This is a genomic window from Thermoanaerobacterium butyriciformans, assembly GCF_017874545.1.
Taxonomy (GTDB): domain Bacteria; phylum Bacillota; class Thermoanaerobacteria; order Thermoanaerobacterales; family Thermoanaerobacteraceae; genus Thermoanaerobacterium; species Thermoanaerobacterium butyriciformans.
Genome location: NZ_JAGGLT010000012.1, coordinates 1 through 57,671 on the forward strand (window position 1 = coordinate 1; position 57,671 = coordinate 57,671).

Genomic DNA, 57,671 nt, shown 5'->3' on the forward strand with positions numbered 1-57,671 from the left:
ATATCACGATGAATGTAGCGCAGTTTGGCGTATGAGCGAAAGCGAAAGCCGTCACAACGCATAGACGGCGTTAGCCAAACAAGCGAAATGAATCGATGATATATTAGATAAGCGAAATTTGTGAGCGTTGATAAGATTTTTTCGAAAGATGCAAAAGGACAAATGAACAAAAGATTTCCGGTGGCAATAGCGGAGGTTAAAAACCCGTTCCCATACCGAACACGGAAGTGAAGCCCTCCAGCGCCGATGGTACTGATTACTCGGGAGAGTAGGTCGCTGCCGGTAAAAATTTAGTAAAAGAGGTAGTCTGTTTTTAATGGACTATCTCTTTTTTGTTTTATATATTGATTGTAAAAAAATATTATTAAAAAAGATAAAAACACTTGATAAAAATGCGAAATTATAGTAAACTTAATTGTGCATATATGATTTAAAAAGTTATTTAACCTTTACATAATTGTAGTGCAATATATTTATTAATAGCGATGAGAAAGGGTAAATGTTATGAAAAAGGTAACTATACAAGATATTGCTAATGAGCTAAATCTATCGCGAAACACCGTTTCAAAGGCATTAAAAAATAGTGATAAAGTATCTTATGAAACAAAATACAATGTTGTAAAGAAAGCAAATGAGTTAGGATATTCAAAACTTTCTTCGAGTTTATTAAATTTATTTAAGATAAAAGAAAAAGACGATGATGTTAAGACAATTATCGTGTTGGCTAGAAGAGAAATATCGCCATTTTGGAATAGCATTGTAATGGGAATAGCTGATGAACTTAAGGAGACAGGAAGTAAATTACAACTTTACTTTGTCAGTGATGAAGAGGAGAGAAACAATATTCTTCCTATAGAGATGGATGAGGATGTCACTGGCATTATTATATTAAGTGTTTTTTCAAAAGAATATATAGATGAAATAAAAAAGTACAAAATTCCTATGGTTTTTCTAGATGCACCTGTTGATATTTCAAGTATAGCTTATGACTATGATATTATTATTCCTGAAGGTGAAAAAAGCATAGAAACAATAACTAAAGATCTTATTGCAAAAGGGTGTAAGAAAATTGGTTTTATAGGGGATATAACTTATTGTAAATCTATTAATGACCGATTTAAAGGATATTTAAAAGCATTAAATGATGCAAACATACCTGTAGATAACACTATTATTGCAACATATCATACGGAGCATAAATTTTATGTAACAGAAGAAGTTGAAAAGGCTCTTGATGGATTTGCATATATACCGGACGCAATTGTTTGTGCTAATGATAACATTGCATTAGATGTTGTGCGTTATTTAAAAGATAAAGGTATATCAGTACCTGATGATGTAGCTGTTACAGGATATGATGATTTGGAAAGCATGGCTAAAGTTATAGAACCGTATCTTACGACCGTTCGTGTTGGCAATCAAAGGCTGGGCAGGCGACTTGTTCAGCAACTAATGTGGAGAATTGAAAATCCTGCTTTTCCAACGGAAGTGACATTTATTTATACTGAAGTTATTTTTAGAAAATCTTCAGAAAAAATCATTCATAACCACCATGCTGATGCATTTAATTAAAAATTTGATTTTTTATTGTTAAAGACTCTTTTATGCACTGTGAAGTTGCAATTATTAATTTAACTTATACTGTGCAAAAAGAGTCTTTTTAATTTTAATAATTATTAAGAATAATTTTGTTTTTAACGCATTAATAGTGCATGAAATGTTGCAAAATAACTATATAATGATAATTGATTGCCAATGTAAAATATAATAATGTAAGTAAAAAAATACAAAAAAATTATTCTGATAAGGATTGCATTAGTTTAAAATATCTGCTATAATATAGTTAATCAATATAAATGTAATAATAATACACAATAAATTCACAATCAATACACAATTTATACACATCTCAAAGAAGGGATTGAAAGCATGAGATATTTAAGGTATTTATTATTCACAATAATGTTTTTAATTTTTAGCTACAATTTAGTATTTGCTTCTACAGGTGATAATTCTACAAGTGTAAAACTCAACAGCTATTATGAAAATTATAAAGAGATTCTTAATGAGGCAGAGATAAAGGGGATTAATTACAATGAATATTTAAAAGAGCACGATACGAAGTTAAGACCAAATGTAAAATATGAAATCGATGCAAAGGATTATATAAATACAGATGGTATGCAGGTAAAGGAATATGCCAATTATAAAGGAATGGGCGGTATATCTATATATACGGGAGAAAAAGGATATATTGATTATAATGTCAATATAGAAGAGGAAGGCTTTTATGATATATCTATTGTCTATTATCCCATTGAAGGGACGGGTGGGCCAATTCAAAGAGCTATATTTGTTGACAGTTCTTTGCCATATAAAGAGCTTGGATTGGTTGAGTTTCAAAGAATATATGTTAATGCAACAAATAAATGGCAGAGGGATAATAGAGGCAATGACATAATACCAGAACAAAAAGAAAAACCTGATTGGATAACAAGTTATTGTTATGACAGTGAAGGTTATGTTACAGAAAACCTTTCTTTGTATCTGACTAAGGGTGTTCATAAAATTACACTCTACTCTATACGAGAGCCAATGTTACTTCACAAGATAATATTAGATAATTCATCAAAAGTTTTGCCATACAGTGAGGTTATTAAGAATCTTGATGGAAAAGGAATAAAAGATACTTTAAATCAAGAGATCCGAATTGAAGCAGAAGATGCAAACAAGAAATCTTCACCTATGCTTCATCCTACACAAGATAAATCATCCCCTGCTGTATATCCGTATAGTCCAAAAGAGTTAAAAAATAATACAGTAGGTAGTGATGGCAATTGGAGTATCGTTGGACAATGGTTAGAGTGGGACTTTAATGTACCAGAAAGTGGATATTACTACATTACAATGAATGTGCGACAAAATTTCGTAAGAGGAATTTATACTTCCAGAAAGATAACAATAGATGGGAAAGTCCCGTTTGAGGAAATGAATAGTTATGGTTTTACGTACAATAGTCAATGGCATATGGTTACATTAGAAAATTCTAAAGGTGAGAAATATAAATTTTATTTAGAAGCGGGAAAGCATACCATCAGAATGGAAGTTGTTTTAGGAAATTTTGGGAACATAGTTTCACAAGTTCAGGGAGTTATGCAAGAGCTTAATTCAACTTATAGGAAAGTAATTCGCATAACAGGAGTTGATCCAGATAGTTATAGAGATTATAACATAGAACAAAATATACCCGAATTAGATAAAGAATTAATAGATGAGAGAAATAAGCTCAATGCTGCTATAAAGGATCTTCAAAAAGTTGCAGGAACAGGGAGCGATAGGGAAGCTGCATTAAGTACTATGGTAGCTGATTTAAATTACGTTATTCCTGATGTTGAAAGACTTCCTGCTATATTAGGAGCTTTCAAAATGGACATTAGTGCATTAGGGACATGGATTACAGGTGTCGTGAATCAGCCTTTAGCTGTTGACACGATTTACATACATTCACCAAATGTAAAAATTACAGAAAGAAATAATTCTATCTGGAATAGATTTGTACATGAGGTCAAGAGTTTATATTATTCATTTGTAATCGATTATAATGCTATTGGCAATGTTGCAAAAGGAGGACGAGGTACAAGGACAATTACAGTATGGATTGGTTCTGGAAGGGATCAGGCAAATGTTCTTAAAAAATTGATTGATGAGACATTTACGCCAAAAACCAATATCAATGTTAATGTCATGCTTGTGGATATGAACATGCTTTTACCAGCTACTTTAGCTGGGCAAGGCCCTGATGTTGCTGTTCAAGTTGCTACTGATTTACCAATGAATTATGGATTGCGCAATGCTGTAGTAGATTTGAAAAAGTTTAGAGACATAGCTGATGTAAAGAAACAATTTAGGGAAAGTGCCATGGTACCATATGAGTTTGGCGGGCATACATTTGCGCTACCTGAGACTCAGACTTGGCCGATGATGTTTTATAGAAAAGATATTTTGGATGAATTAGGACTAAAAGTACCGGAGACGTGGGATGAAATGGAATCAGCACTTTCGGTATTAAGTAAAAATCAAATGGATCTTGGAATGTTACCAGACGAGAATATTTTTGCAATGTTATTATATCAAAATGGTGGAAAATATTATAATTCTGATGCTACATCTTCAGAATTAGATAGCGATGTAGCAGTCAAAGCATTTAAAGAGTATTGTAAATTTTATACAGATTATAAACTGGATACGCAGAATCCAGTAGATCAAAGATTTAGAACTGGTGAGGCTCCAATTGTAATTGCAGATTACACTTTGTATAATCAACTTCAAGTTTCTGCACCTGATATAAAGGGATTATGGGGATTTAGCATGGTTCCTGGTACAGTAACGAAAGACGGAAAGATAGATTATTCTGTTGGAAGTACTGGAACTGCTACTATAATGTTAAAACAAACGAAAAATGAGGAAGCCTCTTGGGAATTCATGAAATGGTGGGTTTCTACAGATACGCAAATAAAGTATAGTCAAGAGTTGGAGGCTTTGATGGGAGCTGCCGCTAGATATCCTACAGCAAATATCAAAGCATTTGAGAGCTTACCATGGCCGTCTGACGATTATGATGCTTTAAAAAGCCAAGCGAAATGGGTTAAAGGGATTCCACAGATACCTGGAAGCTATTTCACATGGAGAAATATAAACAATGCATTTTATACAGTTGTTTTTGCCGAAAACAATAACAAAATGGAGCCAAGAGAGGCTCTTACAGAATATGTAAGGTATATTAACGATGAGATTACGTTTAAGAGGCAAGAATTTGGGCTTTCAATTCCTAAAAAATAAGGAGAGAGAATAATGAATCAAGTAGATGTTGCTTTAGATCAACCAATGATAAATGTTGAAAGAAGACATAGAGACGAATGGTCACTGAAAGCTAAAATAATAAAGAATAAGACGTCGTATATAATGATAGCACCTTATTTTATATTGTTTTTTCTATTCACTGTCCTACCTGTACTGATGTCGATGGCATTGAGCTTTACAAATTTTAATGTTTTAGAATCACCCAAATTTATAGGCTGGAATAACTATATTAGGGCTTTTTTAGAGGATGATGTTTTTAGAATTGCTATAAGAAATACATTGATATTTGCAGTTATAACTGGACCAATAAGTTATGTAATGTGTCTTTTATTTGCATGGATGATAAACGAATTTAACGGTAAACTCAGGACGTTCCTTACATTAATATTTTATGCACCATCGATATCAGGGAATGCTTATGTAATATGGAATTATGTATTAAGAGGAGACAGATATGGGATTTTGAATGGAATATTATTATCACTAAATATTATAAATGCACCAATAGTTTGGATGAAAACAGAAAAGTACGTTATGACATTTTTGATTATTGTCCAATTATGGCTGAGCCTTGGAACAGGGTTCTTAACGTTTATAGCAGGATTACAGACAATTGACAAATCAATGTATGAAGCTGCTGCTATTGATGGCATAAAAAATAGATGGCAGGAACTTTGGTACGTGACTCTACCTTCCATGAAGCCTCAACTACTGTTTGGAGCTGTAATGCAAATAACTCAGTCATTTGCTGTTGCAGATATATCAATACAACTGGCCGGTAATCCAAGTGTCAATTATTCAGGAGCAACTATAGTGACGCACTTGATGGATTATGGATCTATAAGATATGAAATGGGATATGCTTCTGCTATTGCTACTATTCTATTTTTATTGATGGTTGGTTCCAACAAACTAATTGGGAAGCTTCTTAGAAGGGTAGGTAATTGAAATGATAAATGATAAAGTGAGTTTAAAATTTCACTTTCATATAAAAAGGCATAGAAAAATAAACCGGTCGATGGCAGGCAATGTTACTTTATTTATATTTATGGGCATAGCTGGAATATTTATGGCAATTCCATTGGTGTTTGTAGTAAGTAATGCATTTAAACCTTTGGATGAATTATTTAGATATCCACCAACGTTGTTTCCAAGACATATTACAACTAATAATTTTTCGGACTTGTTTGTGCTTATGTCAAACTCGTGGGTACCATTTAGTAGATATATATTAAATACAATTATCATAACAGGTGGTGGAACTTTGGGTCATGTAATTGTAGCATCATTAGCAGCTTACCCATTAGCAAAACATGATTTCCCTGGGAAAAATCTTTTATTTAGCATGGTTGTACTGTCACTCATGTTTACATGGCAGGTAACACAAGTGCCTAACTATTTGATTATATCAAAATTAGGAATTAATAATACTTACTTAGCTGTTATTTTGCCGGCATTTGCTTACGGATTAGGATTGTACTTAATGAAGCAATTTATGGAACAAATACCAGATTCGCTTTTGGAGTCAGCTAGACTTGATGGAGCAAGTGAATTTAGGATTTTTTGGTCAATTGTAATGCCTAATGTAAAACCAGCATGGTTAACTCTTGCAATATTGCAGTTTCAAACGATGTGGGGCAATACAGGAAGCCAGTTTTTAAGGGATGAGCAATTGAAACCACTCCAATATGCATTATTTCAAATTGTCAATAGTGGGCCTGCAAGACAAGGAGCTGCGGCAGTTGTTACTTTGATTATTGCGGCTGTACCAATAATATTTTTCCTAATTTTTAATAGCAGCATCATAGAGACAATGACGACATCAGGTATGAAAGAATAAGGGTGAAAAAAATGGTATATAAAAGATTTTTAGCATTTATGGCAATTATAATGTTAATATTATCAGATTCAGTTTATGCTTTATCATATATGAATGTCCCATATTACACTTATAATTACGATTATTGGGGAAATATTTATTACACTCCACCTGCTTATATTCCGCAAAATGTTTTAAGTGGTGTTGGTATTGGATGTGGAGATTTTAAAAATCCACAAGATATATTTGTGGATGACAATAAGAAGTTATATATAGCTGATACAGGGAATAATCGAATAGTTGTATACGATTTGAATGATAAAAAAGTATCGGAAATAAAGGGCTTCGTTAATAATGGAGTTGAAGAATCTTTTAAGTCTCCATCAGGTATATATGTGACAAGCGACGGTAAAATCTACATCGCTGATACTGACAACAACCGAGTTGTAGCACTTAATAGTGATGGTACATTGTATAAAATAATTAAAAATCCTAAATCGAAAGATTTAGGCAAAGATTTTCAGTTTTCGCCACTTAAGGTTGCTGTTGATTATGCAGGCAGAGTATATGTAATTGCTAAAAATTTATTTGAAGGAATAATGTCTTTTGATAATGAAGGAAATTTTACTGGATTTGTAGGTACAATATATGTGAACATAAGCCCGTATGAAAAAATATGGAGAAAGTTATCAACAAAAGCACAAAGGAAAAGTCAAATACAATTTATTCCAACCGAATTTACAGGAATTGATATAACATCAGATGGTTTCTTATATGCTACAAATATAGATGCAAATGGCAAACAATCTGTTAGGAAGTTGAATCCTAAAGGACAAGATATTATAAAGATGAACAATAATAATTCAAAGCAATCAGGGACACTAAGTGGTGATCTATTTTGGAGACTTAGTGGGAACTACTCTGGGGCATCCCAAATTATTGATGTAACATATAGAGATAATGGAATATATTCAATTTTGGATAGAAGAAGAGGAAGAATATTTACATACGATGATGAAGGAGATCTCCTGTATATATTTGGTGGACTTGGGAGCCAAGAAGGTACTTTTAAAAACCCGATTGCCATTGACAAGATAGGTGACGAAATACTTGTTTTGGATATGGGTAGAGGGAATATAACTATATTTGTTCCAACAGAATACGGGAGTCTTATAAATAAGGCAGTTTCAGAAAGGTACAATGGCGATGAAGCATCAGCAGTGGAATTGTGGAAAAGAGTTATAAAACTTGATTCAAATTTTGAATTGGCTTATGTTGGTGTTGGAAAATCATATCTTGCTTCTGGAGAAAACAAAGAAGCCATGAAATATTTTAAGTTAGGCATGGATAGAACATATTACTCTATTGCTTATAGGAGATACAGAGATGACATTTTAAAGAAAAATCTTGGATACATTTTAACTGTTATTATTGTTTTAATTGCAATATATGTGATAAAGAGATTGTTTAAAAGAAAAAAGATAAAAAAAGATGGTGGTTCAGTGTATGAGTATTGATAGAGAAAAATTGCTATATCCATTTTATGTAATGATACATCCATTTGATGGATTTTATGAAGTACGCAACAGAAATAAAGGTAGTGTTGCCATTGCTTTAATATTAGTTTTTCTATTTGGTTTGTCATTTTCACTTAGAAGAAATTATGCAGGTTTTGTAGTGAATTTTGTAGATCCTCGGTCAGTTGATAGCAGGACAGAAATTATTGCCGTTTTTTTGGCAGTATTCTTGTTTGCCATATCAAATTGGTCTATAACAAGTCTGACAGAAGGTGAAGGCAGATTTAAAGATATATTAGTTGTTATAGGATATTCTTTACTGCCAATGATATTGACATATACACCTGCAATAGTTATATCATGGTTTATTGCACAAGGAGAAGGTAGTTATTATTATCTCTTAATCAATGCTGCTACGCTATTTACAGTTATTTTAATGATTATAGGGATTATGACTATTCACAATTATACATTTGGCAAAACGTTAATTACGATTGTATTTACATTTATTGCGTTGTTACTTATTCTCTTTTTGATATTACTGCTTCTCTTTTTGATACAGCAAGTTTGGCTATTTATACAAAGCTTGTACATAGAAATGATTCTAAGAGTATAGGAGTGCGGAATATGAAAACTATAAAAAGATATCGATTGCCAATTGTTTTTATAATTATTGCTGGATGTATCGTTTCGTATATAGCATATGTATATTTTCATTATTATGCATTCGAAGCATATAAAAGTGAATTATCAAAATATAGTTATGAGAAAGGCAGCAGTTTTACACCATTAAAAGACAGTAAACCTGAAATAGATGGTATGGTTTTGGCTGCCGAAAATGATATTTTGAAATTATATACAAACACAAAGACGACAGAAATTGCTATATACGATAAAAGATCGGGGCAAATAATCTATTCTAATCCGGTGGATAGAGAAAATGATCAAATTGCAAACAATGTAAATAAGGTAGCTCTCAATTCGCAGTTTACTGTGACCTATTATGATTCAAATATGACTGAAAGTACAATGTACAATTACGATTCAAGTGTTATAAAAGGACAGTATAAAGTTGAGTCTATAAAAAATGGTATAAGATACATATATTTATTAGGCAACTTAGACAGCCCTACTGGAATTGTACCTAAATATATTACTGAAGAGCGATTAAACAAAGTCTTAAGTAAGCTAAATGAAAATGATGCAGATATAATTAGATATAACTATATTAAGTCAAAGAACTTAGATGGGTTTTTAGAGCTTACAACTGGTGCATTAAATAATAAAATTGGAATGCAAAAGATGAATTCTTTATTTGAAAAAGCTGGTTATACAAGAGAAGATTTTGATGCAGATAATAAAGCTGCAATCAAAGCCGGCGCAAAGATGGAAGAACGTACTACGTTTAGTATACCTTTAGAATACAGACTTGATGGTGATAAACTAATCGTTTCTATTCCAACTGGGAAAATTGTTGAGACTGGTAGCGGAAAGATTGCAAAAATAGATTTATTAAACTATTTTGATGCAGGAAACATGAATGAAATGGGTTATATATTTGTTCCTAATGGTTCAGGATCATTGATTTACTTCAACAATGGCAAAAAGGTTGAAGAATATAGACAAGACGTTTATGGAGAAGATGATGCAACTAAAACGTATGATGCTGTAGAAAAGACTCAAAAAGTAAGATTGCCTGTATTTGGAATTAAACATGACAGAAGTGCAGTTTTTGCAGAAATAACAAATGGAGATGCATTAGCCACTATTGTAGCAGGTGTTTCGGGTAATATCAATAGTTATAATTATGTATATCCTTCTTTCACATTAAGAGGGACCGAAAAAGTTTCAATGTTTGGAGCTACAGGTGCATCCGCTGATTTGCCATCAGTTGAAAAAAATATGTACAATCTTGATATTAATGTTTCATATGCTTTTTTAAATGATGATGATGCAGATTATTCGGGTATGGCTAATTATTACAGAAATGAATTAATTAATAGAAAAGTTTTGAATAAAAAACAAGATAATAAATCAATACCATTTTATTTGGATATTGTTGGAGGAGTTAAAATACAAAAAAATATACTTGGTATACCTCATATGGAAATATTTCCTATGACAACATTTAAGGAAGCCGGCGTTATGATTGATGACTTTATTAAAAATGGAGTTTCTAACATAAAAGTAAATTATTTGGGTTGGTTTAATGGTGGTTATTATCATGATGTTGCGACGAAGATAAATGTAGTAAAATCACTTGGAGGCAGGAAGGGTTTAGAAGAATTAAATAGCAAATTAAAAGCATCAGGACAAACCCTGTTTGGAGATGTAGCATTTCAGAAGATTTCATACGAAGCAAAAAATTTTAATTGGAAAATGGAGGCATCAAGATATTATTCTGGGTACGTTGTATCATTTGGTTTACCCAACCCTGCTACAATGAGAGAAACAGGGGGACTTGGATACTATGAAAATAACTACTATATTCTATCTCCTAAGTTTTTGATTAGACATGTTTCTCAATTTGATAATGCAATTAAAAGTATAAATATATCTGGAATATCATTAAGGGATTTAGGAGATACATTGTCATCCGATAAAAGAAGAACGGATGTGATTGATCGTCAAGAAGCAGAAGAAATTGTAATTAATCAAATAAAAGATTTGTCGCAAATTAAAAAAGACATGATGATTCAAGGCGGAAATATGTATTCTCTAGCATATGCTACTGATTTAGAAAATGTTCCTTCTGTTGACAATAAGTTTTATATAGTAGATGAAGAAGTTCCCTTTTATGAGATGGTTGTGCATGGATACGTAAATTATACTGATACGCCGATAAATCTCAATGGTGGTTTTGATAAGCAAGAAACAATACTTCATTTAATTGAATACGGCTTATCTCCGCGGTTTACTTTATCGTATAAGGATTCCAGCGAAATGAAATATTCAAGTTTGAATTACTTTTATTCTACGCAGTATAACATATGGATTAAAGATGCTAGTGATATTTACAAAAAGGTGAATGATGTTCTTAAATGTGTTGCGAATAGTGCAATAGTTGATTTTCAATCTGTTGAACCAGGTGTAAATAAAATATCATATGAGAATGGTTATACAATATATGTAAATCATAACGATGAGAGCATAAATATAGGTGGTATAAATGTAGCAGGCAAGAGTTATGTATTAGAGGGGGCTAAATAATGAACAAGAGGTTAACGCTTAAACAAAGAAATGCTATCGTAGGTTTAACATTTATCTTGCCATGGTTAATAGGCTTTTTGATTTATTATGTAGGGAGCTTGTTTTTGACGATTCAGTTTTCTCTAAGTAAAGTAATAATAGGCAAGACTGGTGGATATACTACATCATTTATAGGCATTAGTAATTTCAAAAATGCTTTGTTAGTAGATCCAAATTTTAATCAGATTTTGGTCAATTCAATCATTGATATATTGATTGATATACCATTCATCATATTTTTTAGTTTGTTTATTGCGATCTTGTTAAATCAAAAATTTAAAGGTAGAGCTTTTGTTAGAGCAATATTTTTCCTCCCTATTTTGCTGACAGCGGGAGCAGTTCAATCTAGCTTACAATTAGCAACACAGCATATTATGGGTGGTGCGAGCGCAATGATGAAAGAATTAACCCCATCTAGTGGAGTAAATGTCAACTATTTTTTAGGCATTTTTCAGGAACTAGGATTACCCTCTGTTTTAGTTGACTATGTTACAAGTTTGGTGTCTAGGATTTTCGATATTGTGAGGGCTTCAAGTGTGCAGATAATAATATTTATTGCAGCTTTACAGTCGATACCTAATTCATTATATGAATCTGCAAAAATAGAAGGTGCTACAAGTTATGAAATTTTCTGGAAAATAACGTTTCCTATGGTTACCCCTTTAATATTGGCAAATGTTGTTTACACTGTAGTTGACTCATTTGTCAATAGTAATGTAGTTGAACTGGCATTCAATGAAGCCTTTACAAATTATAACTATGGACTAAGTGCAGCAATGAGCATATTAAGTACAGTTGCAATACTTTTAATATTAGGGTTAATAACTTTATTTATAAGCAGAAGAACATTTTACTACAATTAGAAAGGAGGAAACTGATTTGCCAATCAGCATTATAAAGGCATATGTAAAAAAATTTGATAAAATCACTATAGATTCTAATACATTGTCAAAGTATTATGGTAAGCTAAAAGGTTGGCTTTTTACGTTGTTTAAATTTGCAATATTGTTAGGTTTATCATACATAATATTAGGACCACTAATAAATATATTCAGTAATTCGTTTTTTTCATCAGAGGATGTATATAATCCCGCAGTTTTTATGATACCTATAAAACCTACTTTAAATAACTACCATTTGGCTTTATTGAGATTAGATTATTTTAGTACGTTAGGGCATACGTTAATATATATTATAACTATTACATTGATACAGATATTAATTACATCTATGGTAGGATATGGTTTTGCACGATTTGATTTTCCTTTAAAAAATCTCCTATTCGGTTGTGTGATAATTACTATAGTTTTGCCTACACATACGATTATGTTACCTCTGTATCAGCATTTTAGAAATTGGGATCTTTTAGGTGTATTTAGATTATTAGGTATGAAACCTATTAACCTACTTTCATCTGAAACGCCAATGTACTTAATGACGATATTTGGAACGGGATTGAGATCTGGACTATTTATTTATATATTCAGACAATTCTTCAGAGGTTTACCAAAAGAGCTTGAAGAAGCGGCGTTTATAGATGGAGCTGGTCCATGGTATACGTTTTTTAGGATAATGTTAGTAAATGCTATGCCAGCAGTGATTACAGTAGCTGTATTTTCTATGGTATGGCAGTACAATGATACATTTTATTCTCAATTATTTACTATGCCAACAGATCATATATTGACACTTAGATTATCTACAATTCAAGCAACATTGGAATTTATTGATGAGATAAAAGATCCAATGGTATCACAGCTGGCTGTGTATGCAGGTACAATTCTAATAATTTTACCAATATTAGTAATATATTTATTGATGCAGAAGTATTTGGTAGAAGGTATAGAGAGAAGCGGCATCGTCGGTTAATTTAAGTTGATTTTCAAGGATCTTTACTTGCCATATAAACTATAAGATAAGCTAGTGGTAAGTAAAGAAATCCTTTGAAAATATAGGCATAACAAAAATATATGTTATGCTGATTAATCAAATAAGAGGAGGTTTTAAAAATGAGTAAGATGAGTAAGAGGCTCATCGCGGTATTTTTAGCATTAGTCTTAATTTTCTCACTTGCAGGGTGTTCTAACAGCAACAGTACTAAGACAAGTGATAAGACGACATCAACGACAACTGATAACAATTCGACTACAAAAACTGAAGCAAAACAGGACGAAAGAGATGTACGCTATCCAGCATTTGACTTTGGTGGTAGGACTATAAAAGTCGGCTTGTGGTGGGACTATTATTATGACAGTGACAATACCAGCATAAATGATGATCCAAATCTTAGCAATGCAAAAACTGCACAGATGAGATTAGACAATGTAAGGAGAATAGAGAAAAAATACAATGTAAAGATTAAATTTGAAAATTTAACTTGGGATGGTATTATAAAAAGCATAAATACATCAATACCTGCTGGGACCCCTGAGTGCGATATTTACTTGACGGATTTGCAATTTGGCATTCCTGCAGTAGCCCATGGATTAGCTCAGGATTTAAGCAAAATTGCACCTAAAAATAGTGACTTATTTACTGACAATAAAATAGTCAGACCTTTGAAAGTAAATGGAGGAACTTATTTATTTCAAGAGCAGGGATTGCAGACGAGTGGAATATTCTTAGGGTACAATGCTACTATGATAAAAGAATTAGGATTGGAAGACCCGCAAGAACTGTATAAGAATGGCCAATGGACATGGGATAAATTCGAGGAGTATGCACGCAAAGGAACAAGAGATACAAATGGCGATGGAGCAGTAGATGTATATGGATTCGGTGGAGTCTTTACTGATTTAGTTAATGGATTGTTGATGAATAATGGTGGCTCAATAGCTGCTACTAAGACTGAAGGATTAAGTTCAAAGCCTACGATGGAGACACTAGATTTTATAAATAAATTATACAATGTAGATCATTCTGCTAGACCTTGGAATACACAAGATTGGAATGATAATTTGTTAGCATGGTCATCAGGAAAAGTTATGTTCTGGACTGCTCAAGCATGGCTATTAAAGCAAGAAGCAGATAAAGCATCTTCTAATGGCGGCTCTGGATTGCCATTTGATTACAAAATAGTTCCATACCCAGTTGGACCCAGTGGTGATGGCAAAATATACAGTCCTGTACAAGGAAACTGGTATATGATACCTGTTGGGGTAAAAGACGCAGATAAGGTATATCAAGTATTTGAGGATTTCTTGGATTGGTACAATGGAGATACAAGTCTAAGAGATGATCCTACATGGTTTGAAAGCTGCTTCCAAAACGAAGATGATGTGAAATTAGCTTTAGATTGTGATCAAAACCAAAAGCTTGACATATGGTCATCATTGTCAAGTTCAGGATTTGATTTTGGTGCAACGATTTGGCAGCCAATTATAGTAGATAAGAAAAGTACTGTTGCACAAGCAGTAGAAGCTGCAAAACCAGTTTTGCAAGGTGCATTGGATAAATTCTGGAGTGGCAGTCAGCAATAAATTAAAACTTCAAAAGATATTGAAGGTTATAGTGCCAATAAGCAACCCCAATATTGTGGCACTATAACCATTATTTTTGTGTATGTTAGATATTATATTGAATTTAGCACAAAAATTCAAAATTAGGGGAATAGATATGAAAAAGTTTTGTATTCTTCTGATGTGCATTATCGTTCTTATAAGTGGGTGCAAATTTAATTCAGTGACATCAAGTGGAAAGGATATTGAAAACAAAAAAAGTGCAGTTGTAGAGAAAAACACTGAAAGTACAGAAAATGTAGGAGACTTTGAATTATATTTGGAGGCTGAAGATAATGCAGCTGTTACTGGCAATGTAAGGAAGGGAAATAGTGTAAAAGGATATTCAGGCAGTGGCTATCTAGATGGCTTAGAAAATGATAGTGATACAATTAGTTTTAATGTTCGTATACCAAAGGACGATTTTTATGACATAGATTTCATTAGTGCAAGTTATGATGGTTATAAAGAGAATAATGTATATTTAGATGGCGATTTGATTGGAGTATCAAAGGTTACTGGTACTGAATTTCAGGATTCTGTGCTAAAAAGAATATTTTTAAGGGCAGGTCAGCATGTTATAAAAATGACAAAAAACTGGGGGTGGATTAGACTGGATGCTTTGAAAATAACTAAATCTAAAAGATTTGATGAAGGCATTTATAAAGTATCAAATAAACTGGTAGATCCAAAAGCTACTGAAAGTACTAGAAAACTGATGCAGTACTTAGTAGATATGTATGGCAAAGAGATTATATCAGGACAATATGCAGACAAAGGAGTAAATAGCCCAGAATTTCAAGCTATTAAGCAGGCAACAGGAAAGATGCCAGCAATATTAGGATTAGACTTTATAGACTATACACCATCGAGAGTAGCTCACGGTACAGTTGGAAAATCTGTTGACTATGCAATAGAATTTAATAAATTAGGCGGAATAGTAACATTTTGCTGGCATTGGAATGCGCCAGAGCCTTATTTATACAATACGGAAAGTGAACCTTGGTGGAAAGGATTTTATACAGAAGGAACAAATATAAATTTGGAAGCCATAATGGACGGAAGAGATAAAAAAGGCTATGAATTATTGTTACAAGATATAGATGTAATAGCTAAGCAATTGAAAAGATTGCAGGATGCTGATGTTCCAGTATTGTGGAGGCCACTTCATGAGGCCAGCGGAGGTTGGTTTTGGTGGGGTGCATCTGGGCCAGATGCTTATATTAAGCTATATAGACTTCTTTTTGATCGTCTTACAAGCGTTTATGGTATACATAATTTAATATGGGTGTGGAATGGGCAAGACCCTAAATGGTATCCAGGTGATCAGTATGTAGACATTATAGGTATAGATATTTACCCGGGAGAGAAAGTATATAATTCTCAATCTGCAAAATTTAATGAAATATTGGAATGGACTAAGTCTAAGAAAATAATAACCATGTCTGAAAACGGGTGCCTATTTGATCCTGATTTAGCTTTTAGAGATGATGCTAAATGGTCATACTTTAGCACATGGCAGGGAGAATTCGTTACTTTAAATAATACAAATACATTATCAGAAAAATACACAGAAAAATATATGTTTCAAAAAGTGTATAATAGCGATAAAGTTATAACATTAGATGAATTGCCAAATTTAAAAAAATATGGCGACAATAAATGAGCATGTAGAGGCGGTTTTTTTATAAACTGCCTCTTTTAAGTTCTGGATTTATGATTTTCTCAAAGGTATAATATAAAAGAAAAAAATTTTATGGTGATGAAATGATTATGAAAATTAAAGAAGACTTTGTAAATAAGATGAGATTTCTGTTAAAAGATGATTTCGAGAAGTTTATGATGGAATATGAAAAAGAGCCTTATAGGGGACTTAGAGTCAATACGCTAAAGATTTCTGTTGATGAGTTTTTAAGGATTTCTCCATTTAGATTGATATCTGTACCATGGTGTGATACAGGATTTTACTATGATCAAAATGATAAACCAGGAAAGCATTATTACCACGATGCTGGTTTATTTTATATTCAGGAACCGAGCGCTATGGCGGTAGTAGAAGCATTGAATCCTGTGCCAGGGGATATCGTATTAGATTTAAGTGCGGCGCCAGGAGGTAAATCTACACACATAGCTTCAAAGCTCAATGGGGAAGGCTTATTAGTATCAAATGAGATTAATTCCAAGAGAGTAAAAGTTCTTGCAGAAAACATTGAAAGGATTGGTATAAGAAATGCTGTTATTTTAAATGAGTCACCAGAAAAACTTGAAAAGACATTTAAAGATTATTTTGATAAAATACTTGTTGATGCCCCATGTTCTGGCGAAGGAATGTTCAGAAAAGATGAAACGGCAAGAGATGAATGGTCTTTGGAAAATGTGTTAAGCTGTGCCTATCGCCAGAAAAAGATATTGGATAGTGCATCATGCATGTTAAAGCCTGGTGGAATAATGGTATATTCAACGTGTACATTTTCTCCGGAAGAAAATGAAGGTGTAATCGACTATTTTCTAAAAAATCACAGCGACTTTGAATTAATAGAAATTTATAAGCATAAGGGATTTGATAATGGACATCCAGAATGGGCCAATGGATGCAGTGACTTAAGAAAATGTGTAAGGCTTTGGCCACACTTATTAAAAGGCGAAGGTCATTTTATAGCTAAACTCAGAAAAAATGGCAGCTATGATAAGAGCAGCAATAGCAAAGTAAAATTTAAACAAAGAAAGGGATTTGTTGACAAACTATTTTACGATTTTATTGACAATTATCTCAATATAGATGTGGAAAAATTGAATTTACAAGAGATGGGTGATCATGTTTATCATATTCCTGAAGAAACGATGGACTTATCTGGAATAAAAGTGTATAGATGTGGATTTGATCTGGGACAGTTAAAAAAAGGAAGATTTGAGCCATCTCATTGGCTGGCAATGGCTTTAAAAAAAGATGAGACCAAGAGAATTTATAATTTGAGGGCTAATGAAATAGAATCATATATTCATGGTGAAACATTAAATATCGATATCGATGATGGATGGGTACTTCTTTTAATTGATGGCTATTCAATTGGTTGGGGAAGAGCAGTTAAAGGAGTATTAAAAAACTATTATCCTAAAGGCTTAAGAAAATAAAATAAATTTTTAAAACAAGGTACATAATAATATTTACCTTGTTTTTATTTTTATGAGAAAAAAATAATAGGAAATTGGGAATAATAATTTTGTCACTATATTTTGGGATAAAGGAGATGTGTTTTTCTTGGAGTTTATTACATTTGTACATATATTAATAGGAGCTTTGTTGATACTATTTCTGTTAATGATTTTCAATAGGTATTTAAAAAAGAATGATTATGAAGAAAGGGATTTACATGATGTTTTGCTGAATCATGATGAACTAATGAGACATGCTCAAGATTTAGCGCAGAACCATTATGTAATGAAAGACACTAAGCTAAATTATATGCTTATACCACGTATGAACAAAAGCTATAGCTACATAAAATCTGTTTACAGAAACATTAACATGGCTGGAGAAACACAATCAATATCACAAGATGCTGAATGGCTTTTAGATAATTTCTACATCATTGAAGAGCAGGTAAAAGAGATTAGAAAAAGCCTATCGAAAGGTTATTATTCAGGGCTTCCAGGACTTAAGAACAGCATATTAAAAGGTTACCCAAGGGTATATGCTATTGCGTTGGAACTAGTGTCACATACAGACGGAAGAATTGATGAGGATACAATCGTAGATTTCATTAATGCTTACCAGTCGAAGTCGCTTTTGTCAAGTGGTGAACTGTGGGCACTGGGCTTGATGATAAGAATTGCATTGATTGAAAATATTAAGAGAAGCTCAGAAAAAATAGTTATTACACAGAAACAGTGGAATAAAGCCGATGAAGTTGCAAATATCATATTTGCAAATAAGAACATGACATTTGATGATGTTAAAAAATTAATACATGATAAAGTGCTGACTGTAGGAAGAATACCTACATCCTTTTTTGAGAGGCTGTTGCAAAGAATAAGGATGGAAGGTGATGATTCAACAATACTAGTACAATATATAGATAGAATTCTCCAAGAATACGATACGAATATATCCGATATAGTCGAGCTAGACCATCAAATATTAGCTGCAAGACAGGTGGCAATCGGCAATGCTATAACCAGCCTTAAATATGTTTCAACATTAGATTGGGCGCAGATATTCGAAAAGCTTAGCAACGTAGAGCAGATATTGAGGCAGGATCCTGACGGTACATATGAGATGATGGATTTTGAATCGCGGGATTATTACAGACATGAAATTGAAGAGATAGCGAAAAGATACAATACGTCAGAGACATATGTTGCCAGAAAAGCTTTGGAGTGTGCAAAGGAGGTATTAAATGACAACAACAAGCCAGGATACATAAATCATGTAGGATTTTATATAATAGGCAAGGGTAGAAGCATATTAGAAAGCAAAATAGGACATAAGAAAAACAATTTGAAATTAAATCGTATCGTAAAAAAACACATAGCCGTCTTTTATATATCATCTATCATTGCATTGACAATATTGATTGCAGCTGCTTTGTCAGTTCTTTTAATCATGAAAGGTGCAAATGTCGCTTATGCTGCTACTATAGCAGCTATATCTATAATACCTGTAAGCGAGATTGTTGTACAGGCAGTTAATTGGGTGATAATACATGTTAAAAAGCCTACAATAATACCAAAGATAGAACTTAAAAACGGTATACCTGAAGAATCTGCGACTATGGTAATTATACCAACACTGCTAACAAGCGTTAAAAGGGTTAAAGAGTTATTGTCGCAGTTGGAAGTAATATATATATCAAATAAAGAAGATAATCTTTACTTTGCTGTTGTTGGAGACTTTAAAGATACTAAAAAAGAAAAATTAGATGACGATGAGGAGATAATAAACAGTGCTCTTCAAGGCATAAGAGAGCTTAACGAAAAATACTCCAAAGGGAAAGATATATTTTTCTATTTCCATAGAAAGCGAGTATTTTGCGAAATGCAAAATGCGTATATGGGCTGGGAAAGAAAAAGAGGTGCCATAATCGAGTTTAATGAACTTTTAAATGGTTCAAAAGAGACAAGTTTCTACATAAAAAGTGTAAATGTTGAAGATTTGCCAAGTATAAAATACGTCATTACACTTGATGCAGATACAAATTTAATAATGGATACTGCTAAAAAACTTATTGGGACAATGATGCATCCACTTAATAAAGCAGTGATTGACAGAGAAAGAAATATAGTAGTTGAAGGATATGGACTTCTTCAACCGAGGATTGGGGTGGACATTGTCTCTTCCAGTTCGTCTATTTTTTCTACGATATTCGCAGGATATGGCGGTATTGATCCTTATACGACTGCAGTTTCTGATGTTTATCAGGATCTCTTTGGAGAAGGCATTTTTACAGGGAAAGGAATATACGATGTTGCGGTATTTAGAAATATTCTTAAAGATTTGATACCTGATAATTCAGTGCTAAGCCATGATTTGCTTGAAGGTTCTTTTGTGAGAACAGGGCTTGTGACAGATATTTTGTTAATTGATGGTTTTCCGTCAAAGTACAATTCGTATATGATGAGATTACATAGGTGGGTAAGAGGTGACTGGCAGCTTTTACCATGGCTCGCAAAAAGGATTAGAACAAGAAATGGCGATTACATAGAAAATCCTTTGTCGATAATCTCAAAGTGGAAAATAATCGACAATTTGAGAAGAAGCCTTGTAGCGCCATTTACTCTGCTTCTGTTGTTTATTGGTATTTTGTTGCCAATAAACAGCATGTTAACATACTTACTGGTGCTATTAGTCATGTTTGCACCTTTTATCGTTGGTGTGATTGACATTTTGATAGGAAAGATTAGATCAAGGTCAAACAACCGCGACAATTTACTCACAAACAGCATTAAAAAAACATTTTATACAGGAGCACTGCAGTTTGCATTTTTGCCATATCAAAGTTATATGATGATGGATGCGATAATAAGGACTCTATACAGAGTCTATATATCAAAGAAAAATCTTTTAGAATGGATAACAGCGGCAGATATGGAAAGGCGGCTTAAAAATGATTTTTTGAGTTTTTTAAGCAAAATGTGGATATCGATATTAGTAGGGTTTATTTTTATTCTATCGAGCGCATATTTTAAACCGGTTATGTTGTATTATTCTGTGATTATTGCATTAATATGGGTGGTATCGCCTTTCATTGCATATAAGATAAGCTGTCCTATAGCAGAGCACGAATCAACTTTGGAAGAATCAGACATTAAAGAGCTAAGGAGATTAGCGAGAAAAACCTGGAGGTATTTTGAGGATTTTGCAACGGAGCAGGATAATTATTTGCCTCCTGATAATTTCCAACTAGATCCTTATGCAGGAGTAGCAAGGAGGACTTCTCCAACAAATATTGGTTTGTATCTTTCATCTACAATATCAGCTAGAGATTTTGGATATATTACTACTTCTGAGATGATAGACAGAATCGAAAAGACGGTATCCACCATAGAGAAAATGGAAAAATGGCATGGACATCTTTACAATTGGTATAAAACAGATAGTCTAGAGCCACTTAAACCATACTATGTCTCTACAGTTGACAGCGGAAATCTTGTTGGATATATGATAGTACTTAAAGAAGGATTAAAAGAGGTCTTAGACAAGCCTTTAACTGAAAATTTACGGGATGGATTGTTAGACTTGATAAACATATTAAATGAAGGCGTAAAAAACAAAAAAATAAAATTTGAGATGCCTAACAGAGATTATACTGTCTGCGATTGGTATCAACACCTTAAGCGGCTAAAAAGTGAATTGGATGGTATAAAATTGGATGACGAGGATGGATGGTACCCAAAAACTGTAGAAACTGTCGATTCATTCATTAAAGAATTGGAAGATTTATTGCCAATTGTCAAGAAAGAAAATGAATACGAAAAATTGTTTGATTTAAATAATGATATTTCATTAAATAGTTTAAAAGTCAGTTATAAAGAAATTATAGATTCACACGCATCTATGGAGGCAGAAGAATTTATAGAGCCATATAAAAAAATTACATCTTTGATAGACAGGGTACACGATTTGATAGGCAGATTAAGCAATCTTGTTGAAAAGACAGAGTTTAGACCTTTATTTGATACAAGAAGGCAGCTTTTTTCTATAGGCTACAATATTGAAGATGAAAAATTGACAAAGTCCTATTATGATTTGTTTGCATCAGAGGCAAGGCAGGCTAGTTTTATAGCTATAGCAAAAAAAGAAATTGATGTGAAACATTGGTTTAGAATGGGAAGGATGGTAACAGTAGAAAATTATTTAAGGGGCTTAGTTTCTTGGTCAGGAACCATGTTTGAATATTTTATGCCTCTTTTGATAATGAAGAACTACAAAAATACGCTTTTAGACCAGACATATAAGTTTGTCATCATGATGCAGAAAAAATATGCCCAAAAGTATGACATACCCTGGGGGATATCTGAATCAGGTTTTTACTCTTTTGATATCAAGCTTAATTATCAGTATAAGGCGTTTGGAGTGCCTTGGATGGGCCTTAAAAGAGGACTATCCCATGACATTGTGATAGCACCGTATGGAACAATGCTGGCTTTGCAGATAGATCCTCAATCTGTTGTGAAAAACATAAAAAAATTAAAAGAACTGGGAATGGAAGGCAAGTATGGTTTTTACGAGGCGATTGATTTTACGCCAGAAAGGATGCCTTATGGGAAAAAATATGCTATAGTTAAAAGCTTTATGTCGCACCACCTGGGTATGAGCATGTTAGCTTTAAATAACTTCATAAATAAAAATGTGATGCAGAAAAGATTTCATTCAGATCCTTATATAAAATCAGTTGAAATATTGCTACAAGAGAGAGTACCAGATGGTACAATGCTGCTTAAAGAAGAAATAGAGGCACAAAGGGAATTTGAAGAGCCAAAGAGGGAAGAAGTAAAGACAGTGAGAGTGATAGAGGAATTAGATAGCTTTCTTCCACAAGTCCATATTCTCTCAAATGGAGATTACTCTGTGCTTTTAACAGATAGAGGTACTGGTTACAGCAAAAAAGAAGGAACAAATATAACAAGGTGGAAAAATAGCCTGGATGAGATTCACGGAACATTTATATTTGTGCAAAACATAAACTCAAATACTACTTGGTCTACAACGTATGCTCCATTTTATGCAAAAGATGAAAAGTACAAAGTAGTATTTAAGCAAGACATGGCCAAGTTCATAAAGAAGGTTGGTAATATTGATACTGAGACAGAGGTGATTGTTTCTCCTGAGGATAATGTGGAGATAAGGCGTGTCACATTGAAAAATCATAGTAGTAATTCAAGGACACTGGAGGTGACAAGCTATTTTGAACCAGTTTTAAGCGATATTAATGCTGATATAGCCCATCCGGCTTTTAATAAGTTGTTTATAAAAACAGAGATTTTGCTTGACAGTGATATGATAGTTGCTAACAGAAGACCTAGAGATTTGGGAAAATCATCTTTGTGGGCTGCTCACGCTGTTTCTGTTGAAGGCGGTGAGACAATAGGTGATACACAGTTTGAGACAGACAGAACAAAGTTTATAGGTAGAGGCAGGACTCTTAGGAATCCCAGGGCTCTTGTAGCAGACAGACCATTATCGAATTCAGACGGTCCTGTCCTTGATCCTGTCATGTCTTTGAGAAAAAGAATAAAATTGGAACCAAATCAGACAGCTAAAGTAATTTTCATTACTGCTGTGGCAGAATCGAAATCTGAGGTTGTAAAACTGGCAAACAAGTATAAAAATGCCGGAGCTACCGAAAGGGCATTTGAAATGTCAGTATCCCGCGGTAAAGTGGAGTTAGACTATCTCAACTTAAAGTCAGACGAGTTAGGTCTTTTTCAGCAGATGCTGCCCCACATAATATATTTAAGTCCTGTTAGGATGAAAAAGGCAGATTACTTATTGAAAAATAGAAAAGGCCAGTCTGGACTGTGGGCGTACGGTATATCTGGCGATATTCCAATAGTGCTTTTAGAAATCAGCAAAAAAGAGGAGATACCAATATTGAAGCAACTGCTGAAGGCTCATGAGTATTGGAGGATGAAAGGATTATATGTAGATTTGGTGATTTTAAATAATGATAAAGGCGGTTACATTGATGCATTAGGCGACAAGATTAAGGATGTAATAAGCGGCAGTTTTGCATACAACATAATAGGAGAATATGGTGGTGTATTTCTGCTTAATAAAAGCAATTTAAAAGATGAAGATTACATTTTATTAAATACTGTTGCAAGGCTTTCGCTTACAGCTGGCATGCCTATTGAAAAGCAACTTGAATATGATGCTGGTGAAAAAGATAGTAAATCCAAGTTGCTTGATATAAAAAATGCAGAAAAAAATTACCCTGTTCCGCTGCCAGAAAATATACTACTGCATTACAGCAATGGATATGGTGGGTTTTCTATGGATGGACATAAATACGTGATAGATTTGGATGGTGACAAGGAGACGCCTATGCCGTGGATAAACGTAATTTCAAATTATAAATTTGGCTTTCAAGTTTCTGAATCAGGCAGTGGCTACACCTGGTCAGAGAACAGCAGAGAATACAAGATTACACCATGGTCAAACGATCCTGTTTTAGATGAAAGCGGGGAAATCTTATACATCAGGGATGATTTGACTGGTGCCTTTTGGACGATTACAGCTAAGCCCATAAGAGATGGTGGACAGTATATTGCAGAGCATGGATTTGGACACACATTGTTTAAGCATGTTTGCTCAGGAATAAGTCATGAAATGTTAGAGTTTGTACCAATGAATGATACAGTTAAGATATCGCTTGTAAAACTTAAAAATATTAGCGGTGAAAAAAGGATGTTAAGTCTATACTATTATGTAAAGCCTGTATTGGGTGTCTTTGAAAATTTAACATCCCCTTATATAGTGACGGAAATGAACAAAGACATGAATGCGCTGCTTATGAGAAACGTGTTTAATGAAGATTTCCCTGACAGGATATCTTTTGTAAGTGCGTCTTATAAAATACAATCATATACGGGAAACATGTCGGAATTTCTGGGACCTGATTTTGACACCAAGCGACCAGAATCATTAAAAAGAGAATCTCTATCGAATAATGTTGGAGTTGGGTTTAGTCCATGTGCTGCAGTACAAATTAATGTCGATTTAGAAGAAAATGAGGAAAAAGAGCTGGTATTTTTGCTGGGAACAGGCATGTCGACAGATGATGTCAGCCGCATAATAAATTATTACAAAAATCTGGATAATGTGAAAGAAGCTTTGAGTTATGTGGATACGTTTTGGAACAATTTTGTTGGAACAATACAGGTAAGCACGCCTGATAAGTCAATGGACTTACTATTAAACGGATGGCTCCTTTATCAGACCATATCCTGCAGAATATGGGCAAGATCTGCATTTTATCAATCAGGAGGTGCATATGGTTTTAGAGATCAGCTGCAGGATACTATGAATGTGGTATATGTGGCACCGGAACTTACGAGGGCTCAAATATTAAATGCCTGTGCACATCAATTCAAAGAAGGAGATGTTCTTCATTGGTGGCATCCGGGTACAGATAGAGGCATAAGGACAAAATATTCAGACGATCTTCTCTGGTTGCCTTATGCTGTAGCGGATTACGTAAGCGTGACAGGTGACACGGAAATACTAAATGTTAAAATGCCTTTTTTGGACGAAGAACTGCTAAAGGATGAAGAAGACGAAAGGTATGGCAAACCAGTAGTATCAGATGAAGTTGCGACAGTTTATGAGCATTGCATAAGAGCCATAGAACATTCATTGAAATTTGGTCAGCATGGAATACCACTGATGGGTTCTGGCGACTGGAATGATGGAATGAACATGGTGGGCAACAAAGGAAAAGGTGAGAGCATATGGCTTGGGTGGTTTATGTATGTTACACTTAAAAAGTTTATACAAGTTTGTATTGAAAATAACGACTACGAGAGGGTTGAAAAATACAAAAAGGTTGCCGATGACATAATCAAATCAATTGAAGAAAATGGATGGGACGGAAGCTGGTATAGAAGGGCATACTTTGACAGCGGAATTCCGCTTGGTTCTAGTCAAAACAATGAATGCAAAATAGATTCAATAGCACAGTCATGGGCTGCAATATCTGGTGCAGCCAAATGGGATAGAGTAAAAGAAGCGCTTGATGCGTTGGAAAATTACTTGATAGATTATGACAATGCCATTATAAAGCTTCTGTCTCCACCTTTTGACAAAGGTGATCTAAACCCCGGCTATATTAAAGGATATGTACCTGGTGTTAGGGAAAATGGCGGTCAGTATACACATGCAGCAATATGGGCTATAATGGCATATGCTGTAGTTGGCGATGGGGATAAAGCGTATAGGCTTTATTCCATGATAAATCCAATAAATCATTCCAGGACGCCTATTGAAAACTCTAAGTATAAAGTTGAGCCTTATGTCATGGCTGCCGACGTCTACGCAGTAGAACCAAACACAGGTAGAGGGGGCTGGACATGGTACACTGGTTCTTCTGGATGGATGTACAGAGTAGCAATTGAGCACATATTAGGATTTAAGAAAGAAAAAGATATGGTTGTTATAGATCCATGTGTGCCTAAAGATTGGACGAAATACAAAATAGAATATATATACAAAAATAATACTAAATATATAATACAGATAGAAAATCCTGAAAGGGTAAACAGAGGTGTACAGGAGATCAATGTTGATGGAAAGATAATGAATGACAATAAAATTGCTCTCAAGGATGACGGGCAGACACATCACGTATCTGCGATGATGGGAACGAAAATATCAGTTAAAGCGTAAAAATCAGCGGATGAAGTATATTCATCTGCTGATTTTGTTTATAGTATTTTATTAAAATAATTATTGACTTTTTGTAATATGTGTTATATTATAAATATAACACATATTACACGTGAGGTGAAGTTTAATATTGCTATTAAGAATAGAATTTGAGTCAGATATACCTATATATATGCAAATAAAAAATCAGATAATAGAAGGGATAGCATTGGGGATGCTTAAAGAAGGTGATGAATTGCCTTCTATACGACAGTTGGCAAGTGATTTTGGAATAAATCTTCACACGGTTAAAAAAGCCTATGACATTTTGAAAGATGAAGGATTTTTAAGTGTTCACAGGAGAAAAGGCTATGTTGTAACTAAAAATGCTTCTGCCGATGACAATTTTATTGAGGAATTGAAAAAGGATCTTCAACCTATATTGGCGAATGCATTCTCAAGAGGGATGACGGAGGATGAAATATTAAAGATATGTAGAGAAATATTGGAGCAGTTTAAAAATGGAATGTAGGAGGTTTATAGAAATGAATATGCTATATTATATTAATCTTTTAATGCCATATTTCATATTAATTGTAATAGGAGTCATTACGCCATTCATTACTCGTAAAACTATTGTATTTGGTGTGCATGTTCCTAAGGATTTTTTAAATGATAAAGAGATTCAGGGGATTAAAACTTTGTATATAATAAATTTTTTGACTGTAAGCTTAGTATTTATGATTCTTGTAGTCATAAGGATGAAAAATATAAATTTTGCTGTTGGTGGTATTTTTATTGAAGTAATCATAATGTTTGCAATGTATATGAAAGCTCACTATGAAGTATATGCTTTGAAATCTAAAAGAGAGTGGAGTAAAGGAAAAAAAGAAATTGCGGTTGTAGACATGGACTTTAGGAAAGAAAAGATAGTTGTATTCTCTTTATGGTTTTTATTGCCTGCAGCAATAATAATTTTAACATTAGTTGTAGGTATATATATGTATCCGAATATACCACAAAGGATACCTATGCATTTTAATTTTCGTGGCGAAGCCGATTCATTTGCAAAGAAGTCGATTATGTCGGTATTTTCAATCAGCATTGTACAACTGATTATGACGATTTTGATGTTTGTTTCATATAAAATGATAGAATTAGCAAAACAGCAGATAGATCCATCAGACCCGGAATTATCGAAAGAAAAAAATCTTAAGTTTAGAAGAATATGGTCTGGTTTTGTTGTTTTTGTTTCTACCTTAATAAATGCCATTTTAATGGGCACAGCGTTTATTGTTTATGGAGTAATAAGAGACTGGCAAAGCAAAATAGCTATTTTTTCTATATTGCCGGGGCTAATCATAGCAATTGCTGCAATAGTTATATCTGTAATGACTGGTCAAGGAGGTGAAAGGATCAAGATAGATAGAGAAAATGATAAGCCGAGTTCGGTGGATAGAGATGATGATAGATATTGGAAAGGAGGCTTGATTTATTATAACCCGGATGATCCAGCATTATTTGTTGAGAAGAGATTTGGCGTAGGCTGGACTGTCAATTTTGCAAGGCCGTCTATATGGGTCGGTATAATAGTTCTGATATTGATAATCGTGTCAATAAGTATGATAAACGTAAATGTGATGAAATAAAATTGTGAGGGAGAAATTTATTATGGTTAATGATTTAAAAATGGCTTTCATTATTATTTCAATAATCTTCTCGATCTTGATTCCTGCCTTTGCTGTTGCTTACTCATATAAAAGGTTTAAAATTTCATTTAAGGCTTTGTTTACAGGTGCTTTGATTTTTATTGTATTTGCTTTGATTTTAGAATCAACACTTCACTCTTTTATATTCAAATATACTGCCATAATACATCATCCTTATGCGTATGCATTTTATGGTGCATGTGCTGCTGCTATATTTGAGGAATTTGGAAGGTTAATAGGTTTTAAGACTATACTTAAGAAGTATCGAAATTGGAAAGATGGTTTAAGTTATGGCTTAGGACATGGCGGGACAGAGGCTATCATTATCGGTGGAATCAGCAATATCAATAATTTAATATATTCATTCATGATAAATTCTGGTTCACTTGAAGCCCTAAAAGCAAAATTACCGTTTGGAACAGTTGATCAAATAAAGAATGCAATAATTAATACACCTTCATACATGTTTTTAATCAGCGGTTTTGAAAGATTGTTTGCTTTTACACTGCAAATAGCACTCTCGATTTTAGTTCTTTATAGCGTAAAAAGTGGCAGATATAAGTATTTTATATATGCACTTTTACTGCATTTCATAACGGATATATTTGCTGCATTATATCAAGCAAAAGTTCTTAAAAGTATTTTTGTTGTAGAGATTATTGTCTTTGTGATAGCTGTATTTTCATTTGTGTTTATTGTCAAATCAAAAAAGATTGTAGAGAAAATTTTGTAGAAAAATTAATACTTTATTTACAATTTGTTCCATATGAAACAATTTATTAAAATAGCTTTTCATAAAAATTAATACAAAATTTATATTTTAGTGCTTGAAATTGAAAATTAAATGGCTAATATTAGAATTAGAGATAATATCAAGAAAGGGGATGCATAAATATGGATGCATCGGTAATTTCAATCCTAAGTACGGTTTTTATGGTTGTATTTGCCATTGAGGCTATTTGGTGGATTGTGTGGATGGCAATATCTGTAACCAGAAAGATTTTCGCTAACTTCTATTTCATGCTTGTAACATTTATAATTTGGGGTGTTATAGGGATAATAACAATCATAAGAATGAATCCTAATTATGCAATAATTGATGTCATATTGGCTATCGTACCATTCATTATACTTCCAGGTATGGTAAAAATTATCACAGAATATCAAAGAGGTGTTTTATTTCGTTTTGGTAAATTATCTGGCTTGCTGGGACCCGGTTTTAATGTGATATTTCCATTTGGTATAGATAAGGTAATAAAAGTTGATTTGAGGACATTTACAATCGATGTTGCAAAGCAAGAAGTTATTACAAAGGATAATGTCCCTGTAAATGTTGATGCTGTCGTGTACTTTAATGTTTTAGATCCTATCCTTGCCATAACAAAGGTTGCGAATTATACACAAAGTACGACGCTTCTAGGTCAAACTATATTGAGATCAATTCTTGGTCAACATGAACTTGATGAAATGTTGGCAAAGCGAGCTGAACTGAATGAAAAGCTCAGAGAATTGCTGGATGAAGCGACAGACCCTTGGGGTATCAAGGTTACAGCAGTTGAGATAAAGAGCATTGAGCTTCCAGATACGATGAAAAGGGCAATGGCAAAACAGGCAGAAGCAGAGAGAGAAAGGCGTGCAAAAGTTATATTTGCAGATGGCGAATTTCAAGCATCGCAAAAACTTAAAGAAGCAGCTTCTGTCATATCGGCAGAACCTGCTGCACTGCAGTTAAGGTACCTTCAGACACTCCCTGAAATAGCTGCAGAAAAAAATTCTACAATTCTGTTTCCAATACCTATAGAGCTTTTTAATATTTTTACTAAACTGACAGAAAGCAAAAAAGGCGAATAAATAGATAAAACTTTGCGGGATCTCAATCAAAAGGTCCCGTTTTTGTTTTACATAATTTAGCATATAATAAATGAGGATAAAATTGAAAATGAAGGGATTTTTATGATGTTAACTATTATGACTTATAATATTCACGGTGGAAAGGATATTAAAGATAATTTGACCATATACGGCATTTCAAACTTTATAAAACAATCAAAAGCTGATGTAATAGGTTTACAAGAGGTCGACACGTATTTGGGACGCTCGTATTTTTTAAACGAAATAAAATATTTAGCTAAAAGGCTTAAGATGTATTACGCATTTGGACCAAATATAAAAATTGGCTTAGGCTCATTTGGCAATGGAATATTGTCGCGGTATCCCATTGTAAAGAAAAATAATTATCACCTGACTTCTACTGGCGAGAGAAGAGGTGTATTGTCAGTACTGATAGAATTAGATAGTTATAGAAAAATATGGTTCCTAACAACTCATTTGGGGCTTAATAGCAAAGAAAGAGTAATGCAATCACAGGAGATATTAAAGATTATTAAAAGATTAGATTATCCTGTGATTTTAACAGGTGACTTTAATGAAACACCTGAGAATGGAGCATATTCAATAATTAGTCATGTACTTGTTGATGGAGCATTTAGTGCTAATTCTGATTATTATTCATATTTAGATGGTGATGAGCCTGTTAGAATAGACTATATAATGCATTCAAATGATATAAGCGTTGAATCTATAAAGGCAGTTGATTGCAATCTATCAGATCATTTTCCTGTAATAGCTTCTGTCAGATGCAATTTTGATTAAAGTACTTGACACATGGACAAAAATAAATTATTATGTAAATAACAAGTCATTACTTTATCACTCTACAAAGATAAAGTAATTTAGATGGTTAGCGAGGTGCTTTAATGAAAAATTTACCTGATGGAGTACAGGATTTTTTGCCTGAGGAATTAAGATTTAAGCACAGTATAGAAAATATATTGAGAAAAACATTTGAATCGTCTGGATATGAAGAAATAATGCCTCCCACATTTGAATACATGGAAAATTTCAGTAATACTTCAGGCATTTTTTTTGACGAAAATAATCTTTATAGATTTTTTGATAAGAAAGGAGATCTTCTTGCATTAAGACCCGATGTTACAACACAAGTTGCAAGGATAGCATCTACAAAATACAATGAATATCCTCTTAAATTTTGCTACATCGCTAATGTGTACAGATATGACAATCCACAAGTTGGCAGGATGAGGGAGTACACGCAAGCGGGAATAGAGCTTATTGGGAAAAATCATGAGTATTCTGATGCGGAATGTATATCTGTCGCGGTAGAAGCGCTGAAAAACATAGGCATAAAAGATTTTAAAGTTGACATAGGTCAGGCAGAGTTTTTTAAATCATTGCTGGATGATTTAGGATTAGCTCGGAATGAAGAACAGGTTTTAAAAGAATTGCTAGAGCAGAAAAATCAATCGGAGATAGAGTATTTTCTCAAAAACAATAATATAACGGGCCATAATTATGAATTAATAGTTAATCTGCCTCTGTTTTTTGGAGATATAGAGATAATAAAAAAAGCAAAAGATGTATATAAATTTGAAAAAGCTAATAGGACTTTAAATTATTTGGAAAGAGTCTATGATATTTTGAAAGACTTTGGGATGGACAAAAATATAACATTTGATTTGGGCATGGTTCAAAGCATCGATTATTATACAGGACTCATATTCAGAATATTTGTAAAAGATTTGGGATACGCAATTTGCGCAGGAGGCAGGTACGATAATTTGCTTAAAAATTATGGGAAAGATTTGCCTGCAACTGGTTTTGCTATCAGCGTAGAGAGAGCTATGCTGGCATTGCAAAATCAAAGCGAGAAATTCACTAAGAAGCCAAAAAGTGTAGCGGTACTTTGCAATGATAGTAGCAGAAAAGAAGCCTACCATATAGCATTGAAATTGAGAAATGAGGGGAATATAGCAGAGCTTGTAATCAAGGGTAATGAAGATTATCTAAAGAAAAAAAGATTTGATGAGATTATTAAGGTAGGTGTACAAGATGGATAGCATAACAGTTGCGCTGCCGAAAGGAAGAATGGCAGATAAATCTTTCGAAGTTTTTGCGTCATGCGGTATATCAGACAATATTCAAAATGAAATGTCGCGAAAGCTTTTTGTATGTGATTCTGAAAGCAACTTAAAGTTTATTCTTGTTAAACCGACGGATGTTCCGACATATGTTGAACATGGAGCAGCTGATATAGGCGTTTGCGGAAAAGATGTGCTTTTAGAGCTTAAAAGGGATTGCTATGAAGTGCTTGATTTAGGATTTGGAAAGTGTAAAATGGTGGTCGCTGGTCCCACCAATAAGAAGAATACTTTTTTAAGCAACAAAAGAGTTGCAACGAAATTTCCTTCAATAGCTGAAGAATTCTATAAGAAAAAAGGAGAAAATGTCGAAATCATTAAGTTAAATGGCTCTGTCGAATTAGCTCCATTGGTGGGGTTATCTGAAGTGATTGTGGACATTGTAGAAACGGGTACAACGCTTAGAGAAAATGGGCTTACTGTATATGAAGAAATATTTCCATCAAGTGCAAGGCTTATTGTGAATAAAGCCAGCATGAAGACAAAAAGCGATAGAATAAAAGAGATAATATATAAATTAAAACAAGCTACAGAAAGAAGCTAGATAAAAAGGCATTATAGAGTTCAGGAGTATATGGAATTATAGTTTGAAGGGATTGATGCTAAATGATAAAAATCTACGATTTTAGCAATTCGATTGATAATACAGTCATTAAAAATTTGACCAATAGATCAAAGCTCGAGAATAAAGATGTAGAGGCGACTGTGTCTGAAATAATTTATAATGTCAAGATGCATGGAGACAGAGCTTTATTTGATTATACATTAAAATACGATGGTGTAGAAATAGATGATAAAAACATAATGGTTGAAAAAAAAGAGATAGATGATGCTTACAGCAAAGTAGATAAGGAATTTATAAGTGCTTTAAGGAATGCCCTTAAAAATATTACAGAATATCACGAAAATCAGAAGCAAAAAACATGGTTAGATTTTAAAGGCGGTATAGTATACGGCCAAAAGATAAGGCCTTTAGAAAAAGTAGGCATATATGTGCCTGGTGGTACTGCTTCGTATCCTTCGTCTGTTTTGATGAATAGCATTCCTGCAAAAGTGGCAGGTGTTGATGAGATAGTAATGGTTACGCCAGTGAAAGCTGGATTAAATCCATTTGTGATTGTGGCAGCTAATGAAGTTGGAATCAACAAGATCTACAAAATAGGTGGTGCACAGGCAATTGCAGCATTAGCATTTGGTACCGAATCAATACCTAAAGTAGATAAAATAGTTGGACCGGGAAATATATTTGTTGCCATGGCTAAAAGAGCTGTGTATGGGTATGTAGATATCGATATGGTGGCTGGGCCTAGCGAGGTTCTTATCGTGGCGGATGAAAGCGGAAATCCGACGTATTTAGCAGCGGATCTATTGTCGCAAGCCGAACATGATGCTATGGCGTCTGCTGTTCTCATTACTACTTCAAAGAGTATAGCAGAAAAGGTAGCAGAAGAGGTAAGTAGACAGACTTTGAACCTTGAAAGAAAAGATATAATCAATAAATCGCTAGAAGATTATGGAGCAATAATCATTGTTAATAATTTGGAAGATGCTTTAAATATTGCAAATCAGATAGCACCTGAGCATCTTGAACTTGCTGTAGATAATCCATTTGAGATGATTGGAATGGTGAAAAACGCAGGAGCTATCTTTCTAGGAGAGAATTCGCCGGAGCCTCTTGGAGATTATATTGCAGGTCCCAATCATGTGCTGCCTACCAGCGGTACATCAAGATTTTTCTCACCTCTGTCTGTGGATGATTTCATAAAGAAGATGAGTATTTTATATTATGATGAAAATTCGCTAAAGAATGTATCAGATGATATTGTAAGATTGGCGGAAGCAGAAGGACTTACAGCACATGCCAACTCTATAAAAGTGAGGTTTAAAAGATGATCTATGATTTGTTGAGAGATGAGATAAAAGGATTTAAAAATTATGAAGTTTCAAATATCGAATGTAAATATAAAATGGATGCAAATGAAGTTCCATTCAGCCTTCCTGAATCCACGTTGGAAAACCTTCAAGAAATAGTGAAAAGCGCAAATGTCAATAGATATCCAGACCCTGTAAGCATAAAATTAAGAGATAAATTAGCAGAAAAATGCAGCGCATCAAAAGACAATATCTTAGTTGGAAACGGATCTGATGAAATTATACATATTATAATGAATGCATTTGTTTCTCCAGATGATTTTGTCGTATATCCAGTGCCTTCTTTCAGCATGTACAGAGTATATTCAGAGATAGCAGGTGCAAATAAAGTAGAAATAAGTTTAGGCGAAGATTATCACTACGATGTAGTCGAATTTATAAAATCAATTAAGGAATATGATCCAAAGTTAGTGATTTTATGCAATCCTAATAATCCGACAGGTACTACAATTGGTAGGGATGATATAATAAAGATACTGGAAGTGAACAGAGGCATTACTGTTGTTGATGAGGCATACTATGAGTTTTTTGGAGAAACTGTAATTGATTTAATTAATAAATATAAGAATATGATAGTTTTAAGGACGCTTTCTAAAGCATACGGTCTTGCTGGACTGAGAGTGGGCTATGCAGTTTCAAATCCTGAGATGATAGGATGTCTCAATTTGGTCAAATCTCCGTATAATGTAAATAGCATTTCACAAGCAATTGCTTTAAGCGTGTTGGAAGCGGATACTGTGAAGGATAGAGTTGAATATATCAAAAATGAGAGAAAGTTTTTGATGGACGGATTAAGTAAAATAGATGGCTTGAAAGTTTACAATTCACAAGCTAACTTTCTACTCTTAAAGTTTGACGATGCTGATTATGTATATAATAAGCTTTTAGAAAAGGGCATACTTGTAAGAGATTTTTCAGGTGATAATGAGTTAAGCGGTACGCTTCGCGTGACTATTGGTACAAGAGAAGCAAACAGTTATTTTATAAAATGTATTAAGGAGATATTATCATGAGAGAAGCAGAAGTCAATAGGAAGACGGCGGAGACAGAAGTATACGTAAAGATTAATATCGACGGAGCTGGGAAATCTCATATCAATACAGGAATAGGATTTTTAGATCATATGTTAAATTTGTTTTCAAAGCATGGACTTTTTGATCTGCAGGTAGAAGCGAAGGGGGATTTATATGTAGACTCACATCATACAGTGGAGGACATAGGGATAACATTAGGACAGGCATTTTTAAAAGCTCTTGGTGATAAAAAGTCCATTAAGCGTTACGGTTTGTCGTATGTTCCAATGGATGAGGCACTTATTAGAGCAGTTGTGGACATAAGTGGAAGGCCATACTTGTACTATGATTTGGAGCTTAAAATGCAGGTTTTAGGGAATTTTGAGACAGAAACAGTTGAAGATTTCTTTAGGGCATTTGCATATAATTCCGGTATAACTCTTCATGTAGAACAGCTCCACGGAAAGAATACACATCATATAATAGAAGGAGCCTTTAAAGCACTAGGTCGCTGCCTAGATGAGGCGACGGAAATCGACGATAGAATTGAAGGCGTACCTTCTACAAAAGGCGTATTATGATTTAAAAGGTGGTGTAATTTTGATAGGCATTATAGATTACGGAATGGGCAACTTAAGGAGTGTTGAAAAGGCATTTCAGTATTTAGGATGTGAAGCAAAAATAATTGATGAAGTAAAAATGATAAGAGATGCTGATGCGCTTGTACTGCCAGGAGTAGGAGCTTTTCCAGATGCAATGGAATTATTAAATAAAAAAGGATTTTCAAACGCAATTAAAGAAGAAGTTAAAAAGGGAAAGCTTATCTTGGGTATATGTCTTGGCATGCAGCTTTTGTTTGATAAAAGCTATGAAGTAAAAGAAGTTGACGGTTTACATCTTCTAAAAGGAGAGATTAAAGAGATTAAGACGAATTTGAAAGTTCCGCATATAGGCTGGAATTCTCTTATAATAAGGAAAAATGTGCCTCTTTTGAAGAAAATAAAAAATGGGGATAATGTCTATTTTGTTCATTCTTATTACCTAACAAATGGGGATGAAGAAGATATTTGTGCTATAACTGAATATGGAATAGAAATACCTGCTGTTGTATGTAAAGACAATATATTTTCGTGCCAGTTCCACCCGGAAAAAAGCGGTGATGTTGGACTTCAAATATTAAAGAATTTTGCGGAATTGATCTAATTTATTGTGGAGGGATTTGATGATAATAATACCTGCTATAGATATTATTGACGGGAAATGTGTTAGGCTTACAATGGGTGATTATGAGACTAGTACAGTATATTTTCAAAATCCAGAAGATGCGGCAAAAATTTGGGGTGACTATGGAGCCAAAAGAATTCATGTTGTCGATTTGGACGGTGCTAAAGAAGGGCGCCTTGTAAATTCAAAATCTATAGAAAACATAAGAAAGTCTTTTTCCGGTGAAATTGAAGTCGGTGGCGGAATAAGGAATCTTGAAACAGCTAAACATCTATTTAATTTGGGTATAGACTATATAATACTAGGCAGCATAGCTGTTTATAATAAGAATTTTGTTAAAGGTCTTGTACTAGAGTATGGAGATAAGATAATTGTAGGAATTGATGCAAAGGATGGATATGTTGCTACGAAAGGCTGGCTTAGTAGAAGCAATATAAGGGACGATGCACTTGCATCAGACATGAAGGAAATAGGTATTGGTACGGTTATATATACCGATATTAGGAAAGACGGAATGATGGAAGGGCCAAACTTTGATTCCATCAAAAAAATTATTGAAACTCCTATAAATGTTATAGCATCTGGTGGAATCACGACTTTAGAGGATATATTAAAGTTGAAAGAAATAGGAGCGTATGGCGCAATAATCGGAAAGGCTCTGTATACAAATAAAATAGATCTAAAAGAAGTGTTGGAGGTTTTATAATGCTATCGAAGAGAATTATACCATGCCTCGATGTTAAAGACGGAAGAGTTGTAAAGGGCGTAAACTTTGTAAACCTCAAAGATGCTGGTGATCCTGTCGATGTGGCAGAGGAATACAACAGGGCAGGAGCTGATGAGATAGTTTTTCTTGATATAACAGCATCGTATGAGAAAAGAGATATAATGATTGATGTTGTCAAAAGGACTTCAGAGAAGGTATTTATACCGCTAACTGTTGGCGGTGGTATACGCACTGTAGATGATTTTAGAAGGATATTGAGAGCCGGTGCAGACAAGATATCCATAAATTCCGAGGCGGTTAAAAATCCTGATTTAATTAAAGATGCATCAAAGAAGTTTGGAAGCCAGTGCGTTGTGGTGGCGATAGATGCAAAGAGAAGAGATGATAATACTGGTTTTGATGTTTATATAAATGGTGGACGTGTTAATACAGGATACGATGTCTTGGAATGGGCGAAAAAGGTGGAGAGTTTGGGAGCGGGTGAGATTTTACTTACAAGCATGGATGCCGATGGCACAAAAAACGGTTATGACATAGAGTTAACCTGCATGGTAGCTGAGAAAGTAAATATACCTGTAATTGCATCTGGCGGTGCAGGCAATAAAGAACACTTTAAAGAAGTATTGACAGAGGCAAAAGCAGATGCAGCATTGGCAGCATCCCTATTTCACTACGGAGAGCTTAAGATAAGTGAGCTTAAAAGTTATCTAAAAGAGAACCAAATACCTGTCAGAATGATATAAGTGAAAGGATTGTGTATATGAATATAGATGATTTAAAATTCGATGAAAAAGGTCTAATACCCGCTATAGTACAAGATTATGAAACTAAAGAAGTTCTTATGATGGCGTATATGAATAGGGAAAGCCTTGAAAAAAGCTTGGAAAGCAAAGAGACGTATTTTTTTTCAAGAAGCAGACAAAGTTTGTGGCACAAAGGGGAGACATCAGGCAATGTACAGCACATTAAAGCCATTAAGTACGACTGTGATGGTGATACGCTTCTGGTAGAGGTAGAACCTGAAGGACCTGCATGTCATACTGGTAATAACAGCTGTTTTCATAGAGATATTATAAATGATTATGATGAGAATGAAGAAAGTGAGTCAATTCTTAGTAACCTCTACAGAAGAATAGAAAGCAGAAAAGAAAATCCAGTAACAGGATCCTATACAAATTATCTTTTTGAAAAAGGGTTAAATAAAATTTTGAAAAAGATAGGAGAAGAAAATGCTGAAATAATAATTGCTTCAAAAGAAGACTCAAAAGAAGAAGTTGTATATGAAATTGCAGATTACATCTATCACCTGATGGTTTTAATGGTAGAAAAAGGAATAAATCTTAATGACGTATATAAAGAAATTTCAAAAAGATATTATAAAACGGAAGAATTCAGGGAACAGCATAAAAAGCGAAAAGAGACAAAGTAAGTAAAAAAATAGCAAGAAGACCTTGCTATTTTTTCTCAAGTTTATACATATTCCACGGTATTTTATCTATCAATCTATTTTTATATATTGAATCGGCACCCATAAATATATAATTCAGGTTTTGAGTATTCGGTATATTTATTTTTATCCATACTATATTTTTTTTAGATATTGGATTTGAAATTGGAATGTTATACATAGAATTTTTTGATTTTTTGTACTCGTAAATCCTTCCTCCTACCAATCCAACATCTATTCTTTTTATACTGCCTTTGTAAAATAATCTCATATCAAAATGATACGTTACTTTTTTTGATATTGGCGCCAGAGATTGTATTCCTACATACAGCTCATTGTCTTTATAACAAAATGCGGCCAATTCTGTTATATCAGCACTTCTATATATTTCTTGATTTAAAATGCCGCCAGCAGGCACCTTTATCAACATGTACGGCAGTCCTTGCTGCTTGAAATCAGGCAGTGTTTCAGTATTCTTTATCAATAACACAGGCTTAGTTCCGAAAAGTTCATTTTGCCGAATAAATCCCATTAAAAATGGCTCCATGACTGCAATTTGTGATCTGTATTTTTTAATTGCAATTTCTTTCTTATGAATCTCGCTTGGCGTCAACTTAAATATTTGCCAGTTTGTATTGCTATCTGCCATATCAACTGGAGGAAGCAGCGGTTTATTTGGGTCTAGAAGCCATGGAACAGGCCATTGAGGATGATGCACCAAAAACATGTGCTGTCTTACATTTAAGTTCATAGCAGTTATTGCATATCTTACAAAATTGCTGACAGCCCAATGGTCTGGATGAATATCGTCAGCTAAAGGATAGTATATATCTGTCGGATTAAATGACTTTATGATTTCTTGTATGCAATTTTCTAAATTACTTCCAGTGTATGCAATACCGGGTTTATATGCGTTTTTGTATGGAGAATATGCTTTTTGAATACCGCCACTTACTCTAGGACGTGTATTATCCCAAAAGTCGCTCCATAGAAATCTTGTACTGCCATCAGCAAAGCCAAGGAAAATCACATCGCTTTTTGGTAGACCTAATTCGGCCATTGCAGCTATGCTTTCGTTTTGTCTTTGGATGCCAAGTTTGTAAAAGTCTGCTGGCGTTGTGTCAATATGCCCTGTATATGCTGCAGCAGCCTTTTTGTAGCTATCTCCATTTGTTACAATTACTACTTTAACAGGGATATTTTGACTTACAGCTCTCTGTATGACTCCCGCCATCCCTAAAGATTCATCGTCGGGGTGTGGTACGATCACAAGTATTCTCTGGCCGGGGTTATCAAATTCGGGTTCGGGTTTTTTTTCAGTAAGGTTTGCAAAAGTTGTTTTTAAATTCATTACATATGATACCATTAACGTCAACATAATTATAAAAACTATAAAAAATTTCTTCCTTTTCATTGTTTTACCCCTCCAATTATGTCATAATTGTAGCATATATTTATTAATAATTTGTTACAAAAATTGCGATTTGATGTAATAAATTTTTTGTAATGTATAACCATAAGCGTAAAATATTAATTAGGTAAAATTAATTATAGGAGGCAATAATATGTTTGTTGATTTTCACTGTGATACGCTTTATTTGATAGAAAAAGACGGAAGAGACATAACAAAGCAAAATGATAAAGGCCATATAGATTTGGTAAGATTAGAAGAAGGAATGGTACATCTTCAGGTTTTTGCTACTTTTGTTGAGCCGGAATTTATGAGAAAAGATGCTGCTGCAAAAACATTAAAAATGATTGACAAACTTTATCAAACCATGGAAAAAACCAATAAAATAAAATTAATCTTAAATGGAAAAGACATTGATGAAGCTAAAGATAAAAACATATTAGGAGCACTACTGTCAATAGAAGGCGGTGAAGCATTAGAAGGAGACTTATCACTTTTAAGGATGTTTTACAAACTTGGTGTAAGAGCCATGACACTTACGTGGAGTTTGAGAAATGATTTAGGGGATGGAATTTTAGGAAGCGATAATTACGGGCTTACAGCTTTTGGGAAAGATGTCATAAAAGAAATGAATAGATTAGGTATGATTGTGGACGTATCACATCTAAATGAAAGAGGATTTTGGGATGTTGTAGATCTGAGTGATAAGCCATTTATAGCATCTCATTCTGACTGTAAAGCTCTTTGCAATCATCCAAGAAATCTAAGTGATAAGCAGATAAAGGCTATTGCTGATAAAAATGGCGTCATAGGAATTAATTTTTGCCCTGATTTCTTAAGAGAAGATGGCAACGCCACTATAGAAGACGTACTTGATCATGTGGAATATATTGCGGAATTAGTAGGTGCAGAGCATGTTGGATTTGGCTCAGACTTTGATGGCATAGAAAAAACACCTTTTGGGCTTGACGACGCATCATGTTTTCCTAAAATTTTAGATGGACTAAAGATAAGAGGCTTCAAGGATGATGAGATTGATTTAATATCACATGGTAATTTCGAAAGGTTGATAAAAGAAATCCTAAGGTAAATATTTTTTAATAAAAAATAGCCCCTATAAATTAATTGGGGCTTGCATATGTTAAAGGGGGAGTCATTGTTTTGACCAAGAATACATTATACATATAATTCAAATAAAAATCAAGAGTCTATTAAAAAATTATTTAAGATGTAAAATTTAGCCATTAAATAGATTTTTAGTATAATGAATTGGTTATAAATTTAAAACTTGTGTCAACTTTTATACATTTTTGTTGAAGAATTTGATTTCAATATTTATAATAAAAATATAGCACTTTATTGTAGTAGAGTAAAATAAAAAACTGGAGGTAAGGTAATGAATATCGATGTTATTAGAGAGACAGACCCTGAAATAGCCGATGCTATCGTAAAGGAGATAGGAAGGCAGAAAAATAAAATTGAATTGATTGCATCGGAGAATTTTGTGAGTCCGGCAGTTATGGAAGCAATGGGTTCACCGCTTACAAATAAGTATGCTGAAGGGTATCCCGGAAAGCGGTATTATGGTGGTTGTGAATTTGTAGATGTAGTTGAAGATTTGGCGAGAGAAAGGTTAAAAAAGCTATTTGGAGCAGAACATGCCAACGTACAGCCTCATTCAGGTGCTCAGGCAAATATGGCGGCGTATTTTGCATTGATAAAACCGGGTGATACGATATTAGGCATGAATTTGGCACATGGTGGACATTTGACACACGGTAGCAAAGTAAATTTCTCCGGCAAATTATATAATATCGTACCTTATGGAGTGAAAGAAGATACTGGCTTTATAGACTATGATGAGCTTGAGAGACTTGCTAAAGAGTACAGGCCAAAGCTTATAGTTGCTGGTGCAAGTGCATATCCAAGGATAATAGATTTTAAAAAGTTTAAAGAAATTGCGGATTCAGTAGGAGCATATCTCATGGTGGATATGGCACACATTGCTGGGCTTGTTGCGGCAGGTCTTCATCCGAATCCTGTTGAATATGCAGATGTTGTTACATCAACTACACATAAGACATTGCGAGGACCAAGAGGCGGAATAATACTGTCAAAAGAAGTTCATGCAAAGGCGATTGATAAATCAGTTTTCCCTGGTGTACAGGGAGGACCGTTGATGCACGTCATCGCTGCGAAGGCTGTATGCTTTAATGAAGCATTGAAACCTGAGTTTAAAGAATATCAGAAGAAGATATTAAAAAATGCTAAGGCATTGGCAGAGGGGCTTATGGACAGAAAAGTAAACTTAGTATCAGGCGGCACAGACAATCATCTGATGCTTCTTGACCTAAGAGGTACAGGTGTTACTGGCAAAGATTTGGAAAAGCGCCTTGATTATGTTGGCATAACGGCCAATAAAAATGCCATACCAAATGATCCATTAGGTCCTAATGTCACATCAGGTTTAAGGCTTGGTACTCCTGCAGTTACAACGCGAGGTATGAACGAAAATGATATGGTTGAAATTGCTGATATAATATATAATGTATTAAAAGATGAAAATTATGTTGATGCTGCTAAAAGCAGAGTCAAGAAGCTACTTGACAAATATCCTCTTTATGAGTAAGCCTGCATTTGTAGGCTTTTTTGTTATTGTTGTTTTTGAGGCTTTTTTATAAATGATAATATTAAAACTATTAGGGGAATAATTATCTGAAGAGGGACGTGTATGTATACTGTAGTCAATTTAAGCCCTATCAAAATGTGAAGAGGGTATGAATCGGCTATCAATATAGATAAGGCGTATATGATAGTGCCTACAGGTATAAGCAAAAATTTATACTCTTTTAAATTAAATATAGACTGTATTGTTTTTATTGCAGCATACGCAAAAACCGTTATTTTTATAACTCCACCTATTACGATTTCTACAGCATAAAATGGATCAAGATTTCTAAAAGATCCAAATTTCATGGATAAAACCAGTTGGTAAAAAGGAAAGTTTGCCCGTGCTGTTTCTGCGACTCCAAGTGCTGATAATATTTCCACTGTATTTATTGTAAGCCAAAGCCCTGTAACAGCAACCAGAGCCATACAATATTTGTTTAGATCCTTTTTTAAATAGATCTCTGGGAAAATCATCATGAAAGTAATGAGTTCGCCGAATGGAAATGTGAGTATATGAGGGAATGCTGCTTTGATAACGGGCATAAATCCGTTTCCAAATACAGGAAATAATTTTTTAATACTTATACCATTTATGGTGAATATACCCAAAAATTGCATAGCAGCAAGAAATACAAAAACTGGCAGCACCATATGAGCAGATTTTATTGTAACACTAATATCAAACAAGAGAAAATATAACACTACAATTAATATTGCTATTGAAATAGCAGATATAGGTGTCTGTCTGTAAATAGTACTAATGTTTAGTTCATCAAAGTCCCTTGTGACGCGGGCGGCAATATATAAAAAGTATATAGCGTAGATTGCAGAAAGAGCTTTACCCACAATTTTCCCAAATACTCCTTCCAATATTTGTGGAAGGTTTGCATCGTACTTTTTAAATAAAGTCACATACATGTACATCAGTGGAAATGCAGCTATTGTGGCAATTATCATGGCTATCCATGCATCTTGCTTTGCCGATATGCCTAATACGAACAATATTGCACTTCCTAATTCAAATACTAACATTGCAGAAAAAAGTTCTGTGTATGTTATTTTTTTCATTTGTTTCACATCCCGGCTTACAATTTTATTATTATGTTATGGACATTTTAAAATTTTAATCATTTAGTATCATTTCCTATTAACATTTCAATGAATGAAAATAAATATTTCATTATGGGTATGACTAACAATGTTGAAATGATATTAAAGAACATATGGCTATTTGCAATCTGTCGGGAGACATTATTCGGAGTCATATATTTCAAAATAGCATAGTAGTGGTGTGTTAAAGGAAGAAAAATTATTGTCCCTATGATGTTAAAAAATATGTTAAAAATGGCGATTTTTTTACCTTCTCTATTTGTTGCCAAGCTCATTAAAAAAGCTTCTGAGCACGTACCTATATTAAGACCATATGTTATGAAAATGGCATTGTAAACAGGTAATATCTTGGCTGTTGCCAGAACCTGCATCATGGCAATGCAGAAAGTGCTTGACTGCATTATAAGCGCCAAAATTATGCCTATAAGAATGCCGTAAATTGGATATTCAGTAATCGAAATATATTTATTTATCTCAGAAAAATTCCTTAACGGAGTTACAGCCATATCTATTATTTTTAGTCCTGCGAAGATAATGCCGAGACCTAAAAGTATATTGCCTGTAAATTTAAGAAGCTTCTTTTTTTGAAATCGTAAAATTGAACCGAAGAAAATTGCATAAGGTATCAGGTTATAAAGATCAAAAGCGTAAAGTTGAACGGCAACGGTAGTACCGATATTTGCTCCCATTATTATACCTGCTGCGCTGTATAAGTTTAAAAGACCTGCGTCTGCCATGCTTACAGCTATTATTGTAGTCATGCTGCTACTTTGCATCATTATAGCTAAAATGAATCCAATAAATATTGATAGATAAATATTTCCTGTATATTTATCAATTAATATTTTGACTCTTTCTTTTGAAATAATCTTAAGCGATGTTGTCAATAATACTAATCCCAATATAAAAATTCCAATGCCTAAAGATACGAAAATGATTATATTAAACATGTTAACCTCCTATGTTTTTTTAATACATATTTATTTTGATTTAGAAATATTACTACTGAATCTGACATTGTATAAAATGATTTTTTTTCTAGATACTATTTAGTAGTAATATTCATAGAAGGTGATGATATGAAAGCGATAATAATGGCTGGCGGTGAAGGAAGTAGGCTAAGACCGCTTACATGCGGGATTCCTAAACCTATGGTTCCTATAGCTGGAAAGCCGGCTATTTGGCATATTATAAATCATATAGGAAGATATGGGATAAAAGATCTAGGCGTTACGCTTTTTTATTTGCCTGATAAGATAAAAAACTATTTATATGAACAGTATGGTGATAAAATAAAATACTATTTTGAAGATAAACCACTTGGAACAGCAGGTAGTGTAAAGAATGCTGCTGATTTTCTTGATGATACATTTGTCGTGATAAGTGGTGACGTCATAACGGATATAGATTTAAAAAAAGCATATGAATTTCATAAAAATTCTGGCTCCAAGGTTACGCTGGTGCTGACGAGAGTCGATATACCTCTGGAATACGGTGTTGTGATAACAGATGAGAATGGCAAGATTGTCAAATTTCTTGAAAAACCGTCGTGGGGAGAAGTATTTAGCGACACTGTAAATACAGGTATCTACATCATTGAACCTGAAATTTTAGATATGATTCCTGAAAATAAACAATTTGATTTTAGCAAAGATTTATTTCCGATGGTTCTTGAGAAGAAAATTCCTATGTATGGTTTTGTAAGCGATAATTATTGGTGCGATATAGGTAGTGGCGTACAATATCTAAAAAGTCATCTTGATTTATTAAGGGGAGATGTCGATCTGGGGTTTAGAGAAAAAGTTAATAAAGATGGTATTATCTACGGCAAAAATGTAATTGTGTCAGATAGTGCGAAGCTTGTACCACCTTTGGTAATTGGCGATGATACTGTGATAGATGATGATGCCGTAATTGGTCCAAATGCCATAATAGGAAATGGAAATTACATTGGCCATGGGACGACTTTAAAAAACAGCATACTGTGGGATGACGTAAAAATTGGTGCAAATAATGAAATAAGAGGTACGATTTTTTGCAGTGGAGCAATAACAGAAAACAATGTAAGAACATTCGATAATTCCATAATAGGTGAAAAATCGAAACTTCAATCATTTAGCGAAGTTAAACCAAACACAAAGATATGGCCTAATAGAGTTATCACAACCGGCAATGTTGTTGAAAAAGATGTGGTTTGGGGCAGCAATGATGATACATCGCTATTTGGAGAAAGAGGAATAAAGGGAAAACTATATGACAATCTAACGCCGGACAATTTAGTAAAAATTGGTGAAATTATCGGAAATGTGTTTGAAGGAGATATATTGGTTGGGTGTGTTGATGAGGCTAAATCGAAATTAGCTTACGACCTTATAAAAGATGGTATTAAAGCATCCGGAAGGAAAGTATATGCAGCTTTCTCTACAATATTACCGGCCATGAGGTACTCTATTAAAAAGAATGGATATAAGGCAGGCGTCTTTATAAGAAACGTAGATAGAGATACAATAAATATAATTATAATGGATGAAAATGGGTGCGATATAGATAGAAATATGGAAAAGAAGATTGCTAACAAATACAAAATCAATGATTACAAGATATCACATATCATAAATGATGAGGTTCCAAAGGATGTAAATAAGGAATATGCGGAGTTTTTATCACTGCGTCGAGAATCACTTGGAAATTTAAACATAAAATATATGAATAAAACAACAAAAAATATTTTGACTATACTAAATCAAGGATATGTTGAAGGCGCGGCAGCAGCAAATTACGACATTGGCATAAAAATATCTGATGATGGAGAAAATGTAGAGCTGTACGACGACGAGGGGCACATGTTTGATGATGATGAGTTGAATTATCTGAGAATATTGATAGGCAAGGAAAACGGAAAAAATAAGTTTGTCATTCCTTTTAACAGCCCACAATTTTTAAGTGAAGTATCAGAAGAGCTTAACATTGAAACAAAATTCAGCAAAATATCGCCGCCTGAAGCGATGAAAAAGATGTTTGAAATTGAAAAAGACAAAAATGATCGAAGCTCACAATTTAATTTAAGCTTTGATGGAATAAATTTTACGCTTAAGCTGATTGAGTATCTAAACAAAAATAAGATAAAATTGTCAGATATAAAGAAGTCTATACCAAAAAGAGTGAAATTAAACAAAGTAATAAATTGTGACTGGAAAGACAAAGGACTGATAATAAGAAAGTTCTACGAGAAAAAAGATGAAAAATCAATGTTTTTAGATGGAATAAGATTTAATTACGGTGATGCATGGGTTCTATTAGTTCCAGATTCAGAGCTGCCGGCATGCAGAATATATTCTGAAGCTCCAACGAGAGAACAGGCAGAATCACTGTTAAATGAGTATGCAGAATATGTAAGTAAGATAATTGAGCCTAAAGGCAATTAATAAAAAATTAATCAACAAAACATTGCAGATGTACTTAAAAATTGATATAGTTAATATTGTGGAATAATCTGCAGTGTTTTTTTATTATATGCATGAAATTGGTGATAATATGTCAAACAAGTACATTTCGGCTTCTGAAATAAATCAATATTTGTATTGCCCTTATCAGTGGTACTATGAGAAAAAGTACGGACATAAATATATAAATGAATTGCGGGAGAAAAGTGGAGCGAAATCGGAGCTTAGCAATTTTAAAAAAGGAATAGAATATCATGAGAGGTATTACAGAGATATTGTGCATTTAAGATACAAAAAGATTGCTTTGTGGATATTTATCTTTTTGACTTTAATAGCCATTGGGATAGGGTTGCTGAAATGATTTTAAATTTAATTTTTACATTATTAATATTTTATATAATATCAAAGGAAATTTTAGAAAAAAGGCCACCTTATAAAGAGATGAAAAGGACTATAGGATTTAGGAGAGGAAAATTGATATACATAGATAAACAAGAGGAAGTAAAAAAAGACGGAGTTATATACAGCAAGCTCTTAAAATCTCCCAAATATGGCATAAGCGGTAAGCCAGATTACATTTATGATGTAGGGAATGAATTAATACCATTGGAATTGAAAAGCTCTAAAGCCAATGGACATTCTCCTCTGCTAAAGGATGTCATGCAATTGACTGCTTATTTTTTGATAATTGAAGAAGAATTCGGAAAAAAAGTAAGAAGAGGTCGAATCATCTATCAAAATACAATGTTTGAAGTGTACAATACAAAAGGGCTTAGGAGAGAATTGATTAAAGTTGTTAAAGAGATGAGGCTTTTAGAAGAAGAAAAGTTTTTTCCTGACGTAGAAGGCGATTTTCTAAAGTGCAGATTTTGCCCTTGCAGAGATACTGTGTGTAAAATTTACAAAGAAAGCAAAGCAAAAATCTGATAAGAATACAAAACATCTGATTGCAAAAAATACATAGGAAGATATTTTTGAAATGAGGATGATAATATGCTAAGGAAGATATGTGTTTTGTTTTTTATTTCAATGCTTGTGTTTTCGACTGCATCTTGCAGTTTCATAAAGACGAAAAAGCCTTTAAACGATGAAAAAAAGTCTGTTCAAAAGCCTAGCGTGAATGTAAAAACCAGCAATAATGATGTAAGTAAAGATGTAGAAGACAAATCAGCGGAAAGTGAAGCTGAAGATACAACGAAAGGCACAGTAAATAATGATGTATACAGTCCTCAGATAAATACAGAAGGGCTTGATAATACCCTGTACGGCTGGGGTATGAGGGTATTGCCTGACCACAAGACACCTGAGATTACATCAAAAGCCATGAACCTTATAAAAAAGTACGATGGAATATTTACAGGAGATACAACGAAAAAATACGTATACTTGACATTTGATGAAGGATATGAAAATGGGTATACACCAAAAATTCTTGATATATTAAAGGCAAATAATGTAAAGGCAGCTTTTTTTGTAACTGGACCGTATATTAAGGAACATGGCGATCTTGTTAAGAGAATGATTGCTGAAGGACATATAGTAGGTAATCATACGGTGAATCATCCTAGTCTTCCGAAAATTTCAGATGAAAAAGTTAAAAGCGAAATAACTGGTCTTGCAGAGATGTTTAAGAGCCTTACAGGGAAAAATATGCATTATTTCAGGCCGCCCATGGGTGAGTACAGTGAAAGGACATTGTATATAACAAAATCACTTGGTTATAAAACTGTATTTTGGAGTCTTGCTCTTGCTGACTGGCAACCTTTGCCGGGAGGCCCTGATGAAAGTTATAATACTGTTATGAATAGAATTCATCCTGGGGCTGTTATACTGCTGCATGCTGTTTCGAAAGATGATACGATGGCTCTTGATAGGATATTAAAAGATATAAAAGTGCAGGGATATGTATTTAAGACTTTAGATGATATAAGCAAATAAAGTGAGGGGATAATTTTGAATCATATTATAGAAAGGAAGAATTTCTACATGATGGCCATTGCGTTCGTTTTAAGCTTTGGCGCAATAGCCATCATAATGAAGTTTTCAGGGTATCAAGGATTAAAAGATGTTATGAATATAAATCCCATTTATATTGGCATCATGCTGCTTTTTATTTTTTTAAGCTTGATGGTGGATACTTATAGGATTAGAGATTTGCTTTTAGCCTTAGGAGAAGATTTAAGCGTTGGTTATCTATTTAAGTTTAATTTAGCTACTTTTTTCTTCAGCTACATAACTCCATTTGGTTCAGGTGCACTGCCGATTACCATATATCTTTTGAATAAGAAAAAAATCCCACCAAATAAAAGTCTTATGATTTTTACAGCCAAGATCTTGTTTTCAGGTATTTTTTTCGGCACGATTCCACCGATACTGCTGATTTTCTTTAGAAAGCAGTTGGAGCTTACGCATGCTTTGTCTATATTTGCCATATTGGTTTCATTTATACTTTTGCTTTTATTGATAGGTCTTGTCTATATAATATTGAGGCCGGCTTTTTTAATCTCTGTAGTGAATTTGATTGCTGGCATAAAGTTTTTCTCAGGTGAAAGGTATAAAAAGTTTTTTGAAAATACAAAAACTGAAATTATTGAATACAATCGCAGATTTAATGAACTTTTCATGGTAAGTTCGGGAGGAAAGCTTCTAATATCGCAGCTTTTATACGCTATGCTTTTCTGGACTTTGTTTTACAGCATTGCACCAATTTTGATGATAGCGATGAACATAAAATTCAACATTTTAGCTGTCATATCAAGGCAAATTATATTTTACGATATTCTTGCTTACAATGTGATACCAAGTGGAGCAGGATTTGTTGAAGTTGGCTTTGCCAGCATATTTTCAAATATTGTACCGCACCATTTGTTAGGTGTTTTCATAGGCATATGGAGGTTTTTCACATACTACGTATACTTGATTGCGTCAGGAATAGGATTTTTCTTGATGATGAGAAAAGATAAAGACAAGCCGTTAGGCGCTGAATGATTATTTTAAGTCATTGCGCCTTAAAAAATCTTTTTGTTGACTTTATTCGAAAAAACGAATATAATTAGTTGGGAAGGGTGATAAGATGGTAACAATTGATTTGTACGACAAGACGGCTGAGTACTTTAAAGCATTGTCACATCCGACAAGAATTAAGATAATAGAGCTTTTAAGCAGAAATGAGATGTGCGTCTGTGAAATGATGGCTGTTTTGAATCTTGACCAATCTCATATCTCAAGGCATTTAATGGTGTTAAGGGCAAATGGGATAGTAAAAGATTCAAGGGAAGGAACAAAGATTTATTATACTCTTAAAAACAAGGACATCGTTAAAATTATAGATGAAGTTAAGAAAATAGTTGGGGAGTAAGCATTTGCTTATCTTATATATTCGAATAACCGAATAAAGAAATATATTCCCTAATATATTTTTATAGTTAGATTAGTTATTTATTTTGTCTATTTAATTCGAAAAACCGAATAAAAGAATAAAAATTAGCGACGTGAAAGGAGGTGAAATAGATGGCAAAAAATTGGTATCCAATTATTGACCACGATAAATGCATACAGTGCTATCAGTGTGTTAATTTCTGCAAACACGATGTTTACACAATAGGTGATGATGGTTTTCCGCTTGTAATAAATCCTGACAACTGTGTAGAGTTTTGCAGAGGTTGCCAGAAGATATGCGATAACGACGCTATATCTTATTTTGGCGACAATAAATAAGCTTAATTTACAATTTCGCTTAAAGATTTTAAAAAATTATAAATTTAATTGGAGGGAATAATAAAATGAGCAAAAAAGGATTGCTTTTATGCGTATGCCAAGGCACATGTCCTTCATTTCAGGATATGGACACATTCGAAGTTTTAAACACATTAAGAAGGGAAAATATATTTGAATGGGTAGGATTGCACCCACAGCTTTGCGCGGAGGATGGGGATAGGTATTTGCGTGAACTTTTAAAAGGTGCAGATATAGATGAGTTATACGTCGCTGCATGCGATCCAGTAATGCAGAGAAAAATGTATAGGGATGCTTTTGACGCAGTAGGATTCGACAGAGAAAAGCATATTGGCATAGAAATAAGAAATATGAACACAGAGCAAGTAATAAATGAAATCAAGAAAGCTGTTAATGAAAAAGGACAATCAGAAAAATAATTTTTATATACTTATTATTTTAACAAGGAGTTTTAAAAAAGTCTCCCATCCTCTATAGATGGGGGATTATTACTATTGTTTGTCGTATAAATATATGTCATAATAGTATCAAGAGAAAAAAGCGTTATTTTTGTTTTGTTTATTAAATAAATTTATTATGAGGAATGCTTTTAAGACATAGACTTGATACAAAAAAAGTGGAATTATTAGTTAACGATTTATGTGGGCCTAATTTTCTTCAACATTTTTGATGTCAAACTGGGAGAGGGATGTGATGCAAATTGATAGTTGGTGTTTTTTTGCTGTTAGGAATCGCTTCTGGTTTTATTCTGTTCAAAAATGTAAGACTGTCCCTGGAAAATCAACCTTTACAGAGGCAGTACAAAGTATCTGTCATAATTCCTGCAAGAAATGAAGAGAAAAATCTCCCATATATACTTGAGTCTCTAAAAAAGCAGACGTATATGCCTTATGAAGTAATCGTAGTTGATGATTTTTCCTCAGATAGGACTTTTGAGATTGCAAAAAGTTATGGCATTAAAGTTATAAGAAATACAGAAATGCCAGATGGTTGGACGGGGAAGACTTGGGCTTTGTGGAATGGATACAAAAATTCTACAGGTGATGTACTTGCATTTATTGATGCTGATGTTAGACTATCTCCCCGTGCTTTAGAGGCATTGGTGAAAGCGAGAGAGAAGGCAAATGGAGCTATATCGGTTGTACCATATCATCGCCCTGAAAAATTTTATGAAAAGCTTTCATTGATACCATGTATTTTGGGGATTTTTGCATTCACATCGCCCTTTGAAAAATATAATCCGCAAAAAGGAATGTATGGCTCTTGCATTGTCGTGTCCCGCGAAGATTATGAAAAGGTAAATGGACATTACAGCATAAAAAGAGAAGTGCTGGATGACTTAAGTTTAGGACGAAAATTTACTATGAATGGTGTAAATGTTCAAAATTATATTGGATATGACTTTGTATCATTTAGGATGTATCCTTATGGCATCAAAAGCGAAATACAAGGTTTTGGAAAGAGTGCAATCTTAAGCACATCGAGGCTTTATAGCATTACGATTGTCCTTATTGCAGTTTGGTTTATTGGTTTATTGTCGGTAGAGCTTATTACACCGTTTCTTATTATATATAATAGTCCTTTGTCTACTTTATTTATGATCTTTTACATTATCTACACATTGCAGATTATCTATATTAATAAGTGGACAGGATATTATGGAGTAATTGTTTCATTATTTCACGTTCTTTCATCGTTGTTGTTTATTTATATTATGCTTTACTCACTGTATCAAGTTTTCTTTTTAGGATACGTTACATGGAAAGGGAGAAAAATTAAAGTCTAAGGGGGAAAATGAATTGATAGCTTTTTATGCTTTTACTGAATTTATATGTGGTTCTATGATGTTTTCATATTGGTTAGGTCTTCTTGCTGAAAAAGATTTGCATATGTATGGGGATGGAAATCCGGGGGCATTTAACCTGTGGCACGCTGCAGGATACAAACTGGGGATTTTAGGAGTAGCCCTTGACTTTTTAAAAGGATATTTTCCACTTTCGGTATTGGTATCAAAAGGCTATATTAGCGATGTTGAGATAGCTCCTGTTGCTGTTGCAGCTATATTAGGACACGTTTTTTCACCATTTTTAAAATGGCGTGGTGGCAAAGGAATAGCAGTAACATTTGGCGTATGGAGTGCGGTGACAAGATTTAATGTGTCTATTGCATACGCTGTTATACTGGCAATACTGTATGCAATAGCAATAATTTTAAACAAAGGTAAATCCACTTCATCAGAAGTTGATGGATTTATGGTTGTTATAGGAATGCTGACATTGGTATTATATTTGTATTATAAATCATTTCCTATGTACATTTACGATATATGGTTTGCTAATCTTATGATTATTACATACACAAATAGAGAAAAACTTTATAAACTTTATAAAGATGTTTATGAGAAACATCATGAAAATAATGCTGTTATGAGATAAGCCAGCAAGCTTTAGCTTGCTGGCTTAAATAAAAGGTATTGTGGATATGCGTTAATTTAAGTTTATTTCATTATTTTTAATTCTTTTGATGAGTTCTTTAACTTTTGATTCGATTATATCTCTTGTCTTTCTAAACTCATCTATTGGTTTCCCATCGGGATCATCTAAGCCCCAGTCTTCTTTTAACTTGCAAGGTATATACGGGCATTCTACATTGCATCCCATAGTAATCAATATGTCAACTTTTGGTGGTATCTCATCTAAAAGTTTTGGGTTGTGACTGCTTATGTCGATGCCTACTTCTTTCATGACTTCAACCGCATTTGGATTTACCCTTTCAGCAAGTTTTGTGCCAGCGCTATAGGCTTCTAATATATCTGACCCTAAATGCTTTGCAAAACCTTCTGCCATTTGACTTCTGCATGAATTTGCTACACAGATGAAAGCTACTTTTACTTTCATAAAAATTCTCCTCTCTTATCTTTCTGTATTTGATTTTTTATTTGTATTCCAGTTGAGCCTTTTCCTAAAATACAATGCTACGTTTACTAACATAAGCATCACAGGAACTTCTATTAATGGGCCAATTACACTTGCAAAAGCTTCATTTGAACTAAGACCAAAAACTGCGACTGCAACTGCTATTGCCAATTCAAAGTCATTGCTGGCTGCATTTAGACCAACAGTTGTACTTTCTGAATATCCGTATTTTAATTTGTACGACGTGAAAAATCCCAGCAAGAACATTATAATGAAATATAGCGTCAGTGGAATGGCAACCATTAAAACTTGCAAAGGCAATGTTACAATATATTTTCCTTTAAGTGAAAACATTACGATAATTGTAAACAAAAGTGCTACAAGAGTAATCGGACTGATTTTTGGCATAAAAGTTTTTTCATACCATGTTATTCCCTTAGTCTTAATAAGCAATAATCTTGAAAGCACTCCTCCAACAAAGGGTATGCCCAAATATATAAGAACTGATGTAGCTATTTCTTTTATAGAAATATTTAAATTAATTGCTTTGGTACTAATACCGAAAATCGGAGGAAGTATTTTTATAAAAATATAAGCAAAAATGGAATAAGTGACTACTTGCCAAATAGCGTTGAAAGCTACCAAAAGAGCAACAAAATCTCTATCACCATCTGCTAAGTCATTCCAGACTAATACCATTGCAATGCATCTTGCAAGTCCTACCAGTATTACACCTATCATTAGGTGTGGATAATTGTGAAGAAATATAATGGCGAGCAAAAACATTACCAAAGGCCCTATAAACCAGTTGTATAAGATTGCAATTTTAAAAGGTTTTTTTGAAGCTTTGCTTTTTCCTATTTCCTCGTATTTAACTTTTGCCAACGGTGGATACATCATTAAAATGAGTCCAATCGCAATTGGTATTGATGTTGTTCCAATGCTTAATTTATTGAGCACATTCGAAAAATTAGGAAAAATATACCCTATCAAAATACCAACAATCATTGCCAATAAAATCCATACGGTTAAAAACCTGTCCAAAAAAGATAGACTTTTTTTGCTTTCTCTCAATGTTGATTTCCTTTCTTTATAAATTGTTCGCAAGATATATTGCTTTCCTTATGTTTTTTGTAATTTTCATTGTCTTCTACAAATTTTGGATGATTTCTTAATGTACTAATAAGGTAATCATACAATAATTTATTTTCTTTTATAAAATTATCATCAATTTTGTAATAAGCCCACTGGGCTTTTTTTTCATATGTTATGATTCCTTCGCTTTTTAGCTTATTTAGATGGCGAGAAACATTTGATTGAGTCATGTTTAAAATGGCTTCTATATCACATACACATAATGTGTCCTTTGATAAAAGGTTAAATATTCTCAATCTATTTTCGTCACATAATGCCTTAAAGACGCCAACAATATTCAATAGCTACCCTCCTTATGATTATATTTGATTATACTCATATTATAGCTTAACAAATTAAAACTGTCAAATTGATATTGATATTAAATACCATGCAAAAGCATAAAATTGATAATATATATCAACTTATTAATTCCGTATATGCTAAAATAAATGATGATGTGTTGGCATACAATTTGCATTTATAAAATGATAGGAGGAATTGAAGTGGAGAATTTTATTATCGAAAGGATCAAAAATTTTCCCATTATCGCAGCCATAAGAAACTTAGAGGATTTAAAAGATGTTTACTCATCTAACTGTGAAGTAATATTTTTGTTGACAAGTAATATATTGATATTGAAAGATGCAATTGATGACATTAAATCACATGAGAAAACAGCATTCATTCATTTTGATTTAGTAGAAGGGCTTGGTAAAGATTATAAGGCGGTGGAGTATCTTAAGGAAGTAGTAAAACCAGATGGCATAATTTCTACGCGTACTAATATACTTACATATGCTAAGGAGTTGAATATTCCTTGTATTGAGCGCATTTTTCTACTTGATACGCAAGCGCTAAAAACAGGTTTAAATTCAATTAAGCAGATTGAACCAACTGCAATAGAAGTGATGCCAGGTGTTGCACATGATGTGACGAAAAAGCTTACTACGGAAGTGTATCAACCTATCATTGCAGGCGGTTTAGTTAAAACAAAAGAAGACGTTATAAATGCTCTTTCTTCTGGCGCTGTGGCAGTTTCCACAAGCGAAAAAAGTCTTTGGTTTATCGACTGACAAGGAGGTGGTGTTATTGAGAGCATAGATCAGATTTTAGGAAAAATTTAAAAATTAAAATGGAGGGGTTTTTATGGAAATATCATTGTTCGGCAAGATTTTGTCTGAGTTTTTTGGTACGATGATACTTGTTCTTCTTGGTGACGGCGTTGTTGCAAACGTTGTACTGAATAAGACCAAAGGCCAAAACAGCGGATGGATAGTCATAACAGCAGGATGGGCTTTTGCAGTTGCTGTACCTGTGTACATTACTGGATGGATAGGTGGAGCCCATTTTAATCCAGCAGTGACAATAGGGCTGGCTGCTATAGGAAAATTTCCATGGGCACAGGTTACTGGTTACATCATAGCTCAATTTCTAGGCGCATTTGTAGGGGCTTTGTTGGTTTATGTGGCATATAGAGATCACTTCCATGCGACAGAAGACAAGAATTCAAAACTTGGTGTATTTTGCACAATTCCAGCTATCAGAAATCTATTTTACAATTTCTTGACAGAGGTTATAGGAACTGCAATGCTATTAGTTGGAATATTAGGTATAACAAATGAGCACAATCAAGTTGGAGCATTAGGTGCATTTTTAGTAGGTATTTTAATTTGGGTTATTGGTCTTACACTTGGTGGTCCAACAGGTTATGCAATAAATCCAGCAAGGGATTTAGGACCGAGGCTTGCACACACTGTATTGCCAATACCAGATAAGAGAGATTCTGATTGGGGATATGGACTTATTGTTCCGTTATTTGGACCTATAGTAGGAGGCATTTTGGGGGCTTTGATATATCAGGCATTCATAAATATGTTGTAAAATTTATAAAGGATGAAATTATAAAATATAGGGGGAACGTAGCATGTCAAAGTATATAATGGCATTAGATCAAGGCACCACAAGCTCAAGGGCAATAATCTTTAATCACAGTGGCAACATAGTTGCATCACTAAACAAGGAGTTTACGCAGATTTACCCTAATCCGGGATGGGTTGAACACGACCCTATGGAGATTTTGGATTCTCAGATAGAAGTGGCTAAGGCGGTGCTTGAGAAAACTGGGATTAAAGCAGAAGACATTGCAGCAATCGGCATAACAAATCAAAGAGAGACGACGGTGGTCTGGGATAAAAACACAGGCAAGCCAGTGTACAATGCGATAGTGTGGCAGTGTAGGAGGACTGCACCTATCTGCGATGAAATCAAAAATAGCGGCTTTGACAAAGAAATTCTAAAAAAGACTGGTCTTGTAGTTGATGCTTATTTTTCGGGTACGAAGATAAAATGGATACTTGACAATGTAGAAGGCGCAAGGAATAAAGCAGAAAATGGA

General features: G+C 33.7%; 48 protein-coding genes and 1 rRNA gene (1 of these 49 running past the window's edge). 43 read left to right on the forward strand and 6 right to left on the reverse strand.

From position 1 onward, the window contains the following. The first annotated feature begins 176 nt into the window (after window positions 1-176). From rrf to hisIE, 28 genes are all read left to right on the forward strand, one after another. Window positions 177-285, forward strand: a 5S ribosomal RNA gene (gene rrf / locus J2Z80_RS06220). Window positions 286-504: 219 nt separating this feature from the next. Then, window positions 505-1,572: a LacI family DNA-binding transcriptional regulator gene (locus J2Z80_RS06225; RefSeq protein ID WP_209453632.1), complete on the forward strand. Its 1,068-nt coding sequence runs from the start codon at window positions 505-507 to the stop codon at window positions 1,570-1,572. A 390-nt stretch (window positions 1,573-1,962) separates the two neighbouring features. Next, complete coding sequence (locus J2Z80_RS06230) at window positions 1,963-4,839, forward strand: extracellular solute-binding protein (RefSeq protein WP_209453633.1); 2,877 nt, start codon at window positions 1,963-1,965, stop codon at window positions 4,837-4,839. Between the two features lie 12 nt (window positions 4,840-4,851). Beyond that, a complete protein-coding gene (locus J2Z80_RS06235) occupies window positions 4,852-5,808 on the forward strand; it encodes a carbohydrate ABC transporter permease (RefSeq protein WP_245301185.1) in 957 nt (318 codons plus the stop codon). A 70-nt stretch (window positions 5,809-5,878) separates the two neighbouring features. Beyond that, window positions 5,879-6,700 carry a carbohydrate ABC transporter permease gene (locus J2Z80_RS06240; RefSeq protein WP_245301186.1) on the forward strand — a complete coding sequence of 274 codons (822 nt, stop codon included), beginning with the start codon at window positions 5,879-5,881 and terminating at the stop codon, window positions 6,698-6,700. An 11-nt stretch (window positions 6,701-6,711) separates the two neighbouring features. Next, window positions 6,712-8,196 (forward strand): NHL repeat-containing protein, encoded by a 1,485-nt coding sequence (locus J2Z80_RS06245; protein WP_209453635.1) that lies wholly within the window; start codon window positions 6,712-6,714, stop codon window positions 8,194-8,196. Next, entirely contained in the window at window positions 8,186-8,812 is a 627-nt protein-coding gene (locus J2Z80_RS06250; protein WP_209453636.1) for a Yip1 family protein, read from the forward strand. The genes J2Z80_RS06245 and J2Z80_RS06250 overlap by 11 nt, the downstream gene beginning before the upstream one ends. 11 nt (window positions 8,813-8,823) lie before the next feature. Next, window positions 8,824-11,406 (forward strand): DUF5696 domain-containing protein, encoded by a 2,583-nt coding sequence (locus tag J2Z80_RS06255; protein WP_209453637.1) that lies wholly within the window; start codon window positions 8,824-8,826, stop codon window positions 11,404-11,406. Next, entirely contained in the window at window positions 11,406-12,308 is a 903-nt protein-coding gene (locus tag J2Z80_RS06260) for a carbohydrate ABC transporter permease (RefSeq protein WP_209453638.1), read from the forward strand. The genes J2Z80_RS06255 and J2Z80_RS06260 overlap by 1 nt, the downstream gene beginning before the upstream one ends. Window positions 12,309-12,324: 16 nt before the next feature. Beyond that, window positions 12,325-13,314, forward strand: a complete 990-nt coding sequence (locus J2Z80_RS06265) for a carbohydrate ABC transporter permease (RefSeq protein WP_209453639.1) — start codon at window positions 12,325-12,327, stop codon at window positions 13,312-13,314. Between the two features lie 140 nt (window positions 13,315-13,454). Further along, complete coding sequence (locus J2Z80_RS06270) at window positions 13,455-14,924, forward strand: ABC transporter substrate-binding protein (protein WP_209453640.1); 1,470 nt, start codon at window positions 13,455-13,457, stop codon at window positions 14,922-14,924. 136 nt (window positions 14,925-15,060) lie between these two features. Next, window positions 15,061-16,608 (forward strand): glycosyl hydrolase, encoded by a 1,548-nt coding sequence (locus tag J2Z80_RS06275; protein ID WP_209453641.1) that lies wholly within the window; start codon window positions 15,061-15,063, stop codon window positions 16,606-16,608. 101 nt (window positions 16,609-16,709) lie between these two features. Further along, entirely contained in the window at window positions 16,710-18,074 is a 1,365-nt protein-coding gene (locus J2Z80_RS06280; RefSeq protein WP_209453642.1) for an RsmF rRNA methyltransferase first C-terminal domain-containing protein, read from the forward strand. A gap of 127 nt (window positions 18,075-18,201) precedes the next feature. Next, window positions 18,202-26,826, forward strand: coding sequence for a glycoside hydrolase family 94 protein (locus J2Z80_RS06285; protein ID WP_209453643.1), 8,625 nt, complete (start codon window positions 18,202-18,204; stop codon window positions 26,824-26,826). A gap of 130 nt (window positions 26,827-26,956) precedes the next feature. Continuing rightward, complete coding sequence (locus J2Z80_RS06290) at window positions 26,957-27,337, forward strand: GntR family transcriptional regulator (RefSeq protein ID WP_132775233.1); 381 nt, start codon at window positions 26,957-26,959, stop codon at window positions 27,335-27,337. A 13-nt stretch (window positions 27,338-27,350) separates the two neighbouring features. Beyond that, the gene (locus J2Z80_RS06295) at window positions 27,351-28,454 is read left to right on the forward strand and encodes a DUF1648 domain-containing protein (protein WP_209453644.1); all 1,104 of its coding nucleotides are present in this window, start codon (window positions 27,351-27,353) and stop codon (window positions 28,452-28,454) included. A 22-nt stretch (window positions 28,455-28,476) separates the two neighbouring features. After that, a complete protein-coding gene (locus tag J2Z80_RS06300) occupies window positions 28,477-29,247 on the forward strand; it encodes a YhfC family intramembrane metalloprotease (RefSeq protein WP_209453645.1) in 771 nt (256 codons plus the stop codon). A gap of 161 nt (window positions 29,248-29,408) precedes the next feature. Then, window positions 29,409-30,365, forward strand: a complete 957-nt coding sequence (locus tag J2Z80_RS06305; protein WP_209453646.1) for a slipin family protein — start codon at window positions 29,409-29,411, stop codon at window positions 30,363-30,365. Window positions 30,366-30,467: 102 nt separating this feature from the next. Next, complete coding sequence (locus J2Z80_RS06310; protein ID WP_132775230.1) at window positions 30,468-31,166, forward strand: endonuclease/exonuclease/phosphatase family protein; 699 nt, start codon at window positions 30,468-30,470, stop codon at window positions 31,164-31,166. 104 nt (window positions 31,167-31,270) lie between these two features. Next, the gene (gene hisZ, locus J2Z80_RS06315) at window positions 31,271-32,431 is read left to right on the forward strand and encodes an ATP phosphoribosyltransferase regulatory subunit (RefSeq protein WP_209453647.1); all 1,161 of its coding nucleotides are present in this window, start codon (window positions 31,271-31,273) and stop codon (window positions 32,429-32,431) included. Continuing rightward, window positions 32,424-33,056 (forward strand): ATP phosphoribosyltransferase, encoded by a 633-nt coding sequence (gene hisG / locus J2Z80_RS06320; RefSeq protein WP_209453648.1) that lies wholly within the window; start codon window positions 32,424-32,426, stop codon window positions 33,054-33,056. The genes hisZ and hisG overlap by 8 nt, the downstream gene beginning before the upstream one ends. A gap of 62 nt (window positions 33,057-33,118) precedes the next feature. Further along, complete coding sequence (gene hisD / locus J2Z80_RS06325; RefSeq protein WP_192404252.1) at window positions 33,119-34,405, forward strand: histidinol dehydrogenase; 1,287 nt, start codon at window positions 33,119-33,121, stop codon at window positions 34,403-34,405. Beyond that, complete coding sequence (gene hisC, locus J2Z80_RS06330) at window positions 34,402-35,457, forward strand: histidinol-phosphate transaminase (protein ID WP_209453649.1); 1,056 nt, start codon at window positions 34,402-34,404, stop codon at window positions 35,455-35,457. The genes hisD and hisC overlap by 4 nt, the downstream gene beginning before the upstream one ends. Next, window positions 35,454-36,038 (forward strand): imidazoleglycerol-phosphate dehydratase HisB, encoded by a 585-nt coding sequence (gene hisB, locus J2Z80_RS06335; protein ID WP_209453650.1) that lies wholly within the window; start codon window positions 35,454-35,456, stop codon window positions 36,036-36,038. Before hisC ends, hisB begins: the two co-directional genes overlap by 4 nt. Before the next feature lie 19 nt (window positions 36,039-36,057). Beyond that, the gene (gene hisH / locus J2Z80_RS06340; RefSeq protein ID WP_013297100.1) at window positions 36,058-36,660 is read left to right on the forward strand and encodes an imidazole glycerol phosphate synthase subunit HisH; all 603 of its coding nucleotides are present in this window, start codon (window positions 36,058-36,060) and stop codon (window positions 36,658-36,660) included. 19 nt (window positions 36,661-36,679) lie between these two features. Further along, window positions 36,680-37,387: a 1-(5-phosphoribosyl)-5-[(5-phosphoribosylamino)methylideneamino]imidazole-4-carboxamide isomerase gene (gene hisA, locus J2Z80_RS06345; RefSeq protein WP_209453651.1), complete on the forward strand. Its 708-nt coding sequence runs from the start codon at window positions 36,680-36,682 to the stop codon at window positions 37,385-37,387. Next, window positions 37,387-38,151 (forward strand): imidazole glycerol phosphate synthase subunit HisF, encoded by a 765-nt coding sequence (gene hisF / locus J2Z80_RS06350; protein ID WP_132775222.1) that lies wholly within the window; start codon window positions 37,387-37,389, stop codon window positions 38,149-38,151. The genes hisA and hisF overlap by 1 nt, the downstream gene beginning before the upstream one ends. A 17-nt stretch (window positions 38,152-38,168) precedes the next feature. Beyond that, a complete protein-coding gene (gene hisIE, locus J2Z80_RS06355) occupies window positions 38,169-38,837 on the forward strand; it encodes a bifunctional phosphoribosyl-AMP cyclohydrolase/phosphoribosyl-ATP diphosphatase HisIE (RefSeq protein WP_209453652.1) in 669 nt (222 codons plus the stop codon). Window positions 38,838-38,862: 25 nt separating this feature from the next. On the opposite strand, the gene J2Z80_RS06360 is transcribed toward hisIE, so the two are convergent. Then, window positions 38,863-40,269 carry a PIG-L deacetylase family protein gene (locus J2Z80_RS06360; RefSeq protein ID WP_209453653.1) on the reverse strand — a complete coding sequence of 469 codons (1,407 nt, stop codon included), beginning with the start codon at window positions 40,267-40,269 and terminating at the stop codon, window positions 38,863-38,865. 151 nt (window positions 40,270-40,420) lie between these two features. Here J2Z80_RS06360 and J2Z80_RS06365 point away from each other — a divergent pair, with 151 nt between their 5' ends. Both J2Z80_RS06365 and glyA read left to right on the forward strand, forming a co-directional pair. Then, window positions 40,421-41,356 carry a dipeptidase gene (locus tag J2Z80_RS06365; RefSeq protein WP_209453654.1) on the forward strand — a complete coding sequence of 312 codons (936 nt, stop codon included), beginning with the start codon at window positions 40,421-40,423 and terminating at the stop codon, window positions 41,354-41,356. A gap of 306 nt (window positions 41,357-41,662) precedes the next feature. Then, window positions 41,663-42,895, forward strand: a complete 1,233-nt coding sequence (glyA, locus tag J2Z80_RS06370) for a serine hydroxymethyltransferase (RefSeq protein WP_209453655.1) — start codon at window positions 41,663-41,665, stop codon at window positions 42,893-42,895. Between the two features lie 23 nt (window positions 42,896-42,918). Here glyA and J2Z80_RS06375 read toward each other — a convergent pair whose 3' ends face one another. Next, entirely contained in the window at window positions 42,919-44,004 is a 1,086-nt protein-coding gene (locus J2Z80_RS06375; protein WP_209453656.1) for a GerAB/ArcD/ProY family transporter, read from the reverse strand. A 59-nt stretch (window positions 44,005-44,063) separates the two neighbouring features. After that, entirely contained in the window at window positions 44,064-44,996 is a 933-nt protein-coding gene (locus tag J2Z80_RS06380) for a Na/Pi cotransporter family protein (protein WP_209453657.1), read from the reverse strand. A 129-nt stretch (window positions 44,997-45,125) separates the two neighbouring features. Between J2Z80_RS06380 and J2Z80_RS06385 the strand changes: the two genes are divergently transcribed. The 10 genes from J2Z80_RS06385 to J2Z80_RS06430 all read left to right on the forward strand — a co-directional run bounded on the left by J2Z80_RS06385 (window position 45,126) and on the right by J2Z80_RS06430 (window position 53,659). Further along, a complete protein-coding gene (locus tag J2Z80_RS06385) occupies window positions 45,126-47,471 on the forward strand; it encodes a sugar phosphate nucleotidyltransferase (protein WP_209453658.1) in 2,346 nt (781 codons plus the stop codon). A gap of 109 nt (window positions 47,472-47,580) precedes the next feature. After that, the gene (locus J2Z80_RS06390) at window positions 47,581-47,850 is read left to right on the forward strand and encodes a hypothetical protein (protein WP_209453688.1); all 270 of its coding nucleotides are present in this window, start codon (window positions 47,581-47,583) and stop codon (window positions 47,848-47,850) included. After that, window positions 47,847-48,416, forward strand: coding sequence for a CRISPR-associated protein Cas4 (gene cas4 / locus J2Z80_RS06395; protein ID WP_209453659.1), 570 nt, complete (start codon window positions 47,847-47,849; stop codon window positions 48,414-48,416). Before J2Z80_RS06390 ends, cas4 begins: the two co-directional genes overlap by 4 nt. A gap of 66 nt (window positions 48,417-48,482) precedes the next feature. Beyond that, window positions 48,483-49,427 (forward strand): delta-lactam-biosynthetic de-N-acetylase, encoded by a 945-nt coding sequence (gene pdaA / locus J2Z80_RS06400; RefSeq protein ID WP_209453660.1) that lies wholly within the window; start codon window positions 48,483-48,485, stop codon window positions 49,425-49,427. A 15-nt stretch (window positions 49,428-49,442) separates the two neighbouring features. Continuing rightward, window positions 49,443-50,477 carry a lysylphosphatidylglycerol synthase transmembrane domain-containing protein gene (locus J2Z80_RS06405; protein ID WP_245301189.1) on the forward strand — a complete coding sequence of 345 codons (1,035 nt, stop codon included), beginning with the start codon at window positions 49,443-49,445 and terminating at the stop codon, window positions 50,475-50,477. Window positions 50,478-50,562: 85 nt separating this feature from the next. Next, window positions 50,563-50,847 carry an ArsR/SmtB family transcription factor gene (locus J2Z80_RS06410; protein ID WP_085112350.1) on the forward strand — a complete coding sequence of 95 codons (285 nt, stop codon included), beginning with the start codon at window positions 50,563-50,565 and terminating at the stop codon, window positions 50,845-50,847. 152 nt (window positions 50,848-50,999) lie between these two features. Then, the gene (locus tag J2Z80_RS06415) at window positions 51,000-51,206 is read left to right on the forward strand and encodes a 4Fe-4S dicluster domain-containing protein (protein ID WP_014758088.1); all 207 of its coding nucleotides are present in this window, start codon (window positions 51,000-51,002) and stop codon (window positions 51,204-51,206) included. A gap of 65 nt (window positions 51,207-51,271) precedes the next feature. Further along, a complete protein-coding gene (locus J2Z80_RS06420; RefSeq protein WP_209453661.1) occupies window positions 51,272-51,643 on the forward strand; it encodes a heterodisulfide reductase subunit A-like protein in 372 nt (123 codons plus the stop codon). Between the two features lie 281 nt (window positions 51,644-51,924). After that, window positions 51,925-53,010 (forward strand): glycosyltransferase family 2 protein, encoded by a 1,086-nt coding sequence (locus J2Z80_RS06425; RefSeq protein WP_209453662.1) that lies wholly within the window; start codon window positions 51,925-51,927, stop codon window positions 53,008-53,010. 13 nt (window positions 53,011-53,023) lie between these two features. Then, window positions 53,024-53,659: a glycerol-3-phosphate acyltransferase gene (locus tag J2Z80_RS06430; protein WP_209453663.1), complete on the forward strand. Its 636-nt coding sequence runs from the start codon at window positions 53,024-53,026 to the stop codon at window positions 53,657-53,659. A gap of 51 nt (window positions 53,660-53,710) precedes the next feature. Here the strand turns inward: J2Z80_RS06430 and J2Z80_RS06435 are convergent, their stop codons facing one another. From J2Z80_RS06435 to J2Z80_RS06445, 3 genes are read right to left on the reverse strand one after another with little or no spacing between them, the layout of a single operon-like run. Then, window positions 53,711-54,121 (reverse strand): arsenate reductase ArsC, encoded by a 411-nt coding sequence (locus tag J2Z80_RS06435; RefSeq protein ID WP_209453664.1) that lies wholly within the window; start codon window positions 54,119-54,121, stop codon window positions 53,711-53,713. A 15-nt stretch (window positions 54,122-54,136) separates the two neighbouring features. Next, window positions 54,137-55,183 carry an ACR3 family arsenite efflux transporter gene (gene arsB / locus J2Z80_RS06440; protein ID WP_432422708.1) on the reverse strand — a complete coding sequence of 349 codons (1,047 nt, stop codon included), beginning with the start codon at window positions 55,181-55,183 and terminating at the stop codon, window positions 54,137-54,139. 26 nt (window positions 55,184-55,209) lie between these two features. After that, window positions 55,210-55,575: an ArsR/SmtB family transcription factor gene (locus tag J2Z80_RS06445; RefSeq protein ID WP_209453666.1), complete on the reverse strand. Its 366-nt coding sequence runs from the start codon at window positions 55,573-55,575 to the stop codon at window positions 55,210-55,212. A gap of 204 nt (window positions 55,576-55,779) precedes the next feature. Between J2Z80_RS06445 and J2Z80_RS06450 the strand changes: the two genes are divergently transcribed. The 3 genes from J2Z80_RS06450 to glpK form a co-directional block, all read left to right on the forward strand. Then, window positions 55,780-56,349 (forward strand): glycerol-3-phosphate responsive antiterminator, encoded by a 570-nt coding sequence (locus J2Z80_RS06450; protein ID WP_085112340.1) that lies wholly within the window; start codon window positions 55,780-55,782, stop codon window positions 56,347-56,349. A gap of 73 nt (window positions 56,350-56,422) precedes the next feature. Continuing rightward, complete coding sequence (locus J2Z80_RS06455; RefSeq protein ID WP_209453667.1) at window positions 56,423-57,157, forward strand: MIP/aquaporin family protein; 735 nt, start codon at window positions 56,423-56,425, stop codon at window positions 57,155-57,157. Between the two features lie 43 nt (window positions 57,158-57,200). Then, window positions 57,201-57,671, forward strand: the 5' portion of a protein-coding gene (gene glpK / locus J2Z80_RS06460; protein ID WP_209453668.1) for a glycerol kinase GlpK. Its footprint extends 1,020 nt past the window's final position; 471 of the gene's 1,491 nt are visible here — the first part of the coding sequence; it begins with the start codon at window positions 57,201-57,203; its stop codon lies beyond the right edge, outside the window.

Excerpts from the sequence above, each read along its gene's own strand:
- J2Z80_RS06225 (WP_209453632.1), top strand. The coding sequence starts at position 505 with ATGAAAAAGGTAACTATACAAGATATTGCTAATGAGCTAAATCTATCG.
- J2Z80_RS06230 (WP_209453633.1), top strand. The coding sequence starts at position 1,963 with ATGTTTTTAATTTTTAGCTACAATTTAGTATTTGCTTCTACAGGTGAT.
- J2Z80_RS06235 (WP_245301185.1), top strand. The coding sequence starts at position 4,852 with ATGAATCAAGTAGATGTTGCTTTAGATCAACCAATGATAAATGTTGAA.
- J2Z80_RS06240 (WP_245301186.1), top strand. The coding sequence starts at position 5,879 with ATGGCAGGCAATGTTACTTTATTTATATTTATGGGCATAGCTGGAATA.
- J2Z80_RS06245 (WP_209453635.1), top strand. The coding sequence starts at position 6,712 with ATGGTATATAAAAGATTTTTAGCATTTATGGCAATTATAATGTTAATA.
- J2Z80_RS06250 (WP_209453636.1), top strand. The coding sequence starts at position 8,186 with ATGAGTATTGATAGAGAAAAATTGCTATATCCATTTTATGTAATGATA.
- J2Z80_RS06255 (WP_209453637.1), top strand. The coding sequence starts at position 8,824 with ATGAAAACTATAAAAAGATATCGATTGCCAATTGTTTTTATAATTATT.
- J2Z80_RS06260 (WP_209453638.1), top strand. The coding sequence starts at position 11,406 with ATGAACAAGAGGTTAACGCTTAAACAAAGAAATGCTATCGTAGGTTTA.
- J2Z80_RS06270 (WP_209453640.1), top strand. The coding sequence starts at position 13,455 with ATGAGTAAGATGAGTAAGAGGCTCATCGCGGTATTTTTAGCATTAGTC.
- J2Z80_RS06275 (WP_209453641.1), top strand. The coding sequence starts at position 15,061 with ATGAAAAAGTTTTGTATTCTTCTGATGTGCATTATCGTTCTTATAAGT.
- J2Z80_RS06280 (WP_209453642.1), top strand. The coding sequence starts at position 16,710 with ATGATTATGAAAATTAAAGAAGACTTTGTAAATAAGATGAGATTTCTG.
- J2Z80_RS06295 (WP_209453644.1), top strand. The coding sequence starts at position 27,351 with ATGAATATGCTATATTATATTAATCTTTTAATGCCATATTTCATATTA.
- J2Z80_RS06300 (WP_209453645.1), top strand. The coding sequence starts at position 28,477 with ATGGTTAATGATTTAAAAATGGCTTTCATTATTATTTCAATAATCTTC.
- J2Z80_RS06305 (WP_209453646.1), top strand. The coding sequence starts at position 29,409 with ATGGATGCATCGGTAATTTCAATCCTAAGTACGGTTTTTATGGTTGTA.
- J2Z80_RS06310 (WP_132775230.1), top strand. The coding sequence starts at position 30,468 with ATGATGTTAACTATTATGACTTATAATATTCACGGTGGAAAGGATATT.
- hisZ (WP_209453647.1), top strand. The coding sequence starts at position 31,271 with ATGAAAAATTTACCTGATGGAGTACAGGATTTTTTGCCTGAGGAATTA.
- hisG (WP_209453648.1), top strand. The coding sequence starts at position 32,424 with ATGGATAGCATAACAGTTGCGCTGCCGAAAGGAAGAATGGCAGATAAA.
- hisD (WP_192404252.1), top strand. The coding sequence starts at position 33,119 with ATGATAAAAATCTACGATTTTAGCAATTCGATTGATAATACAGTCATT.
- hisC (WP_209453649.1), top strand. The coding sequence starts at position 34,402 with ATGATCTATGATTTGTTGAGAGATGAGATAAAAGGATTTAAAAATTAT.
- hisB (WP_209453650.1), top strand. The coding sequence starts at position 35,454 with ATGAGAGAAGCAGAAGTCAATAGGAAGACGGCGGAGACAGAAGTATAC.
- hisA (WP_209453651.1), top strand. The coding sequence starts at position 36,680 with ATGATAATAATACCTGCTATAGATATTATTGACGGGAAATGTGTTAGG.
- hisF (WP_132775222.1), top strand. The coding sequence starts at position 37,387 with ATGCTATCGAAGAGAATTATACCATGCCTCGATGTTAAAGACGGAAGA.
- hisIE (WP_209453652.1), top strand. The coding sequence starts at position 38,169 with ATGAATATAGATGATTTAAAATTCGATGAAAAAGGTCTAATACCCGCT.
- J2Z80_RS06360 (WP_209453653.1), bottom strand. The coding sequence starts at position 40,269 with ATGAAAAGGAAGAAATTTTTTATAGTTTTTATAATTATGTTGACGTTA.
- J2Z80_RS06365 (WP_209453654.1), top strand. The coding sequence starts at position 40,421 with ATGTTTGTTGATTTTCACTGTGATACGCTTTATTTGATAGAAAAAGAC.
- glyA (WP_209453655.1), top strand. The coding sequence starts at position 41,663 with ATGAATATCGATGTTATTAGAGAGACAGACCCTGAAATAGCCGATGCT.
- J2Z80_RS06375 (WP_209453656.1), bottom strand. The coding sequence starts at position 44,004 with ATGAAAAAAATAACATACACAGAACTTTTTTCTGCAATGTTAGTATTT.
- J2Z80_RS06380 (WP_209453657.1), bottom strand. The coding sequence starts at position 44,996 with ATGTTTAATATAATCATTTTCGTATCTTTAGGCATTGGAATTTTTATA.
- J2Z80_RS06385 (WP_209453658.1), top strand. The coding sequence starts at position 45,126 with ATGAAAGCGATAATAATGGCTGGCGGTGAAGGAAGTAGGCTAAGACCG.
- J2Z80_RS06390 (WP_209453688.1), top strand. The coding sequence starts at position 47,581 with ATGTCAAACAAGTACATTTCGGCTTCTGAAATAAATCAATATTTGTAT.
- cas4 (WP_209453659.1), top strand. The coding sequence starts at position 47,847 with ATGATTTTAAATTTAATTTTTACATTATTAATATTTTATATAATATCA.
- pdaA (WP_209453660.1), top strand. The coding sequence starts at position 48,483 with ATGCTAAGGAAGATATGTGTTTTGTTTTTTATTTCAATGCTTGTGTTT.
- J2Z80_RS06410 (WP_085112350.1), top strand. The coding sequence starts at position 50,563 with ATGGTAACAATTGATTTGTACGACAAGACGGCTGAGTACTTTAAAGCA.
- J2Z80_RS06415 (WP_014758088.1), top strand. The coding sequence starts at position 51,000 with ATGGCAAAAAATTGGTATCCAATTATTGACCACGATAAATGCATACAG.
- J2Z80_RS06420 (WP_209453661.1), top strand. The coding sequence starts at position 51,272 with ATGAGCAAAAAAGGATTGCTTTTATGCGTATGCCAAGGCACATGTCCT.
- J2Z80_RS06435 (WP_209453664.1), bottom strand. The coding sequence starts at position 54,121 with ATGAAAGTAAAAGTAGCTTTCATCTGTGTAGCAAATTCATGCAGAAGT.
- J2Z80_RS06455 (WP_209453667.1), top strand. The coding sequence starts at position 56,423 with ATGGAAATATCATTGTTCGGCAAGATTTTGTCTGAGTTTTTTGGTACG.